54 protein-coding genes and 3 tRNA genes (1 of these 57 running past the window's edge) are annotated in these 57,671 nt (G+C 61.2%); 24 read left to right on the forward strand and 33 right to left on the reverse strand.

Annotated features, from left to right (window positions below; genetic code table 11):
- Positions 1–237 precede the first annotated feature (237 nt).
- Positions 238–465 carry a hypothetical protein gene (locus tag R2855_11465; protein ID MEZ4531628.1) on the forward strand — a complete coding sequence of 76 codons (228 nt, stop codon included), beginning with the start codon at positions 238–240 and terminating at the stop codon, positions 463–465.
- Between the two features lie 77 nt (positions 466–542).
- On the opposite strand, the gene pnp is transcribed toward R2855_11465, so the two are convergent.
- Together pnp and rpsO are read right to left on the reverse strand one after the other, a co-directional pair.
- Entirely contained in the window at positions 543–2,768 is a 2,226-nt protein-coding gene (gene pnp, locus R2855_11470; protein MEZ4531629.1) for a polyribonucleotide nucleotidyltransferase, read from the reverse strand.
- 299 nt (positions 2,769–3,067) lie between these two features.
- Positions 3,068–3,337: a 30S ribosomal protein S15 gene (gene rpsO / locus R2855_11475; protein MEZ4531630.1), complete on the reverse strand. Its 270-nt coding sequence runs from the start codon at positions 3,335–3,337 to the stop codon at positions 3,068–3,070.
- Positions 3,338–3,492: 155 nt separating this feature from the next.
- Here rpsO and mtnP point away from each other — a divergent pair, with 155 nt between their 5' ends.
- The 6 genes from mtnP (at position 3,493) to gyrB (ending at position 10,668) form a co-directional block, all read left to right on the forward strand.
- On the forward strand, positions 3,493–4,359 hold the full coding sequence (gene mtnP, locus R2855_11480) for an S-methyl-5'-thioadenosine phosphorylase (GenBank protein MEZ4531631.1): 867 nt from the start codon (positions 3,493–3,495) through the stop codon (positions 4,357–4,359).
- Complete coding sequence (locus R2855_11485) at positions 4,356–5,687, forward strand: FtsW/RodA/SpoVE family cell cycle protein (protein ID MEZ4531632.1); 1,332 nt, start codon at positions 4,356–4,358, stop codon at positions 5,685–5,687. Before mtnP ends, R2855_11485 begins: the two co-directional genes overlap by 4 nt.
- Complete coding sequence (locus tag R2855_11490; protein MEZ4531633.1) at positions 5,677–7,263, forward strand: penicillin-binding protein 2; 1,587 nt, start codon at positions 5,677–5,679, stop codon at positions 7,261–7,263. The genes R2855_11485 and R2855_11490 overlap by 11 nt, the downstream gene beginning before the upstream one ends.
- Positions 7,264–7,401: 138 nt before the next feature.
- Positions 7,402–7,734, forward strand: a complete 333-nt coding sequence (locus R2855_11495; protein ID MEZ4531634.1) for a metallopeptidase family protein — start codon at positions 7,402–7,404, stop codon at positions 7,732–7,734.
- Between the two features lie 20 nt (positions 7,735–7,754).
- Positions 7,755–8,738 (forward strand): hypothetical protein, encoded by a 984-nt coding sequence (locus R2855_11500; GenBank protein ID MEZ4531635.1) that lies wholly within the window; start codon positions 7,755–7,757, stop codon positions 8,736–8,738.
- 13 nt (positions 8,739–8,751) lie between these two features.
- Positions 8,752–10,668 (forward strand): DNA topoisomerase (ATP-hydrolyzing) subunit B, encoded by a 1,917-nt coding sequence (gyrB, locus tag R2855_11505; GenBank protein MEZ4531636.1) that lies wholly within the window; start codon positions 8,752–8,754, stop codon positions 10,666–10,668.
- Positions 10,669–10,905: 237 nt separating this feature from the next.
- On the opposite strand, the gene R2855_11510 is transcribed toward gyrB, so the two are convergent.
- The 11 genes from R2855_11510 to nusA all read right to left on the reverse strand — a co-directional run bounded on the left by R2855_11510 (position 10,906) and on the right by nusA (position 20,372).
- Entirely contained in the window at positions 10,906–11,205 is a 300-nt protein-coding gene (locus R2855_11510) for an HU family DNA-binding protein (protein ID MEZ4531637.1), read from the reverse strand.
- 99 nt (positions 11,206–11,304) lie between these two features.
- Positions 11,305–12,108: an RNA methyltransferase gene (locus tag R2855_11515; protein MEZ4531638.1), complete on the reverse strand. Its 804-nt coding sequence runs from the start codon at positions 12,106–12,108 to the stop codon at positions 11,305–11,307.
- 13 nt (positions 12,109–12,121) lie between these two features.
- Positions 12,122–12,487, reverse strand: a complete 366-nt coding sequence (rplT, locus tag R2855_11520; GenBank protein ID MEZ4531639.1) for a 50S ribosomal protein L20 — start codon at positions 12,485–12,487, stop codon at positions 12,122–12,124.
- A 34-nt stretch (positions 12,488–12,521) separates the two neighbouring features.
- Positions 12,522–12,728 (reverse strand): 50S ribosomal protein L35, encoded by a 207-nt coding sequence (rpmI, locus tag R2855_11525; protein MEZ4531640.1) that lies wholly within the window; start codon positions 12,726–12,728, stop codon positions 12,522–12,524.
- A complete protein-coding gene (gene infC / locus R2855_11530; protein ID MEZ4531641.1) occupies positions 12,700–13,272 on the reverse strand; it encodes a translation initiation factor IF-3 in 573 nt (190 codons plus the stop codon). The genes rpmI and infC overlap by 29 nt, the downstream gene beginning before the upstream one ends.
- Before the next feature lie 116 nt (positions 13,273–13,388).
- Entirely contained in the window at positions 13,389–14,354 is a 966-nt protein-coding gene (gene ribF, locus R2855_11535; GenBank protein ID MEZ4531642.1) for a riboflavin biosynthesis protein RibF, read from the reverse strand.
- A complete protein-coding gene (gene truB, locus R2855_11540) occupies positions 14,354–15,283 on the reverse strand; it encodes a tRNA pseudouridine(55) synthase TruB (GenBank protein ID MEZ4531643.1) in 930 nt (309 codons plus the stop codon). Before truB ends, ribF begins: the two co-directional genes overlap by 1 nt.
- Positions 15,284–15,289: 6 nt before the next feature.
- Complete coding sequence (locus R2855_11545) at positions 15,290–16,303, reverse strand: DHH family phosphoesterase (protein MEZ4531644.1); 1,014 nt, start codon at positions 16,301–16,303, stop codon at positions 15,290–15,292.
- Positions 16,300–16,683, reverse strand: coding sequence for a 30S ribosome-binding factor RbfA (gene rbfA / locus R2855_11550; protein ID MEZ4531645.1), 384 nt, complete (start codon positions 16,681–16,683; stop codon positions 16,300–16,302). The genes R2855_11545 and rbfA overlap by 4 nt, the downstream gene beginning before the upstream one ends.
- A gap of 55 nt (positions 16,684–16,738) precedes the next feature.
- Entirely contained in the window at positions 16,739–18,640 is a 1,902-nt protein-coding gene (gene infB, locus R2855_11555) for a translation initiation factor IF-2 (protein MEZ4531646.1), read from the reverse strand.
- Between the two features lie 409 nt (positions 18,641–19,049).
- The gene (gene nusA / locus R2855_11560) at positions 19,050–20,372 is read right to left on the reverse strand and encodes a transcription termination factor NusA (GenBank protein ID MEZ4531647.1); all 1,323 of its coding nucleotides are present in this window, start codon (positions 20,370–20,372) and stop codon (positions 19,050–19,052) included.
- Positions 20,373–20,700: 328 nt separating this feature from the next.
- Here nusA and R2855_11565 point away from each other — a divergent pair, with 328 nt between their 5' ends.
- From R2855_11565 to R2855_11605, 9 genes are all read left to right on the forward strand, one after another.
- Complete coding sequence (locus R2855_11565; GenBank protein ID MEZ4531648.1) at positions 20,701–22,065, forward strand: YvcK family protein; 1,365 nt, start codon at positions 20,701–20,703, stop codon at positions 22,063–22,065.
- 69 nt (positions 22,066–22,134) lie between these two features.
- Positions 22,135–23,151, forward strand: a complete 1,017-nt coding sequence (locus tag R2855_11570; GenBank protein ID MEZ4531649.1) for a glyceraldehyde 3-phosphate dehydrogenase NAD-binding domain-containing protein — start codon at positions 22,135–22,137, stop codon at positions 23,149–23,151.
- A 30-nt stretch (positions 23,152–23,181) separates the two neighbouring features.
- Positions 23,182–24,363 (forward strand): phosphoglycerate kinase, encoded by a 1,182-nt coding sequence (locus tag R2855_11575; protein MEZ4531650.1) that lies wholly within the window; start codon positions 23,182–23,184, stop codon positions 24,361–24,363.
- Positions 24,360–25,112, forward strand: coding sequence for a triose-phosphate isomerase (gene tpiA, locus R2855_11580; GenBank protein MEZ4531651.1), 753 nt, complete (start codon positions 24,360–24,362; stop codon positions 25,110–25,112). The genes R2855_11575 and tpiA overlap by 4 nt, the downstream gene beginning before the upstream one ends.
- A 77-nt stretch (positions 25,113–25,189) precedes the next feature.
- On the forward strand, positions 25,190–25,411 hold the full coding sequence (gene secG / locus R2855_11585; GenBank protein ID MEZ4531652.1) for a preprotein translocase subunit SecG: 222 nt from the start codon (positions 25,190–25,192) through the stop codon (positions 25,409–25,411).
- Positions 25,412–25,536: 125 nt separating this feature from the next.
- The gene (gene coaBC / locus R2855_11590) at positions 25,537–26,730 is read left to right on the forward strand and encodes a bifunctional phosphopantothenoylcysteine decarboxylase/phosphopantothenate--cysteine ligase CoaBC (GenBank protein MEZ4531653.1); all 1,194 of its coding nucleotides are present in this window, start codon (positions 25,537–25,539) and stop codon (positions 26,728–26,730) included.
- A gap of 1 nt (position 26,731) precedes the next feature.
- Positions 26,732–27,040, forward strand: coding sequence for a hypothetical protein (locus tag R2855_11595; GenBank protein MEZ4531654.1), 309 nt, complete (start codon positions 26,732–26,734; stop codon positions 27,038–27,040).
- A 37-nt stretch (positions 27,041–27,077) separates the two neighbouring features.
- Positions 27,078–27,200, forward strand: a complete 123-nt coding sequence (locus tag R2855_11600; GenBank protein MEZ4531655.1) for a hypothetical protein — start codon at positions 27,078–27,080, stop codon at positions 27,198–27,200.
- A gap of 38 nt (positions 27,201–27,238) precedes the next feature.
- A complete protein-coding gene (locus tag R2855_11605; protein ID MEZ4531656.1) occupies positions 27,239–28,123 on the forward strand; it encodes a diacylglycerol kinase family protein in 885 nt (294 codons plus the stop codon).
- 165 nt (positions 28,124–28,288) lie between these two features.
- Here the strand turns inward: R2855_11605 and R2855_11610 are convergent, their stop codons facing one another.
- Positions 28,289–29,191 carry a helix-turn-helix domain-containing protein gene (locus R2855_11610; protein MEZ4531657.1) on the reverse strand — a complete coding sequence of 301 codons (903 nt, stop codon included), beginning with the start codon at positions 29,189–29,191 and terminating at the stop codon, positions 28,289–28,291.
- Positions 29,192–29,277: 86 nt separating this feature from the next.
- Positions 29,278–31,074 (reverse strand): hypothetical protein, encoded by a 1,797-nt coding sequence (locus R2855_11615; protein MEZ4531658.1) that lies wholly within the window; start codon positions 31,072–31,074, stop codon positions 29,278–29,280.
- Positions 31,075–31,466: 392 nt separating this feature from the next.
- On the opposite strand from R2855_11615, the gene miaB reads away from it, so the two are divergent.
- Entirely contained in the window at positions 31,467–32,909 is a 1,443-nt protein-coding gene (miaB, locus tag R2855_11620) for a tRNA (N6-isopentenyl adenosine(37)-C2)-methylthiotransferase MiaB (protein ID MEZ4531659.1), read from the forward strand.
- A 30-nt stretch (positions 32,910–32,939) separates the two neighbouring features.
- On the forward strand, positions 32,940–33,785 hold the full coding sequence (locus R2855_11625) for a tetratricopeptide repeat protein (GenBank protein ID MEZ4531660.1): 846 nt from the start codon (positions 32,940–32,942) through the stop codon (positions 33,783–33,785).
- An 88-nt stretch (positions 33,786–33,873) separates the two neighbouring features.
- On the opposite strand, the gene R2855_11630 is transcribed toward R2855_11625, so the two are convergent.
- The 5 genes from R2855_11630 to R2855_11650 form a co-directional block, all read right to left on the reverse strand.
- Positions 33,874–34,203 carry a hypothetical protein gene (locus tag R2855_11630; protein MEZ4531661.1) on the reverse strand — a complete coding sequence of 110 codons (330 nt, stop codon included), beginning with the start codon at positions 34,201–34,203 and terminating at the stop codon, positions 33,874–33,876.
- A gap of 25 nt (positions 34,204–34,228) precedes the next feature.
- Entirely contained in the window at positions 34,229–34,555 is a 327-nt protein-coding gene (locus R2855_11635) for a YkvA family protein (GenBank protein MEZ4531662.1), read from the reverse strand.
- Between the two features lie 119 nt (positions 34,556–34,674).
- Positions 34,675–35,322, reverse strand: a complete 648-nt coding sequence (locus R2855_11640) for a molybdenum cofactor guanylyltransferase (GenBank protein MEZ4531663.1) — start codon at positions 35,320–35,322, stop codon at positions 34,675–34,677.
- A 226-nt stretch (positions 35,323–35,548) separates the two neighbouring features.
- Entirely contained in the window at positions 35,549–35,698 is a 150-nt protein-coding gene (locus R2855_11645; GenBank protein MEZ4531664.1) for a hypothetical protein, read from the reverse strand.
- An 86-nt stretch (positions 35,699–35,784) separates the two neighbouring features.
- A complete protein-coding gene (locus tag R2855_11650) occupies positions 35,785–36,147 on the reverse strand; it encodes a cyclic-di-AMP receptor (protein ID MEZ4531665.1) in 363 nt (120 codons plus the stop codon).
- Positions 36,148–36,215: 68 nt separating this feature from the next.
- Between R2855_11650 and R2855_11655 the strand changes: the two genes are divergently transcribed.
- Complete coding sequence (locus R2855_11655; protein MEZ4531666.1) at positions 36,216–36,902, forward strand: creatininase family protein; 687 nt, start codon at positions 36,216–36,218, stop codon at positions 36,900–36,902.
- Positions 36,903–36,983: 81 nt separating this feature from the next.
- Positions 36,984–38,657: an aconitase X gene (locus tag R2855_11660; GenBank protein MEZ4531667.1), complete on the forward strand. Its 1,674-nt coding sequence runs from the start codon at positions 36,984–36,986 to the stop codon at positions 38,655–38,657.
- Between the two features lie 77 nt (positions 38,658–38,734).
- On the opposite strand, the gene leuB is transcribed toward R2855_11660, so the two are convergent.
- The 8 genes from leuB to R2855_11700 form a co-directional block, all read right to left on the reverse strand.
- Positions 38,735–39,832, reverse strand: a complete 1,098-nt coding sequence (leuB, locus tag R2855_11665; protein ID MEZ4531668.1) for a 3-isopropylmalate dehydrogenase — start codon at positions 39,830–39,832, stop codon at positions 38,735–38,737.
- Between the two features lie 70 nt (positions 39,833–39,902).
- Complete coding sequence (leuD, locus tag R2855_11670; protein MEZ4531669.1) at positions 39,903–40,502, reverse strand: 3-isopropylmalate dehydratase small subunit; 600 nt, start codon at positions 40,500–40,502, stop codon at positions 39,903–39,905.
- Between the two features lie 5 nt (positions 40,503–40,507).
- The gene (leuC, locus tag R2855_11675) at positions 40,508–41,941 is read right to left on the reverse strand and encodes a 3-isopropylmalate dehydratase large subunit (protein MEZ4531670.1); all 1,434 of its coding nucleotides are present in this window, start codon (positions 41,939–41,941) and stop codon (positions 40,508–40,510) included.
- A gap of 9 nt (positions 41,942–41,950) precedes the next feature.
- Positions 41,951–43,528 (reverse strand): 2-isopropylmalate synthase, encoded by a 1,578-nt coding sequence (locus tag R2855_11680; protein ID MEZ4531671.1) that lies wholly within the window; start codon positions 43,526–43,528, stop codon positions 41,951–41,953.
- A gap of 21 nt (positions 43,529–43,549) precedes the next feature.
- Positions 43,550–44,563 carry a ketol-acid reductoisomerase gene (gene ilvC, locus R2855_11685; protein ID MEZ4531672.1) on the reverse strand — a complete coding sequence of 338 codons (1,014 nt, stop codon included), beginning with the start codon at positions 44,561–44,563 and terminating at the stop codon, positions 43,550–43,552.
- A gap of 79 nt (positions 44,564–44,642) precedes the next feature.
- Positions 44,643–45,188 (reverse strand): acetolactate synthase small subunit, encoded by a 546-nt coding sequence (gene ilvN / locus R2855_11690; protein ID MEZ4531673.1) that lies wholly within the window; start codon positions 45,186–45,188, stop codon positions 44,643–44,645.
- Positions 45,189–45,218: 30 nt separating this feature from the next.
- Positions 45,219–46,973 (reverse strand): biosynthetic-type acetolactate synthase large subunit, encoded by a 1,755-nt coding sequence (gene ilvB / locus R2855_11695; GenBank protein MEZ4531674.1) that lies wholly within the window; start codon positions 46,971–46,973, stop codon positions 45,219–45,221.
- Positions 46,974–47,299: 326 nt separating this feature from the next.
- Positions 47,300–47,917: a TetR/AcrR family transcriptional regulator gene (locus R2855_11700; GenBank protein ID MEZ4531675.1), complete on the reverse strand. Its 618-nt coding sequence runs from the start codon at positions 47,915–47,917 to the stop codon at positions 47,300–47,302.
- A gap of 174 nt (positions 47,918–48,091) precedes the next feature.
- Here R2855_11700 and R2855_11705 point away from each other — a divergent pair, with 174 nt between their 5' ends.
- Entirely contained in the window at positions 48,092–49,705 is a 1,614-nt protein-coding gene (locus R2855_11705) for an MDR family MFS transporter (GenBank protein ID MEZ4531676.1), read from the forward strand.
- 90 nt (positions 49,706–49,795) lie between these two features.
- Positions 49,796–50,671: a sulfurtransferase gene (locus tag R2855_11710; protein ID MEZ4531677.1), complete on the forward strand. Its 876-nt coding sequence runs from the start codon at positions 49,796–49,798 to the stop codon at positions 50,669–50,671.
- A 26-nt stretch (positions 50,672–50,697) separates the two neighbouring features.
- Here the strand turns inward: R2855_11710 and R2855_11715 are convergent, their stop codons facing one another.
- Positions 50,698–53,871 (reverse strand): alpha-mannosidase, encoded by a 3,174-nt coding sequence (locus R2855_11715; protein ID MEZ4531678.1) that lies wholly within the window; start codon positions 53,869–53,871, stop codon positions 50,698–50,700.
- 175 nt (positions 53,872–54,046) lie between these two features.
- On the opposite strand from R2855_11715, the gene R2855_11720 reads away from it, so the two are divergent.
- A complete protein-coding gene (locus R2855_11720; protein ID MEZ4531679.1) occupies positions 54,047–54,796 on the forward strand; it encodes an ion transporter in 750 nt (249 codons plus the stop codon).
- Between the two features lie 28 nt (positions 54,797–54,824).
- Here the strand turns inward: R2855_11720 and R2855_11725 are convergent.
- The 4 genes from R2855_11725 to R2855_11740 all read right to left on the reverse strand — a co-directional run bounded on the left by R2855_11725 (position 54,825) and on the right by R2855_11740 (position 56,268).
- A tRNA-Phe gene (locus tag R2855_11725) sits at positions 54,825–54,900 on the reverse strand.
- 27 nt (positions 54,901–54,927) lie between these two features.
- Positions 54,928–55,004, reverse strand: a tRNA-Val gene (locus tag R2855_11730).
- A 22-nt stretch (positions 55,005–55,026) separates the two neighbouring features.
- Positions 55,027–55,111 (reverse strand) — tRNA-Leu (locus R2855_11735).
- A 92-nt stretch (positions 55,112–55,203) separates the two neighbouring features.
- The gene (locus tag R2855_11740; protein ID MEZ4531680.1) at positions 55,204–56,268 is read right to left on the reverse strand and encodes a hypothetical protein; all 1,065 of its coding nucleotides are present in this window, start codon (positions 56,266–56,268) and stop codon (positions 55,204–55,206) included.
- Between the two features lie 356 nt (positions 56,269–56,624).
- On the opposite strand from R2855_11740, the gene R2855_11745 reads away from it, so the two are divergent.
- A protein-coding gene (locus R2855_11745; GenBank protein MEZ4531681.1) for a DNA-directed RNA polymerase subunit beta crosses the window boundary here: on the forward strand, positions 56,625–57,671 show its beginning. Its footprint extends 2,526 nt past the window's final position; 1,047 of the gene's 3,573 nt are visible here — the first part of the coding sequence; it begins with the start codon at positions 56,625–56,627; its stop codon lies beyond the right edge, outside the window.

Here is a 57,671-nt window from a genome sequence, read left to right on the forward strand (position 1 = left end):
ACGGAGAGCAGCAGGATGCTGTTTGCAGGGTAGAATTCCCATGCCGGTTTGGCGCGATTGCATGAAACCATTCGAGATTGAACCTTGATCACCTGTCCAAATTGCGCCTGGAGGAACCCGGCCGGCAGTCGATTTTGTGAAAATTGCGGCGCCGATCTCGAAACACTGAGCCGCTCATATCCGCAACAAACGCAGACATGGCCGGAGCAAGCCGGCCTCCAGAGCGATGCGCAGCGCTTGTCGCCCGAGGACGACCCAACCTCTCCCGATTGGCGCATGGCTCCGTTGCCAGAGGAAGAGATGCCCAGACAGGGGCGTCGTGTCTGGATCTGGGTGCTCGTCGTTGCGCTGCTCGTATGCCTGACGTTCTGTGTGGTCTCCTTTGGCTGGTTGGGGTACACCGACTCGGGCCAGAATTTCCAAACGCGCGTCGCAGAGGAAGAACGCAACAACGCAGGCGATTGAGCGCCTTGACCAGCTCATTCATGCAAGAAGGCCGGTCATTGCGACCGGCCTTCTGGATCCGATTTAGCGTGTTGCCGTTAGTCTCGCCGCGGACCACGGTCCCGGTTGCCGCCATCGCGGCGCGGACCCCGATCGCCATCGCGGCGCTGCGGGCGCGGGCGCTCTTCCGGCATTTCACCGGTAATGGCAGCACGGCGAGAGAGGCTGACCTTCCCGTTCGGCGCGACGTCGATCACCATCACGGTGATCTCATCGCCAACCTGGAACAGGTCTTCGACCTTCGCAACGCGGATGGCCGGGTCTTCCGAGAGCTCCGAGATGTGGACGAGACCGTCGCGGCCGGGAACGAGCTCCACGAATGCGCCATACGGCATGATGCTGACGATCTTGCCGTTGTAGATATCACCCTTCTCGATGCGGATTTCCTGCGTGAGGCTGCGGATCTTCTCGACGGCCTTTTCAGCGCCAACGGGATCAGTGGATGCGATCGAAACGGTGCCGTCGTCCTGGATATCGATCTTGGTGCCGGTCTCTTCCTGAATCGACCGAATCATCTTGCCGCCCGGGCCGATGATCGCGCCGATCTTCTCCGGATTGACCTTGAGCGTGGTCACGCGAGGAGCGTAGCGTGAGAGCTCCTCGCGCGGAACGCTGATCGTTTCGGCCATCTTCTCGAGGATGAACATGCGGCCCGCGTTCGCCTGGGCAAGCGCCTCCCGCATGAGCTCGAAGGAAAGTCCGCGGATCTTGATGTCCATCTGGATCGCGGTGACGCCTTCACTGGTGCCGGCTACCTTGAAGTCCATGTCTCCCAGCGCGTCCTCGATTCCCTGGATGTCCGAGAGAATCGTGTAGGCGCCGGTTTCGGCATCGGTGACCAACCCCATCGCGATACCAGCGACTGGAGCGCTGATCGGCACGCCTGCGTCCATAAGGGACATGGTGCTGCCGCAAACACTGGCCATCGAGGAGGAACCGTTCGAGCTCAGCACCTCAGAAACAAGGCGAATGGTGTACGGGAAATCGGCATCGGGCGGCAAGACTGCTTTCAGCGCGCGTTCCGCCAGCGCACCGTGACCAATGTCGCGACGGCTTGCGCCGCGCAGGCGCCGGACCTCCCCAACGCTGAACGGCGGGAAGTTGTAGTGGTGGATGTAGCGCTTGCTGACCTCGGGCGAAATCGAGTCGAGTCGCTGCTCCTCGGCCGCCGAACCGAGCGTGGCAATCGTGAGGACCTGCGTCTGGCCGCGAGTGAAGATGGCCGAGCCGTGCGTGCGGGGAAGCACGCCGACCTCCGACCAGATCGGGCGTATGTCACCCGGACGACGTCCATCCGGACGCAGCCCGTCGCTCAGGATGGCGTCGCGCACGATGCCTTTGAGCAGCTTGTCGAAGGCGTCGCCGACTTCTTTGGATCCGTAGGCTGCTTCATCGCCTTCGATTGCGGCGGAGAACTGCTCGATCGCGCCTTTGCGGACCTCGTCGGTCCCCTCCATGCGCATCACCTTGTCGGGGTTGTTGACCGCGGCGCGCAGCTGTTCGCCGACGACGCGCTCGACTTTGGCGAAGAGTTCCTTGTCATCCTCGGCAACAGGAACGTCCCATTTCTCGACGCCCGCGGCATCGACCAGGTCGAACTGCGTCGCGACGATCTGTTTGATCTCCTGATGCGCTGCCTCGATGGCGCGAATCAGGGTGACTTCGTCGATCTCATTGGCCTCGCCTTCAACCATCATGATCGCGTCGGACGTTCCGGCCACAACCATGTCGAGGTCGCTCTCTTCGAGATCCTGCAGGCTGGGATTGATGACGATCTCGCCGTCGAACATGCCGACGCGCACTGCGCCGACGGGTCCTTCGAACGGAATCGGGGAGATCATCAATGCAGCGGAAGCGCCGATGATCGAAAGGAGCGCCGGATCATTCTCCTGGTCCGCGGAAAGGACCGACGAGATGATTTGAACTTCATTCCGGTAGCCCTTCGGGAAGAGCGGGCGGATCGGACGGTCGGTCAACCGCGCCGAGAGAATTGCGTTCTCGGTCGGGCGGCCTTCGCGCTTGATGAACCCGCCGGGAATCTTTCCGGCGGCGTACATCTTTTCCTCATAGTCGACCGAAAGTGGGAAGAAGTCCTGGTCTTCGCGCGCGGTGCGGTCACCACCAGCGGTGACGAGCACAACCGACTCACCATAGCTGACGAGCACAGCGCCCTGAGCCTGCTCGGCCAGGCGACCGGTTTCCAGTGTGAGTGTGCGGCCAGCAATCTCGACGCTGGCAGTATGTACCTTGGGCTTGTTTGTCATAAACGTGAATATCCTCCGCCGGGAGCCACTGGGGTCCCGGTGCGTGGGAACGCAGGCCCGTCACCGCGACGGGTCCGGTCCGGCTGGGAGGAGCTGGAGCGTGCCGGCGAGCTGCTCCGGCAGGCTCCAAGTCCTCGATCAGCACGGACTGCTTCGAAACGAGAAGAGCCTCCTTTCTGGTCTGGCAACGCAAACGGCTCAGGATGCGTGATCCCGAGCCGTCGCGATTCGAACCATGTGGCAAGTTGGCGAGCCTGAACGGGTTGCCAGAACGAGCGGCTCGCTGGTCCACCAACGGGCTACTTGCGCAGTCCGTGCCGGGCGATGGTGGCGCGATAGCGCTCCACATCGGTGCGGCTGAGATAGGCGAGGAGCCGTCGCCGCTTGCCCACCATCATCAGCAGGCCGCGTCGTGAGTGGTGATCGTGTTTGTTTGCGCGCAGATGATCGGTGAGCTGGTTGATGCGCTCGGTGAGCAGTGCAATCTGCACCTCGGGCGAGCCGGTGTCGCCCTCGTGCGTTCGCACCTGCGAGATGATGGTTTCCTTTTCAGCCGTCGAAAGCGCCATTCAGGCGTATCCTCCATTGAGTATCCGTGCGCACAACAGCGACACGTGCAGTCCGAGAACCACAGCCGGTGAGTATAGCACGGGGGCCGGGGCGCTCACCCATACGATGAGCCGAACAACTATGCTATTCAGGTCGAAAACCCGAAGGAGGCAGGATGCTCGGAATCATTGGTGGAAGCGGACTTTATGACTTGCCCGATCTGGAATTCGTAGATCGCGTGCTTCCCGATACGCCATTTGGGTTTCCGAGCGATGAGATCACCATCGGCAGAATCGACGGTCGCGAGATCGCATTCCTGAGCCGGCACGGCAGGGGACATCGTCTGACTCCGACCGAGCTGCCGTATCAGGCCAACATCTACGCGCTCAAACAGATCGGTGTCGATCGAGTCGTGACGGTCAGCGCGGTAGGCAGCTTGCGTGAGGATCTCCCGCCGCGCACGGCGGTCTTGCCCGACCAGATCATCGACCGCACGGTGTCGCGCCCGCGCAGTTTCTTCGGTGAGGGGTCTGTGGCGCATGTAGGTATTGCCGATCCCTTCTGCAGCCAACTCTCCGGGCAGATTGCCGATGCGTCGGTGGCGGTGGGACGTCCAGTTGCAAGGGGCGGGACGTATATCTGCATCGAGGGGCCGCAGTTCTCCACCAAGGCGGAATCGCGCCTCTATCGTTCGTGGGGATGCGCGGTCATTGGCATGACTGCCATGCCGGAAGCGCGGCTCGCGCGGGAAGCCGAGCTTTGCTACGCGACCGTGGCAATGGTGACCGATTTCGATGTTTGGCACGATGCTGCGGGAGAGGTGACGGTCGACATGGTTGTCGCGAACCATGGCGCAAATCTGGAGACAGCGCGCGCCATCCTTGGCGAGCTTGCCAGGACCGATCTGGGCGAGCGGACCTGTGGTTGCGGAAACGCGCTGGCCGGAGCGATCGTTACCGATCCAGCGGTCATTCCACCGCTGACCAGACAAAAGATCGGCATCATCGCCGATCGCTATCTCCCGCCACCGGAGCATCGTTGATTCGACCAATTTCGACATACCAGTACGGCCCCAATCTCCTTCTCGTTGGCGCTAGCCTGGTCGTCACCGCGCTTGGGATGGGAGCCGTCTATCTCGCAGAGCGTCCGGGCTCCTTCCGCAGCTCCCTTGAATTCCGCGCCCTGGTGATCTATCTGGCCACGGTGATCGGTGTCTTCCTCTCGTTCCGTCTTGGCAATTTCGCCGGGGACCAATTTCTTCTTCCGGTCATCGCGTTGCTGAGTGGTTTTGGCCTCATCGTCGCAGTGCGCATGCAGCCTGATCTCCAGGAGGTGCGTGGTTTCCAGATCGCCATTGGCGAGCGGCAGCTGGCCTACCTGGTCGCCGGATTCCTGCTCATGTGGGGGGTTGCGGTTTTCTTTCCGAATCCAACGTTTCTTGCCAATTGGCGATACAGCGTGCTGTTTGGTGGGATTGCGCTGTTGGTCGTCACCGCGGCCATTGGCAGCACCGTCAATGGCGCGCGGCTGTGGATCACTGTCGGAGGGGTGCAGATCCAGACGGCAGAACTCGTCAAGGTCGCACTCGTCATTTTTCTGGCCGCCTACCTTTCCGAGAACGAGCAGTTGATCGGATCGAGCTGGAAGGTCGGATGGTTCGACTTGCCGCCGATACCTTATCTGGCGCCGATGGGCGTCATGTGGGGGCTTTGCCTGGTGGCGCTCGTGCTGCTGAACGACCTGGGAACGGCGCTGCTCTTTTTTCTGCTCTTTCTCGTCTTGCTCTACGTCGCGAGCGGCCGGTCGTCGTATGTGCTGCTCGGGCTTCTGGCATTTGTTGGCGGCGCGCTGCTCGCCTATTTCCTTTTCGACCGGGTTCAGCTTCGCATCGAAAACTGGATCGACCCATGGCAGCACCCCTACACGGGTGGCTATCAGCAGATTCAGTCCGACTACGCAATATCGAGCGGCGGTATTGCGGGTGTTGGCCCCGGAATGGGGCAACCGTGGCAGATTCCCGAGGTTCAGACCGACTACGTGGTCGCCGTGATCGGCGAGGAGTGGGGGCTGATCGGCATCGTCACCCTGTTGGGACTCTATGCCGTGCTGACGGTCCGCGGGATGATGATTGCGCTGCGAACCTCCGACTCGTTTCTCCGGCTGCTGGCGGTCGGGCTGACCGCCTCGCTGGCCATCCAGGCGCTGGTCATCTTGGGCGGAGTCTTTCGGTTGTTGCCGCTTACCGGCGTGACTACGCCGTTCGTGTCGTATGGCGGAAGCTCGTTGTTGGTTTCCTTCGGCATTGCCGGTTTGCTCTTACGTATCTCGGATATCGGAGAGCGGCAAGCGAGAGCGCGCTATGACGCCTGATTGGTTGACCGATACTCGTCTCATCATGCTCTTGTGGGCGCTGGTAGCGCTTGTGGCGTTCGGCTTCGGGTTCAGCCGCCGCTGCCGGCCACCAAGCATCGACCGGCAGATTTCCATCGTTTCCGCGGCCATAGGCGCCGTGCTCATCATCCTCGGGGTGCAGGCCGCACGCTATACGGTTTTTCAGCAACGCGCGATCGCCGGGCGGGTCGGTACTGATCCATCGACAGAGGAAGTGGTTGCCAATCCCCGCCAGACGAGCAACGACCTCACATCCCCGCGCGGGGCGATTCTGGCCGCGGACGGCACACGCATTGCCTGGTCGGAACCAAAGGGTGACATCTACACCCGCTTCTACGGCGATGCCGCGCTGGCGCCCGTGGCCGGCTTTTTCTCGCCGTTGCTCTACGGAAAATCGGGACTGGAGTCCACGTGGGACGCTGCGCTTTCCGGCGAAGGGGGGCGCTCGTTGCTCGATCAGCTCGCCGGTAGCGTCGGACTGAGCGACTCCGGACCACTCGATCTCGTTCTCACGATCGATCCAGCGATCCAGCGCGAGGCAGTGCAATTGTTGAGCGGCAGCACAGGGGCCGCTATCGTGATCGAACCGGCCACGGGAGCGGTTCTCGCCATCGCGAGCTCACCCGCGGTCGATCCCGTGCCGCTGGCTGCCGTGACGCAGGCGCAAGTCAATCCGGCGCGAGCAGCCTGGCAGCAACTGCTGGACGATCCAGCGCGACCGCTCGTTCGCCGGGCAACCGAGGGGCTCTATCCGCCCGGATCGACGTTCAAGGTGGTGACCGCGGCGGCTGGCATCGGTTCGGGCGAGGTCGCGCCCGACACGTTGTTCGAGGACAACGGGTTCATCGAGATCGACGGGCACTTCATCGAAGAAGCGAACCGGCCCGACGAGACGATCGACCTGTGGACGTTGGCCGATGGGTTCGCCTATTCGCTCAACATCGTTTTCGCTCAGGTGGGCCTGCAGATTGGGCGGACGATTCTGGAAGAGCAAGCGTCAGCGTTCGGGATCGGAGAGCCTATTCCGTTCGATGAACCGGTGAGCCGGGGACAGATTGCGGGGAGCGACGATTTTCTCGATTCCCGCGCAGCGTTGGCGGACACCGCGTTCGGTCAGGGAGAGTTGCTGGTGACTCCCTTGCATATGGCGCTCGTGGCGGCGGCTGTGGCGAATGACGGTGTGCTCATGCGGCCGTATCTCGTGGAACGCCTGCAGGATCGGAATGGGAAGATCGTTTCTTCCTCCGAACCGAGCAAACTGCACGACGCGCTCGATCAACAAACCGCAGGAATCATGCAAGGATTGATGGTCGACGCAGTCGAATGGGGTTACGCAGCCTCCGCGTTGCTGCCTGGGTACCGTGTGGGTGGCAAGACAGGGACCGCCGAGAGCGGTGGCGAAACGCCGCACGGGTGGTTCATCGGATTTGCGGGAGAAAGTGAGCCGCGGGTGGCGGTTTCGGTCGTGCTGGAACATGGCGGAGAGGGTGGAGGGCGACCGGCGGAGATCGGCGCGCAGTTGCTCGCGAGCGCGTTGCGGAGCGCGCCGGGTTGATACGGAGATTTGGGCGTACGTACGCCGAAAACTGATCGCTGAATCAGTCGGAAAATGTCCGCAAATGCGGTAGAATTATCTATGCGAAATTCTGGTATCGAACTTGCAGAGCGCCTGCGCAGACGGCAGTTCGAACGGATGGTTCGCAAAGCGGTCGACTCGCTGCCGGCGGCAATCCATTCGATGATGGAAAACGTCGAGATCGTCGTCGAAGATGAGCCAGCGATAGAGCAGCGGGGCGGCGAGGACGATGGCCCGTTCGGACTTTACGAGGGCACTCCTCTGACCGAGCGCACGTCGTTCTATGGTTTGACGCTTCCGGACAAGATCACGATTTTCCGCGGTCCGCTGGAACGCGCGACCGCAACCCCGAGCGAGCTCTACGCCGAGGTGCAGACCACCGTGATTCACGAGGTCGCGCATCACTTTGGCATGGATGAAGACCAGATCGCCGAGCTCGGTTGGGAATAGACGAGGAGCAACCGGCCCAGATGGCGTCTCCGGCGCACGAAGCCACCGGCAAGAAGCATCAGAAGAAACCGGCATCGATCACGGAAGTGATTGCCGCCGCCGCCGATGTGGTCATTGCTCGGCCGCTGTTGATGATTGCCCCTGTGCTGCTCGATTGCTACTACCTGCTTGGCTGGCGCATCACTCCGGGAAGCACCTTCGATCATCTGCGATCCGAGCTGATGAGCCGTGGGACCTCTTCTGGAGACTGGATCTCCGAGCAACTCGGGAAAGCGTCCAGCGTCGATCTGACTGGCCTGGCGGCGTTTGCGGTGCCGTCGCTTTTTCCTGATACGAATGACAAGGTCTATCGTCCGTTCGCGCGAACCGCGATTGCGCTCGACAACTGGGGCGCGCTCATGCTGGCGGCCGTGGTGATGATCGGGGTATCGATGTTCCTGTTCGGGTTCGTCGGCCTCTGGCTTGCCGATTCCGGTCTGAATCGCACGCGGACCTGGGATGAGCGGGCGCGACTCGGTCCGGTCGTTGGCGGCCGGTTCCTACTCATGGCGTTATTAGTGGCGGCGATGTTGCTGATGCTGCTCGCCCCCTTTCTCTTCGCCATGGTCGTAGCCTCGGGCGCGGAGGTCAGCCTGGAAAGTCTCGTAGTGTCCGTCGGTGTGCTCGGTTTCCTTGCGCTGTACGTGCTTTTCTACTTTGCACCCGACTCGCTGCTGATCGACCTGGCTGGTCCGGTGCAGGCATTGAGAGCAAGCTCGTCGGTGGTTCGCCGCAACTTTGGCGTCACCGTCTTGTTCGTCATCGTTTCGATTTTCATTTCCATCGGCCTGGCCGATGTCTGGGACCGGTTGGCGACCAATGCCCCCGGTCTGGCGATCGCGATCGTTGCAAACGCATTCGTCGGATGCGTGCTGTGGATTGCATCGCTGCTGTTCTACAGCGAGCGCTCGCAGGTGCTTGCATCCGAACGAGCCGCACCCACCGGCCTGCGCTCGATTACGTAAGGAGTTCTCTTCTTTGGCCACAACTGCAACCAAACCGGCGAAGTACGACGCCAGCTCGATCCAGATTCTGGAAGGGTTGGAGGCTGTGCGAAAGCGTCCCGGCATGTATATCGGCAGCACCGATCAACGTGGGCTGCACCACCTCGTGCGTGAAATCGTCGACAACTCGGTCGATGAAGCGCTTGCGGGCTTCTGCGACAAGATCGTCATCACACTGCACGCCGACGGTTCGGTGACCGTGGTCGACAACGGCCGTGGTATTCCGGTCGACAAGCACTCCAAGGGCAACAAGTCCGCGCTGGAAGTCATCATGACCGTCCTGCATGCCGGCGGGAAGTTCGGCGGCGGCGGATACAAGGTTTCCGGCGGTTTGCACGGTGTCGGCGCTTCTGTCGTCAACGCGTTGTCCGAGTGGTGCCGCGTCGAGGTTCGCCGCGACGGCAAGATCTACCGGCAGGTGTACGAGCGTGGAGTTCCGCTCAACAAGGTCGAAGTTGTCGGCGCCTGCGATCCGAGCGAGCACGGCACGACCACGACCTTCATGGCCGACACCGCCATCTTCGTTCATGGTCTCGACTACAGCTACGAGTTCCTGGCTCAATGGTTCCGGGAGATGGCCTACCTGACACGCGGGCTCAAGATCACCCTGATCGACGAGCGAACCGATCGGGAGACGTCGTTCTACTTCGAAGGCGGCATCATCTCGTTTGTACGGCATCTCAACCGCAATCGCACGGCGCTGCACGACAAGCCGTTCTACGTTCAGCGTGAGACCCCGGCCGGTATGGTCGAGGTGGCGTTGCAGTACAACGACACGTACGGCGAGTCGACGCACACTTTCGCGAACAACATCAACACCGCGGACGGGGGCACCCACCTTTCTGGTTTCAAGTCTGCCCTCACCCGCACGATCAATGACTACGCCAAGCGCAACGGTTTCCTGAAAGGCGACGAGTCCCTTTCCGGGGATGATGTGCGCGAGGGATTGACTGCGATCGTTTCAGTGAAGCTGGAGGATCCGCAGTTCGAGGGCCAGACCAAGGGCAAACTTGGCAACGCCGAAATGGCGGGCGCCGTGCAAACGGTCGTGAACGACGGTTTGGGAGCCTTCCTGGAGGAGAATCCCCAGATCGCCCGCCGAGTGATCGAGAAGTGTCTCACCGCTTCCCGTGCGCGTGAAGCCGCGCGCAAGGCGCGCGAACTGGTCCAGCGCAAGGGTGGACTCGACAGCTTCAGCCTGCCGGGCAAGCTGGCCGACTGCTCAGAGCGCGATCCCGAGAACGCTGAGCTCTACATCGTCGAAGGTGACTCCGCCGGTGGTTCGGCCAAGCAGGGCCGCGATCGCCGCTTCCAGGCGATTCTGCCGCTCCGTGGCAAGATCCTGAACGTGGAGAAGGCGCGTCTGGACAAGATTCTCCAGAACAACGAAATCCGCACCATGATTACCGCGCTTGGCACGTCGGTTGGCGAGCAATTCGATATCAGCAAGCTGCGCTACCACCGCATCATCATCATGACCGACGCAGATGTCGACGGTTCGCACATCCGCACGCTGTTGCTCACGTTCTTCTATCGCCATCTCGAGCAGGTGATCCACGACGGCTATCTCTACATAGCGCAACCGCCGCTCTATCGCGTAAAGGCCGGGAAGAACGAAGCCTGGGTCTACAACGAAGCAGAGCGCGAGGCCAAGATGGCTGAGTTTGGCGAACGGGCAGAAGTCCAGCGTTACAAGGGTTTGGGGGAAATGAACCCCGATCAGCTTTGGGAAACCACGATGGACCCGGGAAAGCGCACGCTGGTGAAAGTGACGGTAGATGATGCCGTGGCCGCGGATGAGACATTCGACATGCTCATGGGCACTGCTGTCCCGCCGCGCAAGAAGTTCATCCAGACCCACGCACGTGACGTTGTGAATCTCGACGTTTAGTCGTTGACATTCGCTGCATCGGAACGCGCCGCTCGATTCGAGTGGCGCGTTTTCTTGCCCGGAATATTGCCTACCCCAGATCGGGGTTAGCGGCGACTATGCCCCTCTCCGATATCGATCGGAGATGCCCACAGAATCGAATGTTCGTCGGCCGCGTCAACGACAGAAGGCTCCCTCCTGCATTCGGAGAGAGCCTTCTCAGGCGCCTGTTCCGGGAACGATCCCCGGCCGGTGCGACTATTGAATGGCGCGTTTGAGGCTTGCGCCGGCCTTGAAGGTCGGGCTCTTCTTTGGGGCGATCTTGATCGTGTCGCCCGTCTGAGGGTTGCGACCCTCGCGGCCCGGTCGCTCGACGACCCGGAAGGTGCCAAACCCGCTGATGGCGACCTCGTCACCCTTCTTCAGGGCGTCTTCGATGGCCGCGAAAATGCCGGTTGCCACCTCGTTGACCTTGGACTCGGGCATCCCGGTCGACTTGGCAACGGCTGCTACAAGTTCCTGCTTACGCATTGTTCCTCCCCTGGAACTGTGATTCATGGCGCTGTGGCCGCATCGTCCGCACGTTGTGTCGTTCTTCAGCCAGCACCTTCGGTACGTGAAAAACCCGGCCAATCATCGGTCAGACGGGCGAAAAGGTCAACTGGAATCTGGGGTTTTCGTGGAATTCGCTTGGGCGCGCCGTTGCCGGCTGGCCTCGAACAGGATCACCGAACCCGCCACACCGGCATTGAGCGACTCCAGTCCGCTTTCGAGTGGAATCGAGATCGGCGTGGGATCGAGCGCTCGCACGGAGGCCGAAAGTCCGGCGCCTTCGGCTCCCACGACCACAGCAATTGGTCCTGTGAGCGCGCAGTTGTCATAGCTCGTGTCTGCATTGGCGTCCGCTGCGAGGAGCTCCATTCCTGCTCCAATTCGGGTTCCAAGCGCATCGACAGTCGCCGAAACAATCGGCACCAGAAAGTGGGCCGCAGCCGCGGCTCGCACGGTCTTGGGAGACCAGGGGTCGACCGTGCCGGGCAGCACGACGACTTCGGTCACGCCTGCTCCTGCGGCCGAGCGAATCAGTGTCCCGAGGTTTCCAGGGTCCTGCACAGCATCCACGACCAGCAGGAACGGCGTGATGCCCTCGGTTGGTGTGAGTGTGGGAATCGGGAAGACGGCCAACGTCCCTTGCGAATGGACGGTGTCAGAAAGGCTTTCGAACAGCTCATCGTCGAAAACGCGAACCGTTCTACCCGCAAGTGGCTGTCCGGCGCGGACGGTTGATTCTGCGACCGCGATAAGCGTGGGCTCCGCGCCAGTGGCGATTGCGTCCTCGATGAAGCGAGGGCCCTCGACAAGAAACGCCCGCTCCTTGTGACGTCGATCGCGACGCAGGAGCGAGCGTATCTGCTTGTAGATCGGGTTCTGCCGGCTTCGAATGACCGATTCCGGCGGCATCGACGCGTGCGTGCTAGGCGGTCTTGCCGGCGTTCTGCTTGGCAACCTCGGCGATGGCAGCGAATGCGGCGGCGTCGTGCACCGCCAGGTCGGCCAACATCTTGCGGTCGATGGCGACATTGCCCACGCGCAGCCCTTCGATCAGGCGAGAGTAGGTGATGCCATTCAGCCGCGAGGCAGCGTTGATGCGGGTAATCCACAGCCGGCGGAAATCGCGCTTGCGGTTTCGGCGGTCGCGGTACGCATACATGAGCGAACGCATCATGGATTCATGCGCGCGCTTGTACAGTCGATTGTTGGTTGCGCGGTGACCCTTCACCTGCGCGAGGACCTTCTTGTGCCGCCGGTGCGCGGCCACGCCTCGCTTGACTCGTGCCATCTACTGACTCCGTACCCTCTCGGTGTCCCGCGGCCTAGCTGCCGTACGGGAGCATGCGCTTGATGCGCTTCACGTTCGTTTCGCTAACTTCGATCGTGCGGTCGAACTCCCGCTTGACACGCGCCGACTTGCGGCGACGGAAGTGGGACTTCATGCCCTTGGCTGAGCGGATCTGCCCGGTGGCCGTGAACGTGAACCGCCGCTTGGCGCCTTTATGCGTTTTCAGCTTTTGCTTCGCCACGACTAGTACTGCCTTCCTTTTCCAGTTTCTGCTTGAGGGGAGCGAGAATCATCGTCATCGTTCGCCCCTCGATTTTCGGCGCCTGCTCGATCGTGCCGTGCTGACGCAGCAATTCGCCAAGTTGGTCGAGTAGCCCCCTGCCGATTTCCGGATGCGCCATTTCGCGTCCCCGGAAGAGCACCGAAACCTTGACCTTGTCGCCGGCGTCGAGAAACTTCGCGGCTTGCCGACCCTTCGTTTCGAGATCGTGATCGTCGATCTTGGGACGGATGCGAACTTCCTTGAGCTCGACGACGGTCTGGTTCTTGCGTGACTCGCGCTCCTTGCGGCTCTGCTCGTACCGATACTTTCCATAGTCCATCAGACGACAGACGGGGGGAATCGCGTTCGGAGCCACTTCGACGAGATCGAGTCCGCGGTCTCGGGCCATCTCCAACGCTTGCATGGTTGGAACAACGCCAACCTGCTGGCCATTCTCGTCTACCAGACGAACCTCGCGGATCCGAATCCGCTCGTTGACCCGCGTTTGAACCGGTCGTGTAATTGTGGAGCCTCCTGAAACCTGAAATGTTCAGAAAATAACGAACGCCCGGACATCGATCCCGAGCGTGTCAGCCGCGTGACCGACCAATGGTATCACGCGAGGCAAGGGGATTCAATTCAGAATGTGGTGCGGATTGGCGGAAATCCTGCCAGAACATGCGTCTCCCCCAGGATGCGTCGCGATCGAGCTTCGTCGATCGCCAGTTGCTCGATCATTGCATCGAGATTGGGGAATTGCTGGTCATCACGGATCTTCTCGAGCATCGCAACTTCGATCGTCTGACCATAGAGATCACCGTCGAAATCGAGCAAATGCGTTTCGATCTGGCGCACTCCGCTGTTGATCGTCGGCCGCGTGCCGACGTAGGTCATGGCCGGTCGAGCCTCAGCTTCGCCTGCGAGCACCACCAGCGAGACAAAGATGCCATCGCCCAGCTGGACCAACCCCTCGGGCGGAAAGAAGTTGGCGGTCGGGAAGCCAATTTCCCGTCCCAGATGCGCGCCGTGTATGACCTCGCCGGCAACGGAGAACGGCCGACCGAGCGATTCGGCAGCGAATCTGACATTGCCGGCTTCGATCGCGCGCCTGATCGAGGAACTGCTGATCACCTCGCTCCCATCGACCACGCGCGGCATGGCGACCGTGCGGAATCCGAGCGTGTCTCCGATCTCGGATATTCGCGCGACATCGCCGACACGATCCTTCCCCAACGCAAATCCTTCGCCGACCCAGAGCTCGACAAGACCGGTGCGCTCTTTCATCTCGGTCAGAAAATCTTCCGGAGTGCGGGCGGCTAGCGTGCGGTCGAATTCGATCACGGCAATCTCGTCAGTGCCGAGGGCCTCGAGCAGCGTGAGCTTTCGTCCGGCGGTGCAAATACGTCCTGCAAACCGATCGGGACGAAGGACGGAGGCTGGCACAGGCTCGAACGTGACGATGGCTGAGCTTGCGCCGAGCTCGATAGCCCGTTCGCGCGTGCGGGTGATCAGTTGCTGGTGCCCAAGATGCACGCCGTCAAAGGTTCCGATTGTCACCACCCGGGTGGCCGGTTGCATCGCTTGAAACGAAACCTGTGCAGGCATCAATGGATTTCCTCTTGCGCGCCGAACGCGACCGGCACTACCTTGCGTGGCCGGAGCTCATACCGTTTTTCGACTATGGCGAGCTCACCGATGCCCAGCCAGTTCCCGGCAGAATCATAAACGCGAACCGAACGCGGATCGCCGAGGGCATCGATTGCCCAACGTTTTCCCTGTTCCCAGTTGCGTGACTGAAGCCGGTCGATGACGACCGCGTCCAGGCCAGCGGCGGTGGCGTCCGGAGCGAGCGCGATCCGTTCCCATTCCTCTGCCAGTGGCGCCTCAGCGAGCTCTCCCAACGTCCACGCATCGCACAGGTCGAACGAGGCCACTCGGGTACGGACCAGATTGGAAAGGTAGGCACAGCTCCCCAAGCGCTCGCCAAGATCGCGTGCGAACGAGCGGACGTAGAACCCTTTCGAGCAATCGATATCGACGGTCAGTGTAGGTGGGTTCCATGCGACCAATGAAAGCGCGCGGATCTCGATTGGGCGTTTGGGCGGTTCGACATATTCTCCGCGCCGTGCCCGCTCATAGAGCGGAGTGCCATCCATCTTGATGGCGGAGAAGACAGGAGGCGTCTGCTCGCCCTTTCCCAGAAACGATTCGAGCGCTTTCTGAATGGCAGTCTCGTCGCACGACGGGGGCTGGCATGTCTGAATCAGGCGCCCATCGATGTCGAGCGCATCGGTGGACACCCCGAACGTGATGTCTGCCCGGTATGCCTTGGTCGCGTCGGAGAGATACTCGAGCGCGCGCAGGGCCGAACCCACGCCGACGGGTAGCACACCGGTCGCCGCCGGGTCGAGCGTGCCCGCGTGTCCAACGGATCGCTGTCCAACGAGTCGCCTGATACGGCCCACGACATCATGGCTCGTCCAGCCCGCGGGCTTGTCGATAATGAGCAGGCCGTGGAAGCGGTCCTGTGCCATTGCTCTCTAGGATGCCGCCTGCTCGGAAGCCATCTCAGCGGCCCGCCGCAAGAAGTCATCCCGTTCGGCGATCCCGCCGTTGATCTGGACACCGGCGGCCTTCGGATGACCACCGCCCCCGAACGCGGCGGCAATGGCAGCCACATCGACCGAGGGAGTCAAGGTTCGCATGCTCACCCGCCATCCGTTTTCGTTCTCGTAGAGAATGGCGGAAAGGTTCGAGCCTTCAGTTCCCGTCAGGAAGTTGACCAGATTCTCCGCTTCAGAGGCATCCGCATTGCAGTCGGCCAGAAGCTGGCGAGAGACCTCGGTCCAGAGCAGGGAGCCCTGCCACGCTACGTCCTCCAATGCTCGCGACCAGACACACACCGTCGAGGCCGACTTCAAGCGGAAGAGTGCGTCCACGATCGGTGTAACCTTGGCCCCGGCATCGACCAAGCTGGCCGCGGTACGCATCGTGCGGGCGGTGGTGTTGTCGGTTCGCAAGCCGAGAGTATCTCCGTAGATACCGGCCAGCAGAATCTGCGCCAGCATTGCGTCGAACTCGATTCCCCAGACTTCGAGGATATCGGTCACGATTTCTGCCGCGGCCGCAGCGCGCGGTTCCACGATGTTGACCACCCCGAACTGCGGGTTGGTCACATGATGGTCGATATTGACGATTGGAATCTCCCCATCGATGCGAGAGGGATCGTCTGAATAGAACCGTCCGAGACGGCGTTGATCGGAACAATCGACCAGGCAAAGCATGTCGAAATCCGGGAGCGGGTCTCTCCCGTAGACAACGACAGATTCGGTTCCCGGGAGAAAGGTCAAGTACTTCGGCAACTTGCCGTCACTGATGACCACAAATCCATCGCCGCCCTTGCGGCGGAGGCCCTCCAGCATTGCCAGTGCCGACGAAATCCCGTCGGCATCGACGTTCTGGTGCGTGGGAAAGCAGACCATTCGCCCGGAGAGCAGCGTAGCGAGCGCATCGTCCGCCGCGGCATGATCGAGTTGCCAGCCGTCGGACGTCACTTGACCACCTCAGCAGTGGCGACGGCGGCGCGCTGGCTCCGCTCGCGTTCCAGTTCCTTGAGCGCGGCCGCGATCTCCTGGGCATGCTCCATGGAACGATCATCGGCGAACGCGATCTCCGGCACCTGGCGCATGCGGAGCCGTGGTTTGAGTTGACGCCGGATATAACCAGCGGCCGAGCGCAGCGCCTCCAGCGTTTCCTCACGCTCCTGTTCGGTCCCGAGCACGCTCACCATTGCGGTGGCGTTGCGCAGATCCGGGCCGATGTCGACCCGGGTGATGGTGAAGAATCCGACGCGCGGATCCTTCACATCGGTACGAATGATGTCGGTCAGCTCTTCTCTGAGCATTTCGCCGACCTGTCGAGTTCGACGCGTCATGGTGCGAGCTCCTCAGCGGTCACGATGTCAGCTGGTTTCCCAGAGGAACGAGACGCTACGATCGCGCGACTTCCTGCCGATGGAAGAATTCCATCTGGTCGGAGATCTGGAGATCGTTGAAGTTGTCCAGTCCGAGACCGCACTCGTAGCCAGCGGCAACTTCGCGCGCATCTTCCTTGAATCGCTTGAGCGACTTGATCGTTCCTTCGTGAATGACCTTCCCGTCACGCAGCACGCGGGCCCGGGAGTTGCGGGTGACCTTTCCATCGAGGACGTAGAGGCCGGCAACCACATCGCCACCCGGCAGCTTGAACGTCTCGCGAACCTCGGCGTAGCCGTCGGTGACGTCCTCGAACACCGGAGCAAGCATGCCCTGCATGGCTGCTTTCACCTCATCGAGGAGGTTGTAAATGATGGTGTAGAAGCGAATGTCGATGTCCGCGGTATCGGCGGCGCGTTTCGCGGCGACGTCCGGCCGAACGTTGAACCCGATGATGATGCTACGGGTGGCCGAGGCCAGGCTAACATCGGACTCAGAGATCGCTCCGGTGCCCGCGTACGGAATGCTGACACGGACTTCGTCGCTATCGTCATTGAGCTTGAGCAACGCGGCCTGAATGGCTTCGAGCGAACCTTGCACGTCAGCCTTGAGCACGACGCGCAGTTCCGATGTGCTTCCAGATCGGATCTGGTTGTAGAGATCGGTCAGCTTGACGCCGCGCTCCATCACGAGCGATTCGGCCCGTCGCTGGGCCTGACGCTGCTCGACGATTTGACGCGCGGTGCGCTCGTCGTCGAAGACTTGCACCGGGTCGCCAGCGCCGGGGAGATCCACGAGTCCGAGGATCTCGACCGGGAAGCTCGGATCTGCCCGCCGAACGCGCTTGCCGCGGTCGTCGAACATCGCTTTCACGCGGCCCCAGGCGGTGCCCGCCACCACGATATCGCGGACGTTCAGTGTGCCGCTTTGGATAAGCAGCGTTGCCACCGGTCCGCGATTGCGGTCGACCTTCGCTTCGATCACGACCCCGCTGGCCAGCTTGTGCGGATTCGCCTTGAGCTCGTTCACGTCGGCGACGAGCAGGATGACTTCGAGCAGATCGTCGAGTCCCAGGTTCTCGCGTGCCGACACTTCGACGAAGGGCACGTCGCCACCCCAGTCTTCCGGAATGACATTCAGTTCCGACAATTGCTGCTTGATAAGGTCAGGATTTGCCGTCGGCAGATCGATCTTGTTGATGGCAACGATCATCGGCACGTTTGCCGACCGAATGTGCGCCACAGCCTCTCTCGTGGTCGGCATGACGCCGTCGTCCGCGGCTACGACCAACACGGCCACATCAGTGGCCTGGGCGCCGCGGGCGCGCATGGCGGTGAAGGCCTCGTGGCCGGGCGTATCGAGGAAGGTGACCTTTCGTCCCTGCGTCTCGATCTGGTAGGCGCCAATATGCTGGGTGATGCCTCCGGCCTCGCCTTCAGCCACATTGGTCGACCGGATCGCGTCCAGCAGCTTGGTCTTGCCATGGTCGACGTGCCCCATGATCGTAACGACCGGCGGCCGGGGAACGGCATCTGGATCGGTCTGACCCTCCGCGCGGCGCGACTCGAAGTCGGCATTCGCGGCCTGGATCGCCTCAGGTATGTCCTCGTAGGTCTCCCAATTCAGGTTCGTCGCGACGCGGGCAGCAGTATTGAAGTCGACCTGCTGGTTGATGTTGGCCATCACCTCGAGCTTCATCAGTTCCTTGATGATCTCGATCGGAGTGGTTTGCAGATAGTCGGCCAGTTCGGCCACCGTCATGACGGGCGGCAGCGCGACTGGTTCGCGTACGACAGGCGCGCTGCGACGAAGAGCGACGGTTCGCGAGCCTCCACCACGCTGATTCTTGCCGCGTCGACCACCGCCGCGTCGACCGCCGGGTCGTGTTTGCGTTCCTTCTTCGTAGTTGACAACCATTTAGGCGGTCTCTCCTTTCTCATTTTCGTCCGCGGCGGGTCGGTTCACGAAGATCGATGCCGCGAACGCGCGGAGCGCGTCTTTCGTCTCCGAAGTGAGCTCTGTCTTGAGGGCGTGATCGAGGATGCTCGATTTTGTCGCGCGCGCCCAGCATGAAGGCGTATCGCAAAGGTACGCGCCCCGGCCCGGTTTGCGCCCGGTCAGGTCGACTTCCGCCTGGCCGTCGGGAGTTCGAACGATGCGAAAGAGCGCTCGCTTATTCGTCTTGTCGCGGCACACCACGCATGTGCGCTGCGGAATATGTCGGGGTCGGGGACCTTTCGTCCCCGACTTGCCGGACGTTGTTGTTGAGGTCGATGCTGGCATGGAGCCGCCTTCCTTGCCTGCCGTCGAAGCGTGAAATGGTGCGCTACTCGTCGACAGAGAGCGCAACCTCATCGAGCGGCAGCTGCGCGCCGTCCGCCATGCTGAATCGGGCACGCAACTCGCGGTTGTAGTAGACCTCGAGCGCGTCGCCCCTGACCTCGACATCCACACTCATGTTCACGAGCGATGGATCGAGCGGTCCGAACTCACGATCGCGGACAGAAACCATGCCGTCAGACCGGACCAGACGCGGTTGCCGACCGTGCCACCCAAAGTCTTCTGGCGCTTCGATAATCTGGGACTGCACCTGACGGAACATTTCCAGACCCTGATCGCGCATGGCTTCCGGATCCTTGATGTCGATGCGCCAGCCGGTAAGTTTGAACGCCAACCGCGCGTTCTGCCCTTCCTTACCAATGGCGAGTGACATTTGCTCCGTCGGGACGATCACCGTGGCGACCTTCTCGGACTCGTTGAGCGTCACGCTGGATGGCTTGGCGGGGCTCAGCGAGTTTGCGATGAAGGTCGCCGTGTCGGCCGACCATTCGATGACATCGATCTTCTCGCCGTAGAGCTCGTTGACGATGTTCTGAATGCGCACACCGCGCACGCCCACGCAGGAGCCAACTGGGTCGACCTTTTCCTGCCGGGCCGCGACGGCAACCTTGGAGCGAAGTCCTGGCTCGCGCGCGACCTCCATGATCTCGACCGCGCCGCTGTAGATCTCGGGCACTTCGATCTCGAAGAGCCGCTTGATCAGGTTGGGGTGCGAACGCGACACGATCAACTGGGGACCCTTGGGGTCCTTGTTGACTTCCAGCAAATAGACCTTGATACGCTGGCCTGGGCGATACCGTTCGGTTGGCACCTGCTCACGGGCAGGCATGACCGCTTCGGCCTTGTTCAGTTCCACAATCACCGCGCGAGAATCGGCCCGCTGGACGATCCCGTTCATGATCTCGCCCTGGCGATCCGCATATTCCTCGTAGACGGTATCCCGCTCGTAGTCGCGAATCTTCTGGAGGACGACCTGCTTGGCCGTCTGCGCGGCAATGCGCCCGAAGTTCTCAGGCGTTTTCTCGATGCGAATCTCGTCACCGACCATGGCGGTGTTCTCGTATCCGCGCGCTTCCGGCAGGGAGATTTCGGTCTCCGGGTCGGTGACCTCGGCAACGACGCGGCGGGTGCTCCAGACGTGCATCTCGCCGGTAGCGGAATCGATCGATACTTCGACCTCTTCCTCGGTGCCGGTCATCTTCTTGTACACGGTCTTGAGCGCATGCTCGACTGACGTCAGCACCGCCTCACGGGGAATGCCTCGTTCCGAGGCAATTTGCGCGATGGCGGTATACAAATCGCTTTTCATCCCGAGAACCTCCTTGCTCGGGTGGCCCAGCACTAGATTGGACCGGGGTTGCTCATACAAACGGAATGTGGGAGAGTCGCCAGATTTCGGGCGATAAAAAACGTGGGTCGGAGGCCCACGTTCACCGCACTTGGATTCCGCTTTCCGTATGATACCAGAAGGCGACCGGGTCCGCTATATTGGAAGGACCTCGCGAACTGGCGCTTCGAGCCATTCGTGGCCGGGTGAACGTTCACTCTCCGGGATAAACATTATCCGCCAAGTTTCCGATGCTATACTCCCGTTCGTCCGAGGATAGAGGGATTCTTCGGCGACATGTGGAGGGGACATGGAGCTGCGAAGCTGGCGCACCTGGCTGCGTCCCGGCATGCTGATCAAGCGCTGGATGATTCTGGCGAGCGTCGGCATCATCGTGATCAGCCTTGGGCTCGCGATGGGGCTCACGTGGGCCTATCGCACCTACTACTGGCAGCTCGAGCCGGCGTCCGGTTTGGTCCGAACCGTTACACTTCAGTTCATCCCGCACCCGTATCGCGAGTTGCTGCTCATCGTTCCCGGTATCGCCATGCTCTGTTTCGGGCTTTGGAAGCTGGGACACGCGGTGATCGGACCGATTCTCGCATTGACATCCGTGCGGCAGCCGATCTCGCAGATTGTCGCCAACCACCGATTTGGACCGAACATGCCCGATATCAACGTGGTCGCCATCGGTGGCGGCACCGGCCTCTCTCACCTGCTGCGTGGTCTCAAGCAACTCGACATCGACATAACTGCGATCGTGACGGTGGCCGATGATGGCGGCAGCACGGGTCGTATCCGTCGTGAATATGACATTCCGGCCCCGGGCGACATCCGCAACTGCATCGTCGCCCTGGCGGACGACGAGTCGCTGGTCAACCAACTTTTCCAGTACCGCTTCGATCGCGACGGCTCCGACCTGAAAGGTCATTCGCTCGGGAACCTCTTCATCACCGCGCTTTCCCAGGTAACGGGCAGCTTCGAGCAAGCCGTGCTCGAGTTCGGCAGAGTCGTGAACATTCGTGGACGGGTGATGCCCTCGACCCTGGAGAATATCGACCTGTGCGCCGAGCTCGTCGATGGCACCAAGGTTCACGGTGAGTCGAATATCTCGACAGACAATGCTCCAATCAAGCGGGTCTATCTGGAGCCGAGCAGCCCAGCCGCATACGCTCCGGCATTGGATGCCATCGTCAATGCCGATCTCATCATTCTTGGACCCGGCAGCCTGTACACAAGCGTCATCCCGAACCTATTGGTGACCGGGGTCATCGACGCGATTCGCTGGTCCCGTGGGACGACGGTCTATGCGTGCAACGTGGCCACGCAACAGGGAGAAACCGATCATTTCACTGCGACCGATCACATCCGGGCGGTGCTGGACTATCTCGGCAAGGGCAACCTGGACTATGCCGTAGTGAATTCGAACCACGCTTCTGCGGAGGCCATCAAGCCGCATCTGGGAGTGCAGGCGGTGCTCGATGACGGACAGATCTCGATCTACGAAGGAGTCAAGATCGTCGCGGCCGATGTCAGCAGCGACGCAAATCCGTTGCGGCACGACCCTGTCAAGTTGTCGCAGGTGCTCGTGAGCCTTGGCCGCGCGGCAAGCACAGTCACTCCACTTCCTGTAGACCGTATCGAATCGCGCACGTCCGAGCCGCTCAAAATCTAGAATTGCCCACGCAGGAGTCCCCTCGTATGCGAGGCCGGACCCGCGGTGAATCGCGACAGGGAGCAAGGCGTGGCATTACGGCTGGCAATCAATGGGCTTGGACGGATTTCGTCCCAGTTCCTTCGGGTCGTCGATCGAGGCGGCTTTTCTGATCTTTTCGAAGTTGTGGCAATCCACGATGAGGCTGGTCCCGACGGGATCGCGCGCGCCCTGCGGCACGATGCGGTCTACGGGCCGTTTCCACGCGAGTTCTCGGTCGAAGACGAAACACTGACCATTGGCGATCAGTCGATTGCGCTCTCCGCGCAGGCGGAGGCAAGAAACTCGACCTGGGGCAAGATGGATATTCCCCTGGTCATCGTCGATGGCTCGGCCGCGCGGGATGCCTCTGCGCTCGATCAGCATCTGAAGAAGGGCGCCAAGAAGGTCATTCTGCCATCGGCGTCGACGTTGGCCAACGTCAACATCGGGATCGGTGTCAATGAGGAGAGCTACGACGCCGAGGCGCATGAGATCGTCGCTTCGGCCGCGGGAGCGCTCGGCGCGATCGGCATGTTTTTTCAACTCGTCGATGGTGCAGCCAAGGTGCGGGTTGCCAATGCCACGGTGCTCTCGCCAGCAGGCTTTGGCCGCCCGTTGCTCGACAGCCCAGCGGCAAGAGGAAGCGCCGGATCGCTGGCGCCAATCAATGACGAGTACCCTCCGGTGCTCGAGCAGCTGGTCGGCAAGCTCCACAATCGGCTGAGTGTGAACACGTTCGAGACTCCAGCATTGGGAGTCGGGGCGATTTCGTTTGGGGTTTGGCTGGAACAGCGGGTGACGCACGAATCACTGCGTGAGCTGGTGACGAACGCCTCGCAAGGCGAGGACCTGATCGGATTGATCGGCTCGCTCGACGGAGTGACCGCATCGTCGGACATCTTGCGGGACTCCCGCTCGCTGGTCATCGATTGGAGCGAGTCCCGGTTGCTCTACGACACGTTCGTCACCCTCAAAGGTTGGTACGACGCGGAGTGGGGCGCTGCGTGCCGCCTGGCCGATCTGCTCGCACTGATCTGCGAAGAGGGTGTCCCCGGCACCGCCTGATTCCAGCTTTCGATTTCTGGAGACGTGCATATGGCAATGCGAACCCTGGAAGGCGTCGACGTATCTGGCAAGCGCGTGGTGGTGCGTGTCGATTTCAACGTTCCACTGGACGGAGGCGTGATTCAGGACGATACGCGGATCCGTGCGGCGTTGCCGACGATCGAGTGGCTGCTCGATGGTGGCGCAGCGGTCGTCCTCGTTTCTCATCTTGGGCGTCCCAAGGGCAAGGTCGATGCTGCGTATTCGCTCCGCCCTGTGGCGGATCGGCTGTCGGAGCTGCTCAGACGCCCGGTGCAGTTGGCGGACGACGTGGTCGACGAAGATGCCAGGAGCCGGGTTGCGCAACTACGACCGGGCGATGTGCTGCTGCTCGAAAACGTTCGTTTCGAAGCGGGCGAAGAGAAGAACGACGATGCTCTGGCGCGCAAGCTTGCGGCGTTCGGCGATCTCTATGTGAACGACGCCTTTGGGGCCGCGCACCGGGCTCATGCCTCCACCGCAGGCATTGCCCAGCATCTTCCCGCCCACGCTGGCTACCTGATGGCGGCTGAGGTCGAGGCCCTGGGCGCGCTCATGGACGACCCCGCTCGTCCGTTCGTTGCGATCCTTGGCGGCGCCAAGGTATCTGACAAGATCGGGGTGATCGAGAATTTGCTGTCACGCGTGGACGCGGTTTTGCTCGGCGGCGGAATGGCGAACACCTTCCTGCTTGCGGAAGGCAAGGCGGTCGGCGACTCTCTGGTCGAGGCAGACCTCGTCGACACTGCCTCCAGGATCATCGCGTCCGCGCGAGACAAAGGTGTCGACCTGTTGTTGCCGGTCGATGTCGTTGCCGCTCCGGGATTGGACGGTCAGGCCGCGATCATCGATGCCGATGGCATCCCGGACGGTTGGGCAGCATTCGATATCGGACCGCGGACAGAGAAAGACTTTTCGGATGTAATTGCGGGCGCCAGGACGGTGTTCTGGAACGGACCTATGGGCGTCTTCGAGAAACCCGTCTTCGCCCATGGCACGTTGGCCATTGCGAAGGCAGTGGCCGAGTCTGGAGCATTCACCGTCATCGGAGGGGGAGATTCCGTGTCGGCCATCGAGCAATCGGGGTTGGCTGGCAAGATCTCTCACATTTCCACTGGTGGCGGCGCATCGCTCGAATTCATCGAGGGGCGGGAGCTCCCCGGAATTGCCGCGCTGGAGGACGAGACAAGATGAGCGCGCGCGTTCCACTGATCGCTGGCAACTGGAAGATGAATCTCGAGGAGTGGGCGGCGGTCGAGTTGGCGGGTTCGATTGCGGACGGATTGCCAAACGGACGAGCCGACGTGGTCGTTTGCCCACCATTTCCGTGGCTCACACCAGTTTCTGCCGTGCTGGAGGGAAGTCGTGTCGCACTCGGCGCTCAGGACTGCAGTGACGAACCGTCCGGCGCCTACACGGGGCAGGTCTCGGCAACCATGCTCAACGGACTGTGCCGCTTCGTTATCGTCGGACACTCGGAGCGCCGGCGCGACTGCTGCGAATCGGATGAATTGGTCGGGCGCAAGGCGAACGCGGCACTCAGCGCCGGGATGACACCGATAGCCTGTGTGGGCGAGTCGCTCGATGTGCGCGATGCTGGAAATGCCATCGCCTGGGTGGAAGCGCAAGTGGATGCCATTCTGGCGGCCATACCGGGAGACGCTATTGGCCGGATCGTGATTGCCTACGAGCCGATCTGGGCAATTGGCACCGGGCGATCCGCATCACCGGACGACGCTGAGGAGGTGTCTTCGGCGATCCGCGCACGGATTGCTGAGGCGGACCCAGCTGCTGCCGAGACGGTCCGCATTCTCTATGGAGGAAGCGCCAATGCCGCCAATGCGGCTTCTTACTTGGACACCCCGAACATCGACGGTCTCCTGGTCGGAGGCGCGAGCCTCAAGACCGACTCGTTTCTCGAGATCGTTGCTGCGGCCGGTTGAGCTTGCGTGAACGTGGGTGGTCTGGTAGCGTTCACGAGTTAGGAATTCGTTTGGTGCGCGTCAGGTAAAGCCGAAACATGGAAACAGCGCTCTATATCGTCATGATCATCCTTTCGGTGATTCTGCTGGGACTCGTCCTGTTGCAAGGCAAGTCGAACTCCTTTGGAGGAAGCCTGACCGGCGGCAGCGATTCGATTTACCGAACGCGACGGGGATTCGACCGGACGGTCTTCAACGCAACCATCATCGTTGCCATCATCTGGGCGGTCTTTGCGGCGATTTCCAGCATCGTCCAGTAGAAGCGAACCAATCAGCCACGGGCGGTTTCGACCGCCCGTTTTTGCTGTCCCGGAACCGGGAATACACTGGGCGAGTATGATGGTCGCGTTGCGCAACGGCGCACGTCTTGACAGGGAGGGGTAGGGTGTCGATTCTGCGCGGCGCGCGCATATTGCTCGGCATCACTGGCGGCGTGGCTGCGTACAAGGCCGTCGATTTGGCAAGCAAGCTGGTTCAGGGCGGTGCGCAGGTCGATGCTGTCTTGACCGAGTCTGCACGCGAGTTCATCGGACCGGCCAGCCTGAACGCCATCACTCGTCGACCTGTGCATGGGTCGGTCTTCGAACCATGGACCGCCGACTACGCCGGGCACTTGACCCTCGGTGAAGAGACCGACTTGATTGTGATCGCCCCGGCGACTGCGAATGCGCTGGCCACGCTGGCGCACGGTCTCGCGCCAGACATGCTCTATTCCGCCGTTCTCACGTCACGCGCTCCGGTGCTCGTTGCTCCCGCGATGGAAGATTCCATGTATCGGCATCCAGCAACGCAGCAGAATCTCGAAGTTCTGCGCCAGCGAGGTGTGACGCTGGTGGGCCCTGAGAGCGGCCGGCTGGCATCAGGAGAGTATGGCGTTGGCCGCATGTCCGAGCCCGCGACGCTGGTTGGCGCGGCACGGATGGCGCTCGGCCGCGACGGTGTGTTGGCTGGAAAGCGCATCGTTGTGACCGCTGGAGGCACTCGCGAAGCCCTCGATCCGGTGCGTTATCTTGGGAACCGCTCCTCGGGGCTGATGGGGTACGCGGTTGCACAAGCTGCGATCGATGCTGGAGCAGCGGTCATATTGATCAGTGGCCCAACGAGCTTGCCGACGCCCTATGGCGCCATGCGCATCGACGTGCAAACCGCAGTGGAGATGAAGAACGCGGTCTCGGATGCGGTCAAGGGGGCCCAGGCTATCGTCATGTCTGCTGCCGTTGCTGACTACCGCCCAAAGGACGTTCGATCGGAAAAGATCAAGAAGTCAGAGTTGGGATCGACCCTGGCGCTCGAACTCGTGGCGAACCCTGACATCATTGCGGGTATCGACGAGCCGGGACTGCTCAAGATCGGGTTTGCCGCCGAAACGTCGAATCTCGTCGAACATGCGCGCAAGAAGTTGCGTGACAAACGGCTCGACCTCGTGGTGGCAAACGACGCCGAGCAGGCGATCGGGAGTCGCGACAATCAGGTAACCCTGGTGTGGCCTGATGGAACAGTCGAAGCGTTGCCTTTGCTGCCGAAGGATGATGTCGCCGCGCTGCTGATCGATCGAGTTAGTGGACTCCTGAAGGACTGACATGGTTCGGCGCATTTCTCGCAATCAACAGGCAGGTTCGCAGCTCGCCCTCGAACTTGCGCTCACAGCGTATGCAATCGTCGCCGGCCTGGTCATCATTCGCGCGTTGCTCTTGAGTGTCGGAATCTCCGGTAGTCTTTGGGTCGGAAGTTTCATCTACGGCATCACAGACCCATTTGCGTCGATACTTCAGCTCGTGCCGGGAGGTGATTTTGGTGTCATCAACCGTCTGACGCTGGCGGACCTGACAATGGTCGCTGCTGTCATCGCGTTTCCGTTGTTTCTGCTGGCCCGTGGGCCGCGTGATTGATCGTCGACGTCTTGATTCCAGGGGAGGAAACCAGGCAATGAACAAGCAGATGAAGAACGCGGTACGGGGAGTCTTGATCCTGGTGCTTACTGCAGCGGTCACATGGCTGGCGAATGCAATTGTCGACCGGATGTTCGGTCCGGACGAAATCGAGGCGTAGGTCTGAGTCGGTCGCCATCGCTCGAAAACCAGCCTCGGGTGCGGTTCAGCGAGCCGCAACGAATCGTGGTCGTTGCCAATCCAAAGAGCCGCTTGTCGCCCGACCGGCTCGAGTCGATGGTGCGTGCGCGCATGCCCGCCGGATCGACGTTGCATGTTCGCCATACAAAACCCGATACACCAATCCATGGCATCATCGAAGATCTCCTGGCAGATGCGACGGTGGCAATTGCTTGTGGCGGTGATGGGACGGTTTCACAGGTGGCCGCAGCCATTCTCGACGAGCGGATCCCGTTGGGAATCGTTCCGGCTGGTTCGACGAACATGGTTGCCAAGGTGAGTCACATTCCGTCAAATCCCGAGCGAGCGGTCGAGCTCATCTTCGGTTGGCACCACCGTGAATGTATCGATGTCGGCCGCAGTGGCGATCGACTCATGCTGCATCTTGGCGGCTCCGGGATCGATGCCCGCATCTTCATCAACTCAAGCTCAACGCTCAAGCGCCGCTTTCGTTGGGGGGCCTACGTGCCTGCGGCTGTCACCAGCGCGCTGGAACATCCGGCCATGTACACCATCACCGTCGATGGAGAGGAAGTGCAGGCGCGCTCCTCCCTTGTTCTGGTCGCAAATTCCGCCCAGTTGCTTCATTCGAAGATTCACCTTGTCGACGATGTGAGCCGTACCGATGGGAAGTTCGATGTACTCATCTACACAGCTTCGAACCCGGTTTCGTTGGCTGCGGCAGGCCTGACATCGCTCACGGGGCAGCTGGAGAGCTTCGGTCAGGTCATTCGGCTACGGGGTTCCCATATTCGTATCGATTCGGAACCACCTGCTCCGACAGAGCTCGATGGCGAGGTCGTCGGAGTTACCCCGCTCGAAATCGAGGTGCTGCCCGGTGCTATCGAGCTGATCCGCGGCTGATCGCGTCTTCAACTGGATGGGAACCGCAAGACCACGGAGTCGAGCGGTGTTGTGTCCGGGGACGTGTTCAGCCCACCTGAAGTAGCTCAGCCTTTCCCGGGATCTGGTCCTGGCGACCGGACAACGTGAATGGGAAACCCATCCTGGGCGCAAGAACCGGTGGCGCTAGAGGTAGTAGATGGCCTCGCCGGTCTCGGTTCCCATGTAGAACTGGGTTCCCTGATTGTTCGTGAAGAGCGTATTTGTTCCCGAACTTGTGTAGACCGTAAAGGTATGCCCAACGATCCAGTCGGTCGATTGGCCCATGGACAGGTTGCCCTGGAAGTACTGCACACCATCGGATGTGATCTGCACATAGATATCCGCTTGCGCGGTGATCTTGATCGCCACCGCGCCGTTTGGCAACTCGGCATCGACGGTGCGGGCAATGCCCGGTTCGCCGTTGCTGGAATCCGTTGGGGTCGTCACGGAAATCGCGCCAGGCCCGTTCGAGCTCTGGATGGCGCCGGATGCGGCATCCTCAGTCGGCGATGGAAGCGGAGTCATCGTCGCGCTCGGCGTCTCTGTTGGAGCCGATGTTGCCGTGGGAGTTGGCAGATCAGGGGTCGGACTTGGTACGAAGATCTGATCCTCGCTGACGCGCGTCACTGTCGGTTGCAAATCGATCATCGTCTGATCATCGACAGAGGGTGACTTGAAGTACGCGCTGTACATCCAGGCGAACAGCACTGCCCCGGCAATAAGGGTGAACGCGATGATGGCGAAGTTCGGCGCCCAGTGACTGGGCATATCGACCGGCTCGATCATCTGGATCGGAGGCGGGTCGTCGGGCCGGGTGCCGCGCGCTTCGTCGAACAGCTCGACGAGCCGGGTCTGATCGAGCCCGAGATAGGCCGCGTAGGTGCGCACGATGCCGCGCTGATAGGGAAGGGCAGGAAGGTTATCGAACGTCTCGTCTTCGAGCGCTGCCAGATAGTACCGGTTGATCCGGATTTCCTGCTCAGCCTGTCGAAGGGTGATTCCCTTCTGAGCACGAGCTTGACGCAGGGTATCGCCAAAGACGGACATGATCGGGCCGAGTTCCTATGATGCGACGGTTCACAAATTGCGGGTGCGTGTCCGCGCCTCGATTAGTCTAACAAACCGATCCGAGCCTAACTACCCGATCGGCGTCGATCTGCGTCGTTTTCGCGAGTTCCCAGCAGCCATTGATCGACTCTGGGAGTTTGCTGGGCATGACGCGAGATGTCTCCGTCTCGTCGCCACGCTTCATCCTTGGGCGTCCACCAGCTGCCAAGCGAGTTTCGGCATGCGAGATCGTCCGCATCGACCATGCGCCGGTGATTGAAGGCCCACTTGTTATTGCACCAGCCACGCTCGCCATTCTCTGACGGCCGGAAGTCCCGGCATGTCTGGCAGATGCGCTCGACACGCGGAGCAGTGAAGCTGGGTCGCTCAGGTCGAGGGAACTGCGACCCAATCTCTACATCCTCGCCGACAGGGAACGGCTGTTCAGCGAAGAGCGGTTGATCGCCAAACTCATCGGCAACGGGCTTGGTCGGGACCGTAGGCACGGGCTGGCGTTCGGCGTGTCGCGTTTCGGCCCGAGTGTGTCGCCAGGAGTCGTGGGCTTGCGATGGCTGGAGCTGTTCCGGTCGGATCTCCGGGAGCGGTGGCGGGATGACAAAATCGTCGTCCACATCGATCGGTGCATGCTGCGGACGCACATTGTTGTCGCGCGTGTATTGCCATGGGTCTGGTTCGCGACTGTAACGCGATCTCGTGCCAGCAGGCGTGTGTGGCTCGATGCCTTGAGCCGCAGGCGCTGCATTGACATGACGTACCGGATCGGCCTGCACCGGAAGAAGCCATTCTGCCTCGCCGTCTTCAACCGGTTCCGTCCAGCGTGCTGAATCCCGAAGCTCCCACTCGTCCTCGATCTGCGGCGCCGAAGATGCGGCAATCGGCGACGGGGGCGACTCTGCGAAGCCGTTTTCCTGGTCCATTTGATCGCCGATCTGCCGCTCGTGCTGACGTCGTTCGCGTCGCGTCCGCAGGAATCGGTTGAGAATCGACTCCCGATGATGCACCGAGAGCTCTACGTCTTCATGCGAATCAAGCATCTCCTCGACGGTAAGCTCTTCTTCTTCGAACAGGTCATCAACGACATACGGCTCCGGAAGTACGGCATCGACCTGGCGAGTCTCGATCCAGGTGTCTTCCTGGACGAAATCGACGAGTTCGTCCTCGGCCGACTCGAACTCGACTGATGGAACCGACTCGTACCTTGCCCGATCTTCCGGAAAGTCGGTCATCGTGGGAAAGGACCGCTCGATCTCCCGCAACGACACTGGGGCAACCGGCCGACCATTGTCGATGGACGGAGACGGAGTCGGTCGCAGGAGCGCCCGGTTCTCGTATCGAGGGTCGATGGAATCCGGGTCAGGATCCTCCAGTACCAGGTCACGATCATGGATCAGTTGAGCTTCGCGTGACGAGGCCAAGTAAGTCGACGATGGATCGGCGAGATGCTGATCTGCAAGGCGCCCTTCCGATCGGCGCCGCTGGCGGAATTGATCGCGTGCTCGAAGGATGGCCGCCTTCGGATCCTGCACCAGCTCGGAGGCCGACTGGGCAGTGACCGGGACATTGCTCGCTGGCGCCCAGGTGAGTGCTGGGGCCTGATTGACGATGATGTCTTCCGCAACCGTGATTCTGGCCGGTTCGGCCAGTCGTTGCGACCGCGGTTCGGACACTGGGGCGTTTTCGGTCTTGGCCGCGACGATCGAAGTGATGAGGTCGTTTTGCTCCGCCGGCCCAACTTCGGCCGCCGCGCGCCCACCGATGGCCGCCAGCGGCTGCGAACGTTGCTCACCGTCATCGGTGTTGGCCGATACCCACAAGTCCGCGTTCCAGCCATTGCGGCAGCCCAGCTCGTTGGAACGCACCATCAGACGCACATCCGAGTTCTGCCTCCGTGACGGATGGTGGCACCATCCGTTCTTTGCGAATCCTGCGGATTCGAAATAGAGACAGCTTTCGCAAATGCGCCTCTTCACCGGGAAGCTCGCTTTCGTTCGCGGAGATATGAGTGAGAAGCAGACGGGGAGATGGCCTCATGCGCTACCCGCTGAGGTTCCAATTGCGAAACTGGTGGAATGCAGGCACCCCTCTGCCAACTGCAGGGTCATTCTAGCAAGCTGTTCGGACATTGTCTACGTGGCACGTTCAGAGCGAACGGACATGTACGAAACGGCGAATTCCGCTTGATTCCGCGGTGACACAGAAGCACGGCTTTGCTCCGATTGGTCGCTGCCGACGGAACGCAAAATGATGTAAACTGATGCGCTGCCGCGTTCAGCGGTTGATTCTGGTGCCCGTCACAACGGCCCTGCCGAACATCCATCCAACTCGAGGCAATTTCATCGTGCCAAAAGGCGCAACGATCGAACTGATCCCTGTTCTCTCTCCGTCGCCGCTTCCTGAGAATGGCAAGCTGTTCCACATTTGGACAATTGGTTGCCAGATGAACGAAGCCGATAGCGCGCGCGTCGCCGCGATGTTGCATGAAGCCGGGTATCGCGCCACGGAGAACGAGGCCGAGGCAGACATCGTCGTGCTCAATTCGTGCGTGGTGCGTCAGGCAGCCGAGGACAAGGTATCCGGCAAGCTCAATTCGTTGATTCGCGAGAAACGCGCGCGTCCAGACATGAGTCTCGTGCTGACCGGCTGCATGGTGACCAACCAGCAGGAAAAGCTGAAGGCGCGTTTCCCGCATGTCGATCTCTTCTTCGACCCATCCGACTTCGAATCGCTCAAGCATTTTGTGCCCGAGCTGTCCGAAATGGAGGACGATCTCCAGCAGCTTCCGCACTACTACCTGGAAGACGCCGCCGATGCGGCAGTCTCCGCTTTTGTGCCGATCATCTACGGCTGCAATTTCCTCTGCTCGTACTGCATCGTCCCGTATCGCCGCGGAAAGGAAACCAGTCGGCCGTTCGACGACATCGTCGATGAGGTGCGCGGGCTGGTGGAGCGCGGGGTGCGCGACGTCACCCTCCTGGGACAGACAGTGAACGCATACGGGCACGATCTGCCAGAGAAGCCGGATCTTGCCGATCTCTTGCGTGCGGTAGGAGCGATCGAAGGGCTGGATCGGCTCCGGTTCCTTACCTCGCATCCCAAGTACATGTCCGACCGCATTCTCGAGGCGATGGCCGACGTGCCCGCCATTTGCGAGCATCTGAATCTGCCCGTGCAAGCTGGCGACAACGAGGTGTTGCGCCGCATGCGACGCACATACACTGCCGACCTCTGGCTCGACCGCCTGGCCAAGGCGCGCGAGTTGATGCCCGGCATTACGGTCGCCACTGACATCATCGTGGGTTTCCCGGGCGAGACCGACGAACAGTTCCAGCACACGCTCGATGTTCTGGAAGCGGCCGATTGCGACAAAGTCCATGTGGCGATGTATTCGCCGCGGCCGGGAACGCTTTCTGCCCGGTGGGAGGACGATGTTCCGCCCGATGTCAAACATGCCCGCCACAGCGCTGTCGAGGCACTGCAAGAACGGCTCTGCACTGCGCGGAACGCAGGTCGGGTCGGCCAACAGCTGGAGGTCCTGATCGACTCGAAGAACAAGGGACGCTGGGGTGGCCGCAGCCGGGGGAACACCCTGGTCCACGTCGCTGACGAGCGTAACTTGCTTGGGTCGATCGTCGATGTGCGCATTACTGAATCGAGTCCCTGGTATCTCATCGGAGAAGTCGTCGGCTCACCCCGATAGCTCGTTTTTTCAAGGAAGGTGATGGCGTACATGCCAGAAGCGAAACAGAAGATTCGTCGTCAGGTCATCGAAGAGGCACGCCAGGCAGCGCTGCAAGGTGATTGGGACGCCGCGATCGAAATCAACAAGGAGCTGATTGCACGCGATCCCAAGGACAGTGCCGCGTACAACCGGCTAGGGCGCGCATATCTCGAGCGCCGCGACTACGCCACGGCATATGAGGCGTATTCGGATGCGCTCAAGAGCGACCCGGCCAATCTGATCTCGCGCCGCAATCTGCAGCGGCTCGAATATCTTCGCGCGGCAAAGGATACTGGGCGCGAGGCTCCGGCCACCGAGTTCCCGCGCACGCTTGTCTTCATCGAAGAGGTCGGCAAGACCTGGGTGGACGAGCTTGTCAATCCGGCGCCAATGACCGAGCTGGCGGAAATCTACGCAGGCCAGAAACTGGAGCTTGTGCCGGAAGGCAGCCGACTGGCGGTGCACGATTCCAGCGGCCGGCGCATTGGCGAAATCGAGGCCAAGACAGCCGAGCGTGTCATGCAGTTGATGGCCGCCGGGAATGTCTACGAAGTCTATGCGTTGGGGCCATCCGCTGCCTCGATCCGCGTGATCCTGCGCGAAGTGCATCGCGATCCGGCATTGGCTGGCCAGATCTCGTTCCCTCGGCAGATTGCGGCGACCCGCAAGTATCTCCGGGAGCGCGACGACCTTCGCCGCCGTGATGAAGCGGACTTCTATCTCGATGAGGATGAAATCGAGGAAGACGATCTGGTCGGCGCCGGCGTGGACTCTGAAGATGACGCGCTGGAGAGCGAGAATCTCGACACGCTTGGCGATGTCGACCCCGGCGAGGACGATCCGAACGCGCTGTAGTCGGCGGTTCGAATCCAGCGCACTCAAACGAAAACGGCGCGAGCGGAATGCCTCGCGCCGTTTGGCTTGCCAGTTTGCCTGAGCGGTTCTAGTCGAGGATGAAGAGAAGCACGAACATCACCACGAGCAGGGCTCCGGCGGTGATAATCAGACGTCGCAGATCCGACCGAATGTAGGCGTACTCAACCTCGCGCGGGAGCACGTAGCTGGCCGATTGCGCGCTCTGCCGGCGATTGACGCGACGGCTCGCCTGCGCGGGTGCAGTCGCAGGCGCCTCGACCAGGTTTTCCTGATCCAACGCTACCGACATGTCGATCGGCGCCGGAGCATTGGTTTCGGCGAGCCGCACCTGCTGCGCCTTGCGTTGCGCCCGGTTCGGCTGGCGGTTGGTTCGCTTGCTCTTCGATCGGTCGCTCACGTTGGCGATGTCCTCAATCTCGGGCCTATTTCACCCGGTAGGTCGCTTCGTAGACAGTCGTGCCGTTCGCTGACTCAGTGCTGCTTGCACGAGCAGGTTCCGGGGCGGCCTCCTGATTCGCAAAGAACTTCTGCAAGAGCGCCACGGATGCAGAGGCCGCGAGAAGGATAACCCCGATGTCGTCGACTTGCCCGACTCCCAACAGGAAATCGGGAACGAGATCGATCGGCGAGATCACGTACGCGGCCGCGACTGCCGGGATTGCAGCTTTGGCCCAGAAGGGAATCTTCGGGTCGCGCATGAGCGGCCACAGCGCGGTCATGCTCTTCAATCGGGTCGTGCGAGACTTCATTTGGCGATCAGCTCCTTTGCCAATTCTTGTCGAATCGGTGGCGACCGAATGCGCCGCTGCACCAGATTCGCCCAAGAGTTTACCCGATTTTTCGCATCCTTGCGTCGATGTGTGTCAAGTTAGTTGCATGTCACGCATCGCCTGGCCCGCTCGATCTGTTCAGGGCTGTTCAGGCTGAAGAGCGAATCCATCATTGGATCGAGGCGACGAAGCTCGGCTTCGGGAAACGCGTCGACCGTCACTCGTCCGATGAGGGAGACGATTGCACGCTCTCCTTCTGCCAACACCGCCTCGATGTCCGCCCGGAGCCCACGGTGATAGACGCCAGGCATCGGGTGCCATCGGCCGTCCGCGGTCCGAGGCAGGAGGAGGGAAGCATCCGTTTGCCACGAGGCCATTGCTTGCAGCAGTTCGAATGATAGGCATGGCGCATCGCATGCCAACACCATCAACCGATTGGCCGACGTAGCCGACAACGCGGTGTGTACTCCCGCAAGTGGTCCTGCCCCAGGAAAGCGGTCTGGCACCACGGGCACTCCGAGCTCGAGCTCCTCGTACCGTTCGTGACCGATCACGACCGTGTCAGGGGAAATCCTGAGCCCGATCGAAACCGTGCGTTCGAGCAAGGTCGGGCCCTCGCGGCAAAGCCGCACCAGCGCCTTGTCCTCCCCAAAGCGCGAAGAAGCGCCTCCTGCCAGCACGGCAACGGCAAGCTCTGGAGCTCGAGCGTCATTACTCTTGAGGACGGGTCGAGTAGGGTGGTTCATCATTCCTTAACGCTGGCCCGAATTCTTGCTAGAATACTGGCCAACGCAACCGATCCAGGTTCGGCGTGAAAGGATTTGGCAGTGACGAGGCAGTCACCGCCACAGTCAGTGGCAATCCGCAGCAACCCGCAACGAGCACCAATGCAGTCACTGCATGGTGCTTTTTTGTTTTGGTCGTAATTGTCCGTCAGCGACGGTTCGCGGTTACCGGAGGGGTCACATGAACTCAGCCATGATTGGGAAGATCGAGAAGGCGCACCGATACGCGCAGGAACCAGAGCGCATACAGTTTCAGGAGTTTAAGGCGACGTTTCAGGGTGGTCATGACAGCTACGAAGTCGCGTTCGATGGCGAACATTGGACGTGCAACTGTCATACATTCGAGTCTCATGCCGTAGGTACATGCAGCCACATCATGGCAATGCAGCTCATCCTCGCACCTATGCTGTCGAACGACGCGCGCTACGCGACCGAGCTGCAACCGGCTTGAGCCTCGGCGCAAATTCGCTCGAACTGGGCAACGCGGAGGACGAACACCACCGCGCCTCCTACCGACACGGTGTGCACGTCGGCCCCGGTGAGCTCATAGAGTTCGGCATCGAGCTCATCGGGCACCACCTCCACCCGCGAGCGTGAACTGGCCCGAATGAGCTCCAGGCACTCGGAGACGCGTTCGTCCTCGACGCCCATGAGGACGGTGGAATTGCCCGCCCGCAGGAATCCCCCGGTGCTCTGAATGCGCGTGACGCGGAATCCAGCGCTTGTGACATTTCGAAGCAGGGGATCCGTGTCGTACGCTTGCACAATCGCTACGATGAGTTTCACTTGCCGGTCACCTTCCGTCTGGTCGTCTGGTGCGTTGCTGTGAAAAGTTCGTCGCTGAGGGCGTGCACGTGGGTTCCGATCCGAAAACGTCAGGACGCTTGCTTGCGTCACTCGCATGGACCGAGATCAGCGAATCGCTTGATTCGCGCTCGATCGTTCTTCTGCCGATAGGCGCCGTCGAGGCGCATGGTCCCCACCTGGGACTCGACACGGACGTCATTATTGCGCAAGCCGCCGCTGGGAGCGCGGCTCATCGATTCCAGGCGATAGGCCGCCAGGCATGGATTGCGCCGCCGATTTGGTACGGCGTCTCGTTCGTCGGCGCTTCCTTTCCAGGTACAACGCCCGTGGCTCCCGAGCCGTTCCGCTTGTATCTCGAGTGGGTGTTGCGCGGGTTGAGCGCGATGGGACCGTCTGATGTGGTGGTTGTCAATGCCCACCTGGAACCAGCGCATTTCGATGCGATTCTCGATGCGTGCGCAACCGTCTCGGCAGATGTTGGCCGGGTGATCCATGCCGTCGACTACCGGCAACGGGGCTGGGCTGAGCGGTTGGGCGCCGAGTTTTCCGGCGGAAGCCGGCACGCCGGGAGCTATGAGACGTCTATCGTGCTTGCGGCGAGTCGACTCGGTGCGAACCGATTTGCTTGCCGATCTCGAGCCGGTGTCGATCGATCTTCCCGCGGCGCTGAGGTCGGGTGCGAGCACGTTCGACGAAGCCGGCGGGTCATTGGCCTACTTTGGGAATCCCGCTAGTGCGTCTGCCGAGGAGGGCAAACGGCTTCTTGAGACGGGGGCGATCATCGTCGAGAGCTACCTGCAGAAAGTCGACAGACCATGAGCGGCGCGCATTCGCTCCATCTGACCGAAACCGAGCGCGGCATGCTGGCGGGTGACGATGGCCCGGCGGCGGCGCTTGCCATGCGCATCCTCACCCGGGTTGCTCCGCTCTACGGAGCCGACCGCTTCATCGAAGTCACGAAAGCGCACATCGACGGCATTGTCTACGAGGGAAATGCAGGCCTCGCGTTTGCGGAAAGGTTGGCCGACCTGGGGGGACGGGTACGGGTGCCAACCTCGCTCAATGTCATGTCGATGGATCGCACCAATTGGCGAGCGCTTGGCCAGGATCCGCAGTTTGCCGACAATGCTCGCCGGCTCGGCATGGCCTATGTGCGCATGGGCGCAGTGCCGGGTTTCACCTGCGCTCCTTATCACACCGAGGCGACTCCGGTCTTCGGAGAGCAAATCGCGTGGTCCGAATCGAATGCCGTCGCCTATGCAAATTCGGTCATCGGCGCCCGCACCAACCGATACGGAGACTATCTCGACATTTCCTGCGCCCTCACCGGGCGGGTTCCGGCGTCGGGTCTGCACTTGACCGAGCATCGGAAAGGAACGCATCACTTCCGCCTCGCTGGCATATCACGCGCGTTGCAGGAGCGCGACGATTTCTATCCGGTGCTTGGCTATCTGCTTGGGCAATCAGTTTCCAGCGGCGTGCCCGTGATCGACGGGCTCGACGTCGATCCGACCAGCGATCAACTGAAGGCGCTGGCGGCAGCAGCGGCTTCATCCGGCGCAATCGCGTTGTTCCATATCGTCGGCGTGACCCCTGAGGCTCCCGATTTGCAGCAGGCGTTTCGGCGAACGGCCGTCGCAGTCGGTTCTCGTCACGCCAGAGCAGCTGCGAGCGGTGCGGAACACACTCACGACAGCAACGTCGGCCGACGTCGATGTGGTGGCGTTTGGGAGTCCCCATGCCAGCCTACGGGAGTGTGTCGAGCTGGCTTAACTGATGCGCGGACGACATGCGAAGCCCGGCCTGCAGGTCTATCTGACCACAAGCCGAGCCATCAAGGAGATTCTGGAGCGCACCGGCGCGTTGCACGAGATCGAGGCCTTTGGAACAAGTGTGGTAGTGGATACCTGCATTGCGGTCGCGCCATTGGTGAAACCAGGCGCGAAGGTATTGATGACCAACTCGGGGAAATACGCGCATTACGGGCCAGGGATCATCGGTGTCGATTCGATCTATGGTTCGACACGGGAATGCATCGAGGCGGCAGTCAGCGGCAAGGCAGCGGTGGACGATTCGGTATGGCACTAGCGCATCTGCGCGAGCCGCTGGTCGACGGGGCCGCGACCGGAACTGCCCTCGTGACCGATACCCCACTCAGCTTCTGGGTAGTGGACCCACGAACCGGAGAAGTCATCGACCGGCGCCATCCGTTGGCGGGGACGATGACCGGCCGTGTGCTGGCTCTTCCCGCTGGGAGGATCTTGCTCGCCAGCGGTGTGCTGCTCGAGTCGATCGCCAATGGCGCGGCGCCGGTGGGCATCGTCATCTCCGAAATCGATCCCATCATCGGGCTGGGAGCGATTCTGGGTGAGGAATTGTTGGGCATCACCGTTCCGGTTGTCCTGGTTACCGCTGAAGAACGAGCGTCGATCGTTCGTGGAGTCCTGGTCTCGATCGAACCCGGCGGAACGATCGTTGTCGGAGAATGAACGAGCGGTGAGGTCGTTCCCGCGATCCCACCGCTCGAACGAGTCGTACTTTCCGTTGCGGTCGGAACACCTGCTGATCAGGCGATTCTCCGGGCCACCTCGTCACCAAACGCATCGGTGGACGCAGCTGGCAGATCGCCAGCAATGTCGTAGGTGCGAATTCCAGCCTCGATCGTTTCGTTGACGGCGCGTTCCACATCGGCGGCGGCCGCCTCGAGTCCAAGCGAGGTGCGCAATAGCATCGCGAACGACAGAATCGTGCCAACAGGGTTCGCACGACCCTGGCCTGCCATGCTCGGAGCCGAGCCATGGATCGGCTCATAGACGCCTCTGCGACGGCTATCATCCGCGCCGCGCTGCGCCCCGATGCTCGCTGACGGCAGGAGACCGATCGACCCGGCGAGCACGGAGGCCTCATCGGTCAGGATGTCTCCGAACATGTTCTCCATGACGACCACATCGAAGCGTGACGGCTGCCGCACGAGCCGCATCGACATCGCGTCGACGAGCACATGCTCGACAGTGACATCTGGATAGTCGGGCGCGGTCTCTTCCACGATCTGCCGCCACAGGCGCGAGGTCGCGAGCACATTCATCTTGTCGACGCTGGCGAGTTGCTTGCGCCGGGTGCGCGCCAGCTCGAATGCAAGACGGACGACACGCGCGATTTCGGCTTCGCTATAGCGCATGGTGTCGACCGCGGAACGTCCCTTGCTGGTGGTGCGTTGACCAGACGGCTTGCCGAAGTAGATCCCGCCGGTGAGCTCGCGGACGACCACCAGGTCGGTGCCAGAGACGATCTCGGTCTTGACTGGCGATGTATGCGCCAGCGCCGAGTTGACCGCCACTGGGCGGAGGTTGGCAAAGAGGCCCATTCCCTTGCGCAGCGCAAGGAGACCTCGCTCAGGGCGCCGCGAGACCTCGATGTTGTCCCAGGCCGGACCGCCCACCGCGCCGAGCAGCACGGCATCGGCTTTCTTGCAGATGGCAAGATCTTCGGTTCGCAACGGCACGCCATACGCGTCGATCGCCGCACCGCCGATCTCGACGTTCGTGGTCTCGAAGAGCACGTCGTACTTGGTCGCGACGGCTTCCATCGCCTTGACGGCCTGCGACACGATTTCGGGACCGACTCCGTCGCCCGGCATGAGAACGATGTTCGCTTTGGTTGCCACTCGCTTGATTTCCTCCGTTTGGACATGATGATGGGCGCTTCGTCGAGCGCCCATCGCTGATTCCCTGGCGTTACGGGATGTGAATGCTTGGCATCCAGGCCGGGCGGGTCGCCTCGTAGGCGGTGATGTCTTCCGCATGCCGCATGGTAATGCCGATGTCGTCGAGCCCTTCGAGGAGCCGGTACTGCGTGAAATCGTCCATCGGAAACTCGATCTCTACGCCGATCTCAGGGACGGAGAGGGTTCGATTTTCGATGTCGATCGACATCTCCAGTCCCGGTTCATCAGTAGCCGCTCGCATCAGCAGGTCGTTGACATCCTCCGGTACGACCACCGGCACCAAACCGGTCTTGGTCGCGTTATTGCGGAAGATGTCGCCAAACTTGGGGCAGATCACGGCCTGAATGCCGTTTTCCATCAACGCCCACACAGCATGTTCGCGAGAGCTGCCGATCCCGAAGTTCGGGCCCGCAATCAGGATGGAACCGCCCTGATACTCGGGCTTGTTCATGACGAAGTCCGGATCCTGCTTCCAGGAGGAGAACAGCCCTTCGGCGAAGCCAGTTCGCTCCACACGGCGTAGCCAGACGGCCGGGATGATCTGGTCGGTATCGACATTGGCACGGTCGAGCGGAATCGCCTTGCCTTCGATCTTCTGAATCTTCTGCATGGCGGTTACCTCAAGTCAGCCGGCGTGGCGAACGAACCGACCACCGCTGTTGCTGCGGCGACTGCCGGCGAAACCAGATGCGTGCGGCCGCCCTTGCCCTGTCGGCCTTCGAAGTTGCGGTTGCTGGTGGAGGCGCAGCGTTGACCCGGCGCGAGTTGGTCTGGATTCATCCCCAGGCACATCGAGCACCCGGCCGACCGCCATTCGAACCCGGCAGCGCGGAAGATGCGATCGAGCCCTTCCTTTTCTGCCTGTTCCTTGACGCGCATCGAGCCAGGAACAACGTAGGCCTGCACGCCGGTGGCAACCTGCCGCCCGTCGATGACCGATGCCGCCAGGCGGAGGTCCTCGATGCGGCTGTTCGTGCATGAGCCAAGAAACACCACATCCACCGGAACATCCCGCATCGGTGTGCCGGGCGTCAGGTCCATGTAGGCCAGTGCGCGCTCTGCGGCGCTGCGTTGTCCCGGATCGGCAATGCGCGACGGATCGGGCACCGCTGCGTCGATAGGAACGACCTGGCCTGGGTTGGTGCCCCACGAAACGTAGGGGGCAATCCTGGCGGCGTCGAGCTCGACATAGGTGTCGAATACGGCATTGTCATCGGTTGGAAGCGACTGCCAGTAGTCCAGGGCTTGCTCCCAGAGCTTGCCTTTGGGCGCGTATTTCCGGCCTTCGATGTAGCTGAAGGTGGTGTCATCCGGCGCGATCATGCCAGCTTTGGCGCCAGCCTCGATCGACATATTGCAGATCGTCATCCGCCCCTCCATTGAGAGGTTGCGGATCGCCGAACCGCGGTACTCGACCATATGACCGATGCCGCCGCCGGTGGTGATCTGGCCAATGATTGCCAGAATGATGTCTTTGGCGGTGGATCCTTCCGGCAGCTCGCCGTCGACATTGATCGACATGGTCTTGGGGCGCATCTGCGGCAGCGTCTGCGTCGCCAGCACATGTTCCACCTCGCTCGTGCCGATCCCGAACGCGAGCGCGCCAAATGCACCGTGGGTAGACGTATGGCTGTCGCCACAGACAATCGTCATGCCTGGAAGCGTCAACCCTTGCTCGGGGCCGATGACATGGACTATGCCCTGGCCCGGCGACCCCATCGGGTGCAGCAGGATGCCTGACGCCCGCGTGTTCTCGGTGAGCGTTTCGACCTGTTTCGCGGAAATGGGGTCCTTGATGGGAAGGTGGATATCGATCGTCGGCACATTGTGATCGGCCGTCGCGACGGTCAAGTCGGTGCGCCGCACATCGCGGCCGTGCATCCGCAGGCCCTCGAAGGCCTGCGGAGATGTCACTTCATGCACCAGGTGCAAATCGATGTAGAGGAGATCGGGGCCGCCGGCCTCGGTGCGAACAACGTGGGCATCCCACAGCTTGTCGCTCAGCGTCCTGCCGGACGGCTGCGTTGGAATATCGCTTTCTGCACTCATTCAGTCGAGCTAACTCCAGCGTGAAACGCTTGTCGTCCCGGCAAGCACCGTGGTCGATTCGCCGATTTCGATCTTGCTCATGGCGTCGATATACGCGCGCGCGCTGGCTTCGACAATGTCGGTCGCCAGTCCATGTCCGGTGTAGATGGCGTCTTGCCATTTGATGCGAACGTGAACCTGACCTTGCGCATCGTAGCCAGGCGTAACGGCCTCGACGTGGTAGTACTCGAGCGACGGCTCGAATCCTGCAGCAGCGCCGATCGCCATGAAGAGCGCGTCGACCGGGCCGTTTCCCTCGGCGTTGCCGACCAGCGTTTCGTCATTGTGCCCGAGCACGATGGAAACGGTCGTGGGTTCGCCGCTGGCGATGTCGACCTTCCATTGGCGGAGGGTGTAGACGTCGTCCTTGGTCTCTTGCTGATTGCGGACCAGCGCGACGAGGTCCGCCGCGGTGACACGCTTCTTCTTGTCGGCCAATTCGAGAAACTTCTCGTAGGCCGCCTGCATTTCTTCCTCGGACAGCTTGATACCGAGATCGTTGAGCCCGTTGCGGAACCCGGCTCGGCCAGAGTGCTTGCCCAGCACCAACCGAGTGCCTTCCCAGCCTACGTCTTCGGGATTCATGATCTCGTAGGTAGTGCGGTGCTTCAGCATGCCGTCCTGATGGATGCCGGCTTCGTGCGCAAAGGCGTTGTCGCCCACGATCGCCTTGTTGACCTGCACCTCCAGGCCGGTTATGCCGGAGAGGCGGCGGCTAATGGGGACGATGCGGTCGGTGCGGATGTTCGTGTACGCGCCGCCAAACTGCTCGCCTCGGGTCGCCAGCGCCATGACGACTTCTTCCAGCGCGGTGTTGCCAGCGCGTTCGCCAATGCCGTTGACGGTTACCTCTGCCTGACGGGCGCCAGCCGCAATCGCTGCCAATGTGTTGGCGGTGCCCATGCCCAGATCGTTGTGACAATGGACCGAGATGATCACATCGTCGATTCCCGGCACGCGCTCCTGCAGGTAGGCCATCAGATTGGCGTATTCGGCCGGCGTGGTGTAGCCGACCGTATCGGGCACGTTCAGCGTCGTCGCTCCCGCCTTGATAGCGGTATCGAACACCTGCACCAGGAAGTCCCAATCGGAGCGGGTCGCATCCTCGGCGGAAAACTCGACATCGCTGGTGAATGACTTGGCGAAGGCGACCATCTCGGCGATGCGCTCGATCAGCTCCTCGCGCGTCATCTTGAGCTTGTGCTCGAGATGAATGTCGGACGAGGCGATGAAGGTATGAATACGGGCGGATTCGGCTCCCTGGATCGCCTTGGCGGCCCGCTCGATGTCGTTTCGGTTGGCGCGGGCGAGACCGGCTACGGTGGCGCCCTTGACGCGCTCGGCGATCAGCTTGACCGCTTCGAAGTCACCGGGCGAGGCCGCCGGAAAGCCGGCTTCGATGATGTCGACGCCCAACTCGACCAGGGCGTCGGACATCTCGAGCTTCTCCTCGACCGTCATCGTCGCGCCGGGAGATTGCTCGCCGTCGCGCAAAGTGGTGTCGAAGATCCAGATTCGTTTCCGTACATCAGGCTCCGCTGATGGCATGTGCAGATACTCCGTTTCGGTCTACGAGACCGGACGATTCCCCTGCTTGAGGAAGGGCATCATCGCGCGCAGACCCTTGCCGACTTCTTCGATCTGCGAATTGGCGTGCTCTTCACGCAGCCGCAGGAAGTTGTCGCGACCAGATTCGTTTTCCGCGATCCAGGCTGCCGCCCAGTTCCCGTTCTGGATCTCGGTCAAGAGACCCCTCATCGCTTCACGCGTGCCTGCGTCGATGATCTTCGGCCCGGCGGTGTAGTCGCCATATTCGGCCGTGTCACTGACGGAATAGCGCATGTAGGAAAGACCGCCGGTGTAGAAGAGATCGACGATCAGCTTCAGCTCGTGCAGCACCTCGAAGTAGGCAATCTCCGGCTGATACCCGGCCTCGACCAGGGTATCGAACCCGGCCTCCACCAGCGCCGCGACACCGCCGCAAAGCACCGCCTGCTCGCCGAAGAGATCGGTCTCGGTCTCTTCCTGGAATGTCGTCTCGAGAACGCCGGCGCGCGTCGAGCCGAGGCCCTTCGCATACGCCAGCGCAGTCTCCTTTGCATGTCCTGATGGGTTCTGTTCGACAGCGATCAGCGCGGGAACGCCGATACCTTCCTGGTAGAGCTCGCGGACACGGTGTCCAGGGCTCTTGGGCGCGATCATGGCAACATCGACATCCGCCGGCGGCTTGATGGCGCCGAAATTGATGTTGAAGCCATGCGCGAACATGAGGGTCTTGCTCGAGTCAAGATTCGGCTCGATCTCTTCACGGTAGACCTTCGCCTGGGTTTGGTCGGGGATGACGATCATGATGACGTCAGCAGCCTTGGCTGCATCTGCGACCGACATGACCTGCAATCCATCGGATTCCGCTTTGGCGCGGCTCTTGCTGCCCTCGTGCAGGCCGACGATGACATTCAGGCCCGAATCGCGCAGGTTTTGCGCATGGGCATGACCCTGGCTGCCGTAGCCGATCACGGCGATCGTCTTGCCCGCAAGCGCATCGAGACTCGCGTCCTGGTCGTAGTAGATCGTTGCCGGCACTCCGGTTCCTTCCTTCTTGTGTCAGATCGTGTCGCGCCCGAGCACGCGCAAGGGCGCCCAATTATCGACGGTTTTCTCTCTAGTCGGCGACCGCTGACCCAGCATATTGATCGGCGCCCGCGAATCCCTTGCTGGTGATGTTGCCACTGCCCTTGCTCATCGCGATAGCGCCGGTGCGCGCCAGCTCACGAATACCGAAGGAACGCAACATCGTCAGGAGCGATTCGATCTGCTCCACCGTGCCGGTTGCCTCGATCATGATGGTGTTGGGACTGGCGTCCAGCACACGCGCATTGAACATCTGGGCGACCAGCAAGACCTCCTGCCGTTGTTGCGCCTTGGCGGCGACTTTCACGATCGCCATCTCATGCGCCACAACCGGTTGATCGGTCAGGTCGATGACCTTGAGCACTTCCATCAACTTGTAGAGTTGCTTGCCGGCCTGCTCGATATCCGCGTCAGTGCCGCGCAGGACGATGGTCATGCGCGAGACGCCGGGTTGCTCCGAGTGTCCGACGGTGATGGAGTCGATATTGAACGACCGTCGCCGCAGCAGCGAGACGACTCGATTGAGCACGCCGGGATGGTCTTCCACCATCACGATCAGGGTGTGTTGCCGTTTCATGCTTTGCTCCTGGCCCCGATGGGAGTTGACCTAGCGGTCCTCGTATTTGTGCAACATCTCCGAATTGCTGGCGCCTTGCGGAACGATCGGCCAGACGTTCGCCTCTGGTTCGATGACGAATTCGACCACCACAGTTCCCGGAGTTTCGCGCGCCTTCTGGATCGCCGGCATCAATTCAGCGTCGGTTTCGACCCGGATGCCGGTCACTCCATAGGCCTCTGCCAGCTTCACGAAATCCGGTCCGTTGATCTTGACTTCGGAGTAGTTCTTGCCGTGGAAGAGATCCTGCCATTGGCGGACCATCCCCAGATAGCCGTTGTTCAACACGGCGATCTTGACGTCGATACCTTCCTGCACGCAGGTTGCCAGCTCGTTCAGAGACATTTGGAAACCGCCGTCTCCGCAGATCACCCAGACTTCCTGATCCGGACAACCGAGCTTGGCGCCAATGGCAGCTGGCAGGCCATAGCCCATGGTGCCCAGGCCGCCCGAGCTGAGCCAGCGGTTCGGGTAGTCCAGACCGAGATGCTGCGCGGCCCACATTTGATGTTGACCGACGTCGGTGGAGTAGATCGCTTCTCCCTTGGTCGCCTCAGCGATTGCCTTGATGATGGTGTACGGCTCGGGGGTCGGTGGGCGATCCTCCAGCGCGGCCTCCAGCACGAAGTTCTTCTGCGACTCGATCCATGCCGTCCACTCGTCGTGGGTTCGCTCGTCGACCAGGTCGATCAGCAGATCGATGACCTCGCGGGCATCGCCCACAACCGGCACCTTGGTTGCGACGTTCTTGCCGATCTCAGCCGGATCGATATCGACATGCACGACCTCGGCCTTGGGAGCGAATCCGGAGACCTTGCCGGTCGCGCGGTCATCGAAGCGCGCGCCGATGTTCACCAACAGATCGGCTTCTTCCAGCGCTTTATTGACTTCCCGATGTCCGTGCATCCCCATCAGACCGAGCGCCAGCGGTTTGGACTCGGGATACGATCCCTGTCCCAACAGCGTGAACGCAACCGGAATACCCGTCTTCTCCACCAGCTTGGCGAAGCCGTCCTGCGCGCCCGACAGCAGAATGCCGTGGCCGGCCATGAAGAGGGGTTTTTTCGCCCGGTTGATGGCATCGGCGGCCAGCTTGACCTGACGCATGTTCGGCGATGTGGTCGGCTGATAGCCGCGGCGATCCTTCAACTTGGCGGGCTTGTAGATTGCCTTCGAAACGAACAGGCTCTTTGGAATATCGACGAGCACCGGTCCCGGGCGTCCCGTCTTGGCCAGGTAGAAGGCTTCCTTGATCGTAGGAGCAATGTCCTGGATTCGCGTGACCAGATAGTTGTGTTTGGTGACTGGCAGGGTGATGCCGGTGATGTCACATTCCTGGAAAGCGTCCTTGCCGATCAGCGGTTGCACCACCTGGCCGGTGATCGCCACAACTGGAACCGAATCGAGCTGCGCGTTCGCAAGACCGGTGACCAGGTTGGTCGCGCCCGGACCGGACGTGGCCATGCAAACGCCAACTTTCCCGGTCGTGCGCGCGTACCCGTCAGCCGCAAGCGCAGCCCACTGCTCGAAGCGGGTCAGCACATGATGAAAACCCGCTTTGGGCAACGCGTCATACAACGGTATGACCGCACCGCCGGGATATCCGAAGACGATTTCGACGCCTTCTTCTTCCAACGCCTTGCAAACGATCTGCGCGCCGGTGAGCTCTACGGCCTCGATTTCCTCGACATGGCCGTTTGCGTGGCCAGTGGCGAGAGTTGGCAGTGTTGCTTCGATCGTTGCCATTGCGCTGCTCCTTTTCCGAACGATTCCCGATGTGTCCGCGACGTGAAAACGGCCCCCCAGTTTGCTGGGAGGCCGTTCTCTCGATATTTACTTCTCTCGTTTGCTGCCGCCGTTCAGCGGTTCTGGCCCCCAGCACAAGACGCGCTCCCAATAATCGGGAGCGAAATAAGTACGAGGCTGGTAATCAGGTTTCGGCCAGTCACAGCAGAAATAGCTCCATGCGCCGACATGGCGCGGATACCACTCGTCATGATAGGGAGCGATGCCCTCAGTGTCAAGGAAAATTCACTGTGGATTTTGGCGGGATCGGCCGTTGCGGGAAACACTCAATCCCGCGCTGGAAGCGAATCCACATTGCCAGCGGCGTAGACTGCGCGAAGTCCACCAAACAGCGTATCCACGAGCAATCGCGCGCGCGCCTCATCCAACGGTGGTTGGATGCGCCCCATTTTCAATGCCCAGGTCTGCCCTTGCAGCAACCCGGCGAACATCGAGGCTGCCAGGGTCGGATCGATCGCCGGCAACTCGCCCGACGCTGAAGCCGAGCGAAAGATCTCCTCATAGAGCTGCCAGGGATCGGAGCATCGCTCGAAGAGCATCTGTTGCTGCTGTTGGGAAAGATGCATGCGCGAGTCGGTCAAGAGACGCCCGAGCTCAGACTGGCTATCGTCGAACACCTGCACTGCCACTCGCGTGAGTTGGTCGGCAGCGGAGCCTCCTTCGTCGATGTAGCCTCGGATTTGCCCAGAGAGGCGGCTCATGGCCATGCGCACAACAGCCAGAAAGAGGTCGTCCTTACTTTGGAAGTGGTGATAGAGCGTCGCCTTGTTCAAGGGAATCGAGTCGGCGATCTCCTGCATCGAGACGGAGACATAGCCCTGATCGACGAAGAGCGGATAGGCAGCAAGCACGATGCGTTGGCGGCTGTCGGACCCTTCGTCCATCTCGATTTCGTGTTCTCCTGGCTCGACTTCTGAGCGACGCGGATTGCAGTTGACACCCCTGTTCGCAGGGAGTATAGTGCGCAACCGCTTGACCAACCAACCGGTTGGTTGGTGCCGATTTCCCTGCTGTCGTCAGCCCAGGTCTTGTCGCTGCTCATTCACGAGGAGTTCTCGATGTCGTCTTCAACTCCCGGAGGGTCCGCCTCGAGCGCGTCGGCGATTGCCCCGCCACCACAACAGTTCACGCACCGGCAGATCCAGGTGATTCTCATTGGTCTGATGTCAGGAATGCTGTTGGCCGCGCTCGATCAAAGCATTGTCGGCACGGCACTGCCTCGCATCGTGTCGGATTTGGGCGGACTCAACCAACTCGCCTGGGTGGTGACAGCGTATCTACTCACCTCGACTGCCAGCACACCCCTGTGGGGAAAGATCTCCGACCTTTACGGACGTCGTCTGATCTTCCAGGTCACGATCGTCATTTTTCTGATCGGATCGGCGCTTTGCGGTCTGGCGACTTCGATGCCGCAACTCATCATCTTTCGCGCCATTCAGGGAATCGGCGGTGGCGGATTGATGGCGATCGCCTTCGCCATCATTGGAGACGTGATTCCCGCCCGCGAGCGGGGACGCTACACCGGGTATTTCGGCGCGGTTTGGGGATTCTCGAGTTTGGCAGGTCCGCTGCTTGGCGGGTGGATCACCGATCATCTCAGCTGGCGCTGGATCTTCTACATCAATCTGCCGATTGGCGTGCTCGCACTGGTGATCACGTCGATGGTGCTCAAAATGCCAGTTGTCAAGCGCGACGCCAAGATCGACTATCTGGGCGCGGCCACCATCGTTGGCGCGGTGACGTCGCTACTGCTCTATCTGAATTGGGCCGGTGAGCACTTCGGATGGCGGGATCCGTCCGCGCTTGCGTTCGTGGTGGTGGCGATTGCGTTGACGGTGGCCTTCCTCTTCGCGGAACAGCGGGCCGTCGAGCCGATCATTCCGTTGCGGCTCTTCCGCAACCCGATCTTCTCAGTGGGCAACGCGTTTGGCTTCCTGATCGGATTCGCCATCTTCGGTGGCGCGATCTATCTGCCGCTTTATCTGCAGACGGTCAAAGGAATGTCGCCGACCGAATCTGGACTTGCCATGTTGCCGATGGTTGCGGGAATGTTCAGCATGTCGATCATCTCTGGGCAACTGATCACACGAACCGGGAAATACAAGATCTATCCGATCATTGGCTCGATCATCCTCATCGCGGCCCTTTTCCTCCTGAGCACGCTCCAGATCGACACTCCGTATTGGCACACGGCCATCTATGCGTTCATGTTCGGGATCGGGCTCGGCCTGGCGATGATGACCATCGTGACGCCCGTGCAGAACTCGGTCGATCCGCGGGACATGGGGGTGGCGACCAGCGCCACAACCTTTAGCCGTTCGCTTGGGGGCGCGATCGGCGCGGCGCTCTTCGGTGCGATCATGGGTATTCGCCTGACGCACTATCTCTCCGAGATGCCGGACGTCGTGTCAGGATCGTTGCCGGTGGGCGAGGTCAATACCAGCGACATCTCGGCTATTCATGCCTTGCAGGAGCCGCTCAAGACCGAGGTGCTCACCGCCTTTACGAGCGCAGTGACCGACGTCTTCCTCTATGCCATTCCGATCATCGTGGTTGCGTTGATCGTGGTGCTCTTTCTCAAGGAGATCCCACTGCGCACGACCGCTCCGATCCTTCAAGAAGCCAAAGAAGATGCTGTCATCGACGAGCTTGCGCCGATTACCGTCCATTGATTCGGTTTGCTGCTCGGCGGTTCGCTATCCTGTAGTCATCGAAGCTGGCCGGCCACGGCCATCGCCTTGCAGCAAGAAAGTGAGCGGCAAATGTCTCTTCTTCCCGGTTCCCTCGTCTCCACCACGTGGCTGGAGGAGCACCTGCTCGAGCCGAATGTGCGCGTGGTCGATATCCGCGGGTATGTGAAGACTGTCGATGCCGGAACCGGCGATGGAAAACAGGTCTCTCAGTATGTGGGAGCGCGGGACGAGTACGACATTTCCCATGTCCCCGGTGCGGTCTTTGTCGACTGGACGGCTGACATTACCGATCCCGATGATCCAGTGCCTGCCCAGATCGCCGCACCGGCACGTTTCGCGGCAGCCATGGAGGCGATTGGCATTGGCGACGACTCTGATGTGGTGGTGGTCGATCACACGGGAGGGCATTTCGCGACGCGGCTCTGGTGGGCGCTCAACTACTACGGGCATCCGGCAGTCGCGGTCCTCGATGGCGGCATGAACAAGTGGCTGGCCGAATCCCTGCCGGTGACGGACGAAGCGCCTGAGCTTCCGTCCGCGCACTTCACTCCGAACGCCAACACTGCCTCGCGGTACATGGTCGACGATGTCATGGGCGCTATCAGCAATCCAGGCGTTCTGATCGTCGATGCCCGCGATCCAAATCAGTACTCGGGCGAGATCTACCGCGGGTCGCGCCGCGGGCATATTCCCGGTTCCGTCAATTTGAGCGCCAAGACACTGTTCACGCCGGACGGCACATGGAAGTCGGACGAGGAATTGCGCGAGATCGTCGTCCAGGCCGGCATCACCGGGGATGAGACGGTTGTCGCCTATTGCAACGGTGGCGTCACAGCTACCGCAGTGCTGTTTGCGCTCGACCGCGTCGGTCACCCCAACACCGCGAACTACGACGGATCATGGAACGAATGGGGCGAACGGCTCGACCTGCCAGTCGAGCCGTAGCAGTCGGCAGCCACGCAAGCGATCGATTACGGAACGAGCCGCAGTGACTTGATCTCGAACGGTCGAAACTCGAGTGCGACTTCGCTTCCCGCCGGGTAGGAGCCTCCGACCGCGTCCTCGAGGATATCGACCGGCGTGATCTCGGAAAAGCTGCGGCCGAACTTCAGCACGGCGGAACCGCGTGCTCCGTTCGGCTCGTAGAGCCGCAGGATCACGCCATTGTCATCCTCGGCCCGTTTAAGAGCGCCGATGGCGAGCTCCAATCCGGTGATCTCGACGAACGACGGCCGCTCGCTGCCGCCCTCGATGACGACGAGCGGACTGTTGAGCCGGAACGCTTCCTCGACCACGCCCCCGTCCGACCAGGTTCCGGCATGTGGAAACACGCTGTACGTGAAGCGATGCTGACCCTCGTCCGCCAGTGGATCGGGATACAGCGGTCCGCGAAGCAGCGAGAGCATCAGATCATTTCCCAGCGCCTCGTATCCATACTTGCCGTCGTTGAGGAGTGCCACACCGTATCCGGCCTCTGAAATATCTCCCCAACGGTGGCCGCAGCCTTCGAACCTGGCCGCATCCCATGGACCGTTGCGGTGGCTTGGGCGGTGAATCGCGCCATACATCGTTTCGAAAGCGGCCTGGTGGCTGCGGACCGCGAGGGGCACATGGGCTTTCAACAAGACCTGACGCTCATGCCACTCTATTTCGGTCTCGATGTCGAGTCGCTTCGAATCGTGCCAAAGCCGATATGACTGAACGATCGTCGAACTTCGCCATTTTCTGACGATCCGCACCGTGGCCCGAATCGGGCCGGTTTCCACAATTCCGAGCGAAGTCACATCGACGATTTCCTCGCCGTCGCGGGCGTAGGTCTCGTCGACGTCCCAGGCGTCCCAGGCATAGGGTTTGTCGACATAGGCCCAGAGCTGGTTGCCGCGATCGGCGAGCGTCTCCCGTTTCATTTCCCGGTCGTACGCGCTGGCAATCGTCCCATCGTGGCCGATCGTGAACCGCATTGTGGCATTTTCCAGTGTGAAGCCGTCATCTCCAACCGAGGCGGTGACTGGCAAGAGTCGTTCGTGGTTTGAAACAGCATCGAGCCGTATCGCGCCCAGGGCCGGCACCCTCGTTCCAGGCGCGGCGACGAGCATTCCGGCGCTGGTTCCCTGCGTGACGAACGAGCTCGTATTGAGTCCTTCTGCCAGCGATCCGGGTAGCTCCACCGTCAAAGGGCGCGGATACAAACCGGGGTTTGCGACGAGCACCCTCCCCGGATTCGGGACTCCGCGAGAAAGCGCCCGATCTCGGAGTGACGTTGCGGTCTCGATGACCTCGGCCATCTGTCGATGAGAATCGACATAAACCTCATTGATCGACGATCCCGGCAGAATGTCGTGGAACTGATTCAAAAGGAGCGTTTTCCATGCGCGTTCGAGCGCTTCGCTTGGGTACATGGCGCCATCGAGTGAATCGATGGCATTGAAGACCTCTGCTTCGAACAGGCGGTGCTCAGCAGACCGATTGTTCTTCTTTACGAGCGCCTGCGATGTGAGCGTGCCGCGATGCAGTTCGAGATAGAGTTCTCCAACCGCTTTGGGAAGCCCTTCCGACGGCAGTTCCGCGAAGAACTTCTCGACCGATCCCATCCGCAGCCTGGGAAGGGCGGGGAAGTCGCTGATCCGGGCATAGTTCTCCAGCATCTTTTCGCTTGGGCCGCCCGCGCCATCACCCCACCCGAACGAATAGATGCTCTCGTCGTGGATCGTCTTTCCCCGAAAGTTGCGCCAGGTCCCCAGCGTGTCGAACGGGACGATATTCCCGTTGTAGCCATGGCCCGGGTTGGAAAATGTGTGCGCGGTGACGCAGGTGCCGTCGATGCCCTCCCATTCGAAGAGATCGAATGGGAATTGGTTCGCCTCGTTCCAGTTCAGCTTGATGGTGAAGAACCCGTCGATCCCCGCCTGGCGGAGGATTTGCGGGAGTCCGCCTGAGTACCCAAAGACATCAGGGAGCCAAATGACGGTATGCCGCGAACCAAACGCCTCCTGGAAATATTGCTGGCCATAGAGCAACTGCCGTGCGAATGCCTCTCCACCTGTGATGTTCGCGTCCGGCTCGACCCACGATCCGCCGACTGCCTCCCAGCGCCCTTCGGCCACGCGTGCCTTCACCCGCGCGAAGAGCTCCGGGTCATCTTCTTCTACCCAGGCGTAGGCCTGCGCGGAGGACTGATTGAAGGTGAAATCGGGGTAGCGGTCCATCAGGTCGATGACCGACCACCAGGTGCGCCGGATTTTCCGGCGGGTTTCCGCGAGCGGCCAAAGCCAGGCGAGGTCCGTGTGCGCGTGACCCGTCAGGCAAAGACGGCCTACCGGCGGGTAATTCTCCTTGATGCGGTCGAGCTGCTCGGCCAGGGTTTGCCGGGCCGAGAGCACCGCGGCGATCGCCTCTGGTTCGAGCGGGGCAATCGGCATCGTTTCCGGCATGCTCCAGATCGGCATGGTTGAGCGCCGGTTGTCCGGAGCTTCGTCATCTTGCCAATCGAACGGCATCACCAGCGATGCATCCCCGATTCCGGTTTCGTATCCGCGCGCGTAGCGGGAGACCGACTCGGAAGTCGAGGTCGGCCACGCCGCTGCGAGATCGGAAAGCGCGGCCTCGGCTGCATCGAACAGGAAGGGGACAACCTCGTGATCGCCGAGCGCTGAGCACGCCGCATCCACCATGGTCAAGTCACGTTCGAGCGCCCGAACCTCCCGATGGGGAGCCACCAATGCTGCCCGTTCGATACGCGGTTCCGGAATGTCCGATCCGAAGATGCCCTTGGGCACGACCTCGGCCCAGATTTCCACCAGTTGCTGACCCTCGACCGGGTCTGCCACCGGGAATCGGTGGTGCATCACGTTGAGTCCGCCGCGAAATCCGGTAGAAAGCCGAACGAAGCCTTCTCCCCCAAGCCAGAGCTCGATCTCGACGGGATAACCCTTCCATCCGCTGGGGACTTGGCAAGCGGCCTCGAAAACGACTGGCAGATCGTGACGCGGCCAGAAATCGTGCAAACTCAGCGAGAATGTCTCACCGTCTGGATAGGTCGCGCGCCATTCGGGGATGTCGATCTCAAGGGCATTCCGCCAGGCGCGCAATTCCTTGATGCGTCGTTCGAGCCGAAGCGCTCTCCGCTGCTGTGCAGATACGACCACAGGGTGTCCTTTTCTTCCTGGCGACGCCGGGATTGGGTAGATTCCAGTTCGAACCGACTGCTAGATCGATTGCGGTGAGAGATAGTACGTTTGATGGCAGGCGTGGCGCCTGGGGCGTGCCGAGATCGGGAGTGGAAGCGTGGAGAGTCGGGCGGGAGCGAAGAAACAACCGCGAATGGAGCAGCGGCAGTCAGTCGCGTCGCTGCACGGAATCACCTACAACCTGTTCATCATGCTGACAACTGTACTCTCGCTCGTCATCATGGTGGCGATGGCGCTTCCCTTGAGCAGTGAGACTGAACGGCTGCTTCTCGTCTATGACAATTTGATCTGCGTAATTTTTCTAGCGGACTTCGCGATGAACTTGAAGCTCGCTCCCTCCCCTCGAGCATACTTCATTGATGAGCGTGGTTGGCTGGATCTGCTCGGCTCGGTTCCGACGTTCCAGTTCTTTCGATTTGCCGCCCTGTTTCGGCTGGCCCGGGTCTTTCGTCTGGCGCGCGTGTGGAAGCTGATGCGCGACAAGGGCCAGCCCCGCCTCCTCGAAGAGGTCATGCACAATCGGAGCCAGTACGCGAGTTTCATCACGCTGATGTCGGCCCTGGTGGTGCTGATGGTGTGCAGCACGCTCGTTGTGCAGGCGGAAAGTCGATCGCCCGAAGCCAATATCACCACGGCCGGAGACGGAATCTGGTGGGCAATCGTCACAATCACGACAGTTGGCTATGGCGACACCTATCCGGTGACTGCGTTCGGCCGGATCGTGGGGGTGTTCGTGATGGTCTCCGGCATCGGGATCATCGCATCAATGGCTAGCGTGCTGACGAGCCTCATAAATCCGCCTGCCAAGCCAGTATCTGCCGAAGCGCCCTCGGAGCCCCCAGTTTGTCTGGGCGACGACGGCTCGGTGCGGTCGTGCAACTAGAAACCGGAAGATGCGTTTCTCTTGGGATTGGTGCCAAGGCGCGGACTCGAACCGCGGACCGCACGATTTTCAGTCGTGAGCTCTACCAACTGAGCTACCTTGGCAAGATTTGCATGTTGCGCGGCAGATGCTGGTGGGCGATAGAGGGTTCGAACCTCTGACTTCCACGGTGTAAACGTGGCGCTCTGACCAGCTGAGCTAATCGCCCCGATGGCGCGTTCGCTCCGCGGTGCCCAGGAAGGGATTTGAACCCCCACGACCGTAATGGTCACTAGCCCCTCAAGCTAGCGCGTCTGCCGATTCCGCCACCTGGGCAGGCTGCCGAATAGCCAGCCGATTATAGGGGCGAGCGCGAAACCCGTCAACGGAGACGACCCGCGTTCGAGAACGATGCGGCGGGAGCAAGCCTATATCCCCGAAGGAACTGCCGCCTCCGCATATCCGATGGCAAACGACTCCTCTCCGATCGTCTGTCCCAGATACCACATGCGCAGCATGTCGCCATCCTGCAGCACGAAAGGTGCGAGCACACCGCCCTCGTCGAAGGAGCCAGGAGTCGGCCGGAGGATTGGCTGATCGAGCACCGTCCATGGTCCGAACGGGGACGGTCCGGCCGCGAGACCGATTTCTCGCGTGGCATCCTGCAGCGAGGTAAAGAAGAGCAGCCACTGCCCGTCGGGCATGTACAGAAGCGCCGGTTCTCCGACGCCGTCTTTCGTCCAATCGAGCCCGAGCGCTTGCCCCTGGAGCACAGGTTCGTCCAATTTCGTCCAGGTCAAACCGTCCGTCGACGTCGCGCCGAGCAACGTGACACCCCAGCCGACATCGCATTGTGTATAGCAATGTCCGGCGTACACCATCACGAGGTGGTCACCGGCAATCGTGATTGCGGGGCTGTAGACCGCATCGTTGTCATACCAGTTGGGAGTCGGTTCGAGAATTGGCTGGTCGGAGACTCGCTCGAAATGCACGCCGTCAGTGGACGACGCCACGGCGAGCTTTGCCGGAAAACCCATCGCCGGATCGCCTTCGGTTTCGTAGCCCGAGTAGTAGAGGAGATACGTTCCCTCGATCACGATGACGAACGAAGCCTCGAGGTTCTCTTGCCAGCTCCCTTCGATGCCGCTCAGGACCAACCCGCGGGTGATTTCATCACCGGTGTCGACCTCGGTCCAGCTCAGCCCGTCGGTCGAGGTCGCTGAGCAAATGCCAGCGCGCACATCGTCCGGCACGAATCCGGTTTCCGGCACGACGAAGCAGGTGTAGAACATGCGCAGAAAGCCATCTTCGACGATGATCGCTGGATCGCTGGCGATGTATTGGCCGGTGAAGACAGGTTGCTGAAGTTGCTCGAAGTCGAGCGCGTACGGGAAATCTGCTGCACTGACGACAACGTTCGCGTCGCCAGTCTGCCCGTTGGCTGCAGCGCTGGGGACCAGTAGCAGGCACACCACAAGGAATAGCGCGGACAATCGAAAAACCGCGTCGCGCGCACCTTGACAAAACGTACGCATGGGAGGTACGATTCCCTCTTGCGGTTTCGAGCCACTGCCCGAAACCGGTCTCGATTACCTGGAACCGCGAGTGCTGCACGCACCAACTAAGTTACCACAATTTGGGGAGGCCTAAGCCGTCCCTTTTTTTTCGTGTCCGGCGGGTGGCGCATGTCTCCCATGCGCAAACCAGGATCGACGCCGGACAAGGGAAGGAAAAGGAACCCACCCGCGGCTGAACTGGACCCTGCACCGCGGCCACACAGGCCGCAATCGGAAGACGGGCAAACCGGTGTGTCCGTCGCGTCGCTCACATATTTTTGGAGGCTTGCTACATGGCAGGAGTCAACGGAAGCGTTGCTGAGCTTCCGCCGATCGTTAGTGCGGATCGGCAGGTTTCATCGAACATCGGCGTCGGGCGACGAACGTATTCCCGCATTCCCACCGCGCTCGAGATGCCGAATCTCGTGCAAATTCAACTCGAATCGTTCGACTGGTTCCGCCGCGAAGGTCTCCGCGAATTGCTCGAGGAGATCTCTCCCATTTCCGATCACCACAAGAAGATGGAGCTCTCCATTTTCGAGCCGCGTTTCGATCCGCCCTGGCACCGAATGCCGGAGGGCGAGGAGAAAGAGCGCGCCAAGATCGATCCGCGCGTTTGCGAGGTTTGGTGCCGCGAGCGCGATATGACCTACGCCGCCCCGCTGCGGGTGTCGGCGCGGCTCGTCATGCACGAGACCGGGGAAATCAAGGAAACCGGACCGGATGGCATCTTCCTCGGGGATTTCCCGATGATGACCACCTCGGGCACCTTCATTATCAATGGCGCCGAGCGCGTGGTCGTTTCGCAGCTCGTGCGATCCCCAGGCGTCTACTTCGAGCGCGTTCCCGATGCGCAGTCGGGCAAGCTGCTCACGTCGGCAAAGCTGATCCCAAATCGCGGTGCCTGGTTGGAATTCGAGACCTCGAACCGCGACGTCATCTCGGTCAAGGTCGACCGCAAGCGCAAGATGCCGGTCACGATCCTGTTGCGCGCGCTCGGCTACGAATCCAACGAAGAACTCCTGGAGCTCTTCGCTGATGTCGACACCAATGAGGACCGCCGTTTCATCCAGTCGACGCTCGAGAAGGAAACCACCAAGAGCAAGGATGAGGCGCTCATCGAGCTCTACCGTCGTCTCCGGCCTGGCGACCCGCCGACCCGCGACAACGCGGTGCAGATGCTGGAGAACCTGTTCTTCAATGATCGTCGCTACGATCTGGCCCGCGTCGGCCGGTTCAAGCTGAATCATCGATTGCACCCGGACGATCGCGACACCGAGCGTGAAGCCACCCAACGCATCCTCAGCAATGAGGACCTGGTGGAGATCATTCGCGAGATC

Source organism: Thermomicrobiales bacterium, from assembly GCA_041390825.1.
In the GTDB taxonomy this organism is placed as follows: domain Bacteria; phylum Chloroflexota; class Chloroflexia; order Thermomicrobiales; family UBA6265; genus JAMLHN01.

What these genes read in the sequence shown, in the direction of transcription:
- R2855_11710 (MEZ4531677.1), top strand. Translation starts at nt 49,796, where the DNA reads ATGTCTCTTCTTCCCGGTTCCCTCGTCTCCACCACGTGGCTGGAGGAG.
- rpsO (MEZ4531630.1), bottom strand. Translation starts at nt 3,337, where the DNA reads ATGGCGCTTTCGACGGCTGAAAAGGAAACCATCATCTCGCAGGTGCGA.
- nusA (MEZ4531647.1), bottom strand. Translation starts at nt 20,372, where the DNA reads ATGAAAAGCGATTTGTATACCGCCATCGCGCAAATTGCCTCGGAACGA.
- rplT (MEZ4531639.1), bottom strand. Translation starts at nt 12,487, where the DNA reads ATGGCACGAGTCAAGCGAGGCGTGGCCGCGCACCGGCGGCACAAGAAG.
- ribF (MEZ4531642.1), bottom strand. Translation starts at nt 14,354, where the DNA reads ATGCCTGCACAGGTTTCGTTTCAAGCGATGCAACCGGCCACCCGGGTG.
- R2855_11495 (MEZ4531634.1), top strand. Translation starts at nt 7,402, where the DNA reads ATGGTTCGCAAAGCGGTCGACTCGCTGCCGGCGGCAATCCATTCGATG.
- R2855_11660 (MEZ4531667.1), top strand. Translation starts at nt 36,984, where the DNA reads ATGAGCGGCGCGCATTCGCTCCATCTGACCGAAACCGAGCGCGGCATG.
- leuD (MEZ4531669.1), bottom strand. Translation starts at nt 40,502, where the DNA reads ATGCAGAAGATTCAGAAGATCGAAGGCAAGGCGATTCCGCTCGACCGT.
- ilvB (MEZ4531674.1), bottom strand. Translation starts at nt 46,973, where the DNA reads ATGGCAACGATCGAAGCAACACTGCCAACTCTCGCCACTGGCCACGCA.
- R2855_11625 (MEZ4531660.1), top strand. Translation starts at nt 32,940, where the DNA reads ATGCCAGAAGCGAAACAGAAGATTCGTCGTCAGGTCATCGAAGAGGCA.
- R2855_11490 (MEZ4531633.1), top strand. Translation starts at nt 5,677, where the DNA reads ATGACGCCTGATTGGTTGACCGATACTCGTCTCATCATGCTCTTGTGG.
- leuC (MEZ4531670.1), bottom strand. Translation starts at nt 41,941, where the DNA reads ATGAGTGCAGAAAGCGATATTCCAACGCAGCCGTCCGGCAGGACGCTG.
- tpiA (MEZ4531651.1), top strand. Translation starts at nt 24,360, where the DNA reads ATGAGCGCGCGCGTTCCACTGATCGCTGGCAACTGGAAGATGAATCTC.
- R2855_11565 (MEZ4531648.1), top strand. Translation starts at nt 20,701, where the DNA reads ATGGAGCTGCGAAGCTGGCGCACCTGGCTGCGTCCCGGCATGCTGATC.
- R2855_11595 (MEZ4531654.1), top strand. Translation starts at nt 26,732, where the DNA reads ATGGTTCGGCGCATTTCTCGCAATCAACAGGCAGGTTCGCAGCTCGCC.
- R2855_11615 (MEZ4531658.1), bottom strand. Translation starts at nt 31,074, where the DNA reads ATGGTGCGTTCCAACGAGCTGGGCTGCCGCAATGGCTGGAACGCGGAC.
- R2855_11635 (MEZ4531662.1), bottom strand. Translation starts at nt 34,555, where the DNA reads ATGAAGTCTCGCACGACCCGATTGAAGAGCATGACCGCGCTGTGGCCG.
- pnp (MEZ4531629.1), bottom strand. Translation starts at nt 2,768, where the DNA reads ATGACAAACAAGCCCAAGGTACATACTGCCAGCGTCGAGATTGCTGGC.
- miaB (MEZ4531659.1), top strand. Translation starts at nt 31,467, where the DNA reads ATGCGCTGCCGCGTTCAGCGGTTGATTCTGGTGCCCGTCACAACGGCC.
- R2855_11705 (MEZ4531676.1), top strand. Translation starts at nt 48,092, where the DNA reads ATGTCGTCTTCAACTCCCGGAGGGTCCGCCTCGAGCGCGTCGGCGATT.
- R2855_11600 (MEZ4531655.1), top strand. Translation starts at nt 27,078, where the DNA reads ATGAACAAGCAGATGAAGAACGCGGTACGGGGAGTCTTGATCCTGGTG.
- R2855_11575 (MEZ4531650.1), top strand. Translation starts at nt 23,182, where the DNA reads ATGGCAATGCGAACCCTGGAAGGCGTCGACGTATCTGGCAAGCGCGTG.
- mtnP (MEZ4531631.1), top strand. Translation starts at nt 3,493, where the DNA reads ATGCTCGGAATCATTGGTGGAAGCGGACTTTATGACTTGCCCGATCTG.
- secG (MEZ4531652.1), top strand. Translation starts at nt 25,190, where the DNA reads ATGGAAACAGCGCTCTATATCGTCATGATCATCCTTTCGGTGATTCTG.
- infB (MEZ4531646.1), bottom strand. Translation starts at nt 18,640, where the DNA reads ATGGTTGTCAACTACGAAGAAGGAACGCAAACACGACCCGGCGGTCGA.
- rbfA (MEZ4531645.1), bottom strand. Translation starts at nt 16,683, where the DNA reads ATGACGCGTCGAACTCGACAGGTCGGCGAAATGCTCAGAGAAGAGCTG.
- R2855_11510 (MEZ4531637.1), bottom strand. Translation starts at nt 11,205, where the DNA reads ATGAATCACAGTTCCAGGGGAGGAACAATGCGTAAGCAGGAACTTGTA.
- R2855_11515 (MEZ4531638.1), bottom strand. Translation starts at nt 12,108, where the DNA reads ATGCCGCCGGAATCGGTCATTCGAAGCCGGCAGAACCCGATCTACAAG.
- R2855_11640 (MEZ4531663.1), bottom strand. Translation starts at nt 35,322, where the DNA reads ATGAACCACCCTACTCGACCCGTCCTCAAGAGTAATGACGCTCGAGCT.
- R2855_11680 (MEZ4531671.1), bottom strand. Translation starts at nt 43,528, where the DNA reads ATGCCATCAGCGGAGCCTGATGTACGGAAACGAATCTGGATCTTCGAC.
- truB (MEZ4531643.1), bottom strand. Translation starts at nt 15,283, where the DNA reads ATGGCACAGGACCGCTTCCACGGCCTGCTCATTATCGACAAGCCCGCG.
- R2855_11610 (MEZ4531657.1), bottom strand. Translation starts at nt 29,191, where the DNA reads ATGTCCGTCTTTGGCGATACCCTGCGTCAAGCTCGTGCTCAGAAGGGA.
- R2855_11720 (MEZ4531679.1), top strand. Translation starts at nt 54,047, where the DNA reads ATGGAGCAGCGGCAGTCAGTCGCGTCGCTGCACGGAATCACCTACAAC.
- R2855_11500 (MEZ4531635.1), top strand. Translation starts at nt 7,755, where the DNA reads ATGGCGTCTCCGGCGCACGAAGCCACCGGCAAGAAGCATCAGAAGAAA.
- R2855_11700 (MEZ4531675.1), bottom strand. Translation starts at nt 47,917, where the DNA reads ATGGACGAAGGGTCCGACAGCCGCCAACGCATCGTGCTTGCTGCCTAT.
- ilvN (MEZ4531673.1), bottom strand. Translation starts at nt 45,188, where the DNA reads ATGAAACGGCAACACACCCTGATCGTGATGGTGGAAGACCATCCCGGC.
- R2855_11645 (MEZ4531664.1), bottom strand. Translation starts at nt 35,698, where the DNA reads ATGACAGTTGCACGTCCAATGTTCGCCATCGAACGCGACTTCGTAGCT.